Consider the following 57671-nt stretch of genomic DNA (forward strand, 5'->3'; position numbering starts at 1 on the left):
ACAATTTCGGGAGGGCACGCCAGGAGTGGTGGCCTGTTCAATATAGCCGAACGATTGTTCGATCGCCGCTCGTTGGCACCATACGTTACGGGAGTCGCGAACCGCCGCGGAACGCCCCCGGCGGCTCCTTCGCGTGCGACCGGGCACGGCCACGTACGGCCGGCGGCCCATGGCTCCGGGAGGCGGGGGACCCATCCAGGAAGCGACATTTCCAAGAATTACCTCGGACCTGTTGTAACCGGGCTGACCTGGAGTGATCCTGAGGGGAAACGACCCGAGGTGCCCGACGTGCCCAACGCGTTCACGCAGCAACGCCTAGCCCATCTCGACTCCCTGGCCACCGAACTGCGACAACGAGGGCTGGCGAGCCGCACCCTCGGAGGCACCGCCCCGGTGCTGTGGGTGTGGCATCCGGACAGCCACCGGCAGACCATCGTCTTCGCCACCCCGGTCAGGGACGGCTGGATGTTCCTGTGGTCGCCGGACGGGGAGGAGAGCGCCGACGATCTCGCACGGGCGGCCGACTCGGTGGAGCAGCTCCTCGCCCCGCTCACGGAACCGTCCTGATCGGCCCTCCCAGACTCCCCCGGGCCTCACTCACCCCTCGGAGGGCCTTCGGGCCCTCCCTCGGCCCGTCCGATCCCTCGCCGTACGCTCAAGGCTTGCACGTGCCCTCGGGCTTTCACCCGTTCGATCGGGCTTCACGGTCCTCCGCGCTCACCGGCCGCCCTTCACGCTTCCCGGTCCTCACGCTTCCCGGCCCTGACACTTCCGGCCCTCGCGCTTTCCACCTCTCAGCCCCTCAGCCCCTCAGCGGAGCCTGGGCGCGACGTCGGTCACCCCGCACACGGCGTGCCAGACCTCCTTGGCGCCGACCCCCTCGGCGAGTGCCTGGATCACGGTCCGGCCTCCGAGATCGGCGATGACGTAGTCGCGGGCCCACGACTCGGCGTACTGGTCGCCGAAGTGTGACTTCATCCGCTTCCAGAAATCCGATAGGCGCATGCCTCAAGTATGGATCCACTCCGGCGTGACGCGAGCCGCCCCGCGCGCCGTCGGCCCGTTCCCTGTCCGTGTCCCGCTCTCCCGGCCCCCGCCGGACGGAACGGGGCGGAAACGGAGTGAAGGGGTGGGAGCGGGGAGGACGGGGCGTCAGAGCACGCGGGAGCCGTACATCTCGCCGAGGGGGTCGGCGAGCAGTTCCAGGCGGGCCCCGTCGGGGTCGGCGAAGTAGATGGACGCGCCGCTCTCGACCTGGTGCGGGACGCCCGCGGCCTCCAGCTTGCCCCGCAGACGCTCCCACGTGGAGGGATCGACGGAGATGGCGACGTGGTGGAGCCCGCCGAGGACCTCCTTGTAGGGGCCGAGGTCCAGGCCCGGGAAGTCGAAGAAGGCGAGCAGGTTGCCGTTGCCGATGTCGAAGAAGAAGTGGTTCGAGCCCCGGTAGTCGCGGTTCTCGAAGATCTCCGTCAGCGGGAACTCCAGGAGGTCCTGGTAGAACGCGATCGTCGCCTCGACGTCGGAGGAGATCAGCGCGAAGTGGTGCAGCCCCCTCGCGCTGCTCGGCGGGCGGTGAGCCCTGAGGTGCTCCGCCTTGATCCGCTCGCGTGTCGCCTCGATGGCCTGATGGTCGATGCTCACCGTTAGCTCACCACTCAATACGTCGTGTGTTCGTCAAAGCCATGTCCTCAACGACAGGGAGCCAACCTATCCCGGACGTCATGTCATGGTGGCGAACGGTCACCGCCCCCGCGAACGCCGCGAACCCGGTCTCCCGTCCGGTCTCCCGTGGTCCGGCCGAGGCATCGGTGGATCAGGTATCCGCAGGTGGCGCGCGAGCCGTCCGCTTCCGCCGATCATCCGGTCACCGACCGGGCGGTGACGGGTTCTGTCGGTGGGGCCGGGCAGTATTGGCGGTGACCCGGTTCGTCAGCCGGGCCGGGAGTCAGGGGGCGGCGATGAGCGAGACGACGGGGGCGGGCGGGGCGCTCGATCACTTCACCCGGATGACCAGAGACTGGTTCGCCGGGGCGTTCGCCGCGCCGACCGCCGCCCAGGAGGGGGCGTGGGCGGCGATCGCCCGGGGTGACAACACCCTGGTGGTCGCGCCCACCGGATCCGGCAAGACGCTGGCCGCCTTCCTTTGGTCGCTCGACCGGCTCGCCTCCTCCGCTCCCGGCTCCCCTCCGGGCGCCGCCTCCTCCGGTACGGACCCGGCGGCCGGCGCGGGCTCGACGGCCGGTGCGGGCGCGGCCGGTGAGACGGCCGGTACGGGCGCCCGGCGCGGGCGTGGGCGTTCGCGGGGGGACGAGGAGCCGGTGAGGCCGTGCCGGGTCCTGTACGTGTCGCCGCTCAAGGCGCTCGCGGTCGACGTCGAGCGCAACCTCCGGGCGCCGCTGGCCGGGCTGCGGCAGACCGCGCGGCGGCTCGGTCTCCCGGTGCCGGAGATCTCGGTGGCGATCCGGTCGGGTGACACCCCCGCGGAGGAGCGGCGCCGGTTCGCGACCAGGCCGTCCGACATCCTGATCACCACCCCCGAGTCGCTGTTCCTGCTGCTCACCAGCCAGGCCCGCGAGGCGCTGCGCGGCGTGGAGACGGTCATCGTCGACGAGGTGCACGCGGTCGCGGCCACCAAGCGCGGCGCGCACCTGGCCCTCAGCCTGGAGCGGCTCGACGCCCTCCTGCCCCAGCCCGCCCAGCGGATCGGCCTGTCGGCGACCGTCCGGCCGGTGAGCGAGGTGGCCGCCTTCCTGGGCGGCCCGCGCCCGGCGACCGTGGTCCAGCCGCTCTCCGACAAGGAGATCGAGGTCGAGGTGGTCGTCCCGATCGAGGACATGACCGAGCTCGACACGCCCCCCGCCCCGCCCTCCCCCGACGACGACCGCTGGCTGACCGAGACCCCGGCCAGGCGGTCGATCTGGCCGCACGTGGAGGAGCGGCTGTTCGAGCTGATCCGGAGCCACAGTTCCACGATCGTGTTCGCCAACTCCCGGCGGCTGGCCGAGAGGCTGTGCACCCGCCTCAACGAGCTGGCGTGGGAGCGGCGGGAGACCGCCGAGGAGCCGGCCGGGGCCGGGGATGACGCGGCGGGGGCGGGGGCGGAGCCGGTGCACTGGGCCGAGGGGTTCCCGGTGCCCCCGGCCTCCCTCTCCACCCCGGCGGCGATGATGGCGCAGGCCGGCGCGGCCAAGGGGGTCGTCCCGGAGATCGTGCGGGCCCACCACGGTTCGGTGTCGAAGGAGGAGCGCTCCCAGATCGAGGAGGCGCTCAAGTCCGGGCGGCTGCCCGCCGTGGTCGCGACCTCCAGCCTGGAGCTCGGCATCGACATGGGCGCGGTCGACCTGGTGGCCTGCGTCGGGGCGCCGCCGAGCGTGGCGAGCGGCCTGCAGCGGATCGGCCGGGCCGGGCACCAGGTGGGAGCCGTCTCACGTGGTGTGATCTTCCCGAAGTACCGGGGGGACCTCGTCCAGACGGCCGTGGTGGCCGAGCGGATGAGGAGCGGGGAGATCGAGGACCTGCGCTACCCGCGCAACCCTCTCGACGTGCTCGCCCAGCAGATCGTGGCGATGACCGCGATGGACGAGTGGACGGTCGACGGGCTGGAGGAGGTCGTGCGGCGGGCCGCCCCCTACCGGACGCTGCCCAGGAGCGCCCTGGAGGCGACGCTCGACATGCTCGCCGGGCGCTACCCGAGCGAGGAGTTCGCCGAGCTGCGGCCGCGCATCGTCTGGGACCGGGTGACCGGCACCCTGCGGGGCCGTCCCGGAGCTCAGCGGCTCGCGGTCACCAACGGCGGCACGATCCCCGACCGGGGGCTGTTCGGCGTGTTCCTGGTCGGGGAGAAGTCCTCCCGGGTGGGCGAGCTGGACGAGGAGATGGTCTACGAGTCGCGGGCCGGGGACGTGTTCGTGCTGGGCGCGACCTCCTGGCGGATCGAGGAGATCACGGCCGATCGGGTGCTGGTCACCCCCGCCCCCGGCCAGCCGGGAAAGCTCCCCTTCTGGCACGGCGACACCGCCGGGCGGCCGGCGGAGCTGGGGAGGGCCATCGGCGCGTTCCTCCGCGAGATGTCGGCGGCGGGCGCGGACGCCGAGGCGGGCGGCGGGACCGCCCGAAGCGCGAGGACGGGAGGCGCGAAGGCGGGCGGCCCGGGAGCCGAAAGCGGGGAAGCGAGGGGCGCGGAAGCGGGAGACGCGCGAGCGGGAGACGCGCGAGCGGGAGACACGGGAAGCGGAGAAGGAAGAACGGGAAACGCGGAAGCGGGAAGCGCGAAGGCGAGGGGCGCGGGAAGTACAGGCACAGGAAGCACAAGCGCGGAAGCGGGAGACACAGGCGCGGGAGCGGGAAACGGAGAGGCGGGACACGCGGGAGCGGGAGGCACAAGCACAAGCGCGGGAGGCATAAGCACAAGCGCGGGAGGCAGCGCGCGGGAGGGGGCGCTGGGGAGGATCAGGGCGGCCGGGCTGGACGAGTACGCCGCCGCCAACCTGCTCTCCTACCTGGCCGAACAGCGGCAGGCGACCGGCTACGTGCCGGACGACAGGACGTTGCTGGTCGAGCGGTTCCACGACGAGCTGGGCGACTGGCGGGTGGTGGTGCACTCCCCGTACGGGGCGCGGGTGCACGCGCCGTGGGCGCTGGCGATCGGGCGGCGGCTGCGGGAGCGCTACGGCGTCGACGTGCAGGCCGTGCACTCCGACGACGGGATCGTGCTGCGCATCCCCGACACGCTCTCCGATCCCCCGTCCGATGTCGCGATCTTCGACGCGGACGAGATCGAGCGGATCGTCACCGAGGAGCTGGGCGGCTCCGCGCTGTTCGCGGCGCGGTTCCGCGAGTGCGCGGGGCGGTCCCTGCTGCTGCCGCGCCGCGTGCCGGGCAGGCGGTCGCCGCTCTGGCAGCAGCGGCAGCGCGCCTCGCACCTGCTGAACGTGGCGGGCCGCTACGGTTCGTTCCCCGTGGTGCTGGAGACGATGCGCGAGTGCCTCCAGGACGTGTTCGACGTGCCGGGGCTGGTCCGGCTGATGCGCGACGTCGAGGCGCGGCGGGTCCGGCTGGTGGAGGTCGAGACCGACAAGGCGTCGCCGTTCGCGGCGTCGCTGCTGTTCAACTACATCGGCGCGTTCATGTACGAGGGGGACGCCCCGCTGGCCGAGCGCCGCGCCCAGGCGCTCGCGCTCGACACGACCCTGCTGGCCGAGCTGCTGGGCCAGGCGGACCTGCGCGAGCTGCTCGACCTCGACGTGATCACCGACACCGAGCGGGAGCTGGCCCGGCTCGACCGGCCGCTGCGCGACGCCGAGGACCTGGCCGACCTGCTCCGTTCCCACGGCCCCCTGGTGGCCGAGGACGTCAGCGTGCGCGAGGGCGACCCGGCGTGGCTGACCGCGCTGGAGGGCGCCCGGCGGGCCATCAGGGTGCGGGTGGCGGGGCAGGAGCGGTGGGCGGCGATCGAGGACGCCGCCCGGTTGCGCGACGCGCTCGGCGTGCCGCTGCCCGTGGGGGTCCCGCACGCGTTCCTGGAGCCGGTCGACGACCCGCTGGGCGACCTGCTGGCCCGGCACGCCCGTACGCGCACCCCCTTCCTCGCGAGCACCGCCGCGACCAGGTTCGGCCTCGGTCCCGCGGTCGTCACCGACGCGCTGCGCCGCCTGGCAGCCTCGGGGCGGCTGGTGAGCGGGGAGTTCCGGCCGGGTGGCCGGGGCGAGGAGTGGTGTGACGCGGGGGTGCTGCGGATGCTGCGCCGCAGGTCCCTGGCCAGGCTCCGCAAGGAGGTGGAGCCGGTCCCCGCGGAGACCCTGGCCGCCTTCGCGCCCGCCTGGCACGGCATCTCCGGCACCCCGCAGCGGGGCAGGCCGCCGATCGACGCGCTGGTGGGCGCGATCGAGCAGCTGCAGGGCGCGGCGGTGCCCGCGTCGGCGCTGGAGACGCTGATCCTGCCCTCGCGGGTGCCCGGATACGACCCGTCGTTCCTGGACGAGCTGACGGCGTCCGGCGAGGTGATCTGGGTGGGGCAGGGGTCGCTGCCCGGTGGCGACGGCTGGGTGTCCCTCTACTTCGCCGACACCGCGCCGCTGCTGATGCCCGGCCCAGCCGACATCACCCTGACGCCGGTGCACGAGGCGGTGCTGGAGGTCCTGGGCGGCGGGGGCGCGCTGTTCTTCCGCGAGCTGGGCGCCCGGGTCGGCGTCCCGCTCGCCGGTGCCGTCCCGGACGACCGTGCCCTGTCCGCCGCCGTGTGGGACCTGGTGTGGTCGGGCCGGATCACCGGCGACACGCTGGCGCCGCTGCGGGCCGTCCTCGGGACGGGACGCCCGGCGCACCGCCCGGCCCCGACCCGGCGGCGGCGGGCGGTGCTGCCGACCAGGAGCGGGCCTCCCACGGTGGGCGGGCGCTGGTGGGCGCTGCCCGCCCTCGCGGAGGACGGCACCCAGCGCGCCCACGCCCAGGCCGAGGTGCTGCTGGAGCGGCACGGCGTGGTGACCAGGGGCGCGGTGACCTCGGAGCGGCTGCCCGGCGGGTTCGCCGCCGTATACCAGGTGCTCCGCGCCTTCGAGGAGAGCGGCCGGTGCCGCAGGGGTTACTTCGTGGAGGGGCTGGGCGGCGCCCAGTTCGCCCTCCCCGGCGCCGTCGACCGGATGCGCGCGCCCACGCGGCCGGACGCGGCACCGGCACCCGACCCGTGGAGCACGCGGAAGCCGGAGAGGGCGGGGGGAGACGCGCGGCGGGCGGTGGTGCTGGCGTCCGCCGACCCGGCCAGCCCGTACGGGGCGGCCCTGCCGTGGCCCGCCCATCCCGGGGAGGTGTCCCACAAGCCGGGCAGGAAGGCCGGGGCCCTGGTCGTGCTCGTCGACGGGCACCTGATCCTCTACGTCGAGCGCGGCGGCAAGACCCTGCTGTCCTTCTCCGCCGACGAGCGGCTCCAGCCCGCCGTCGACGCCCTCGCGCTCGCCGTGCGCGACGGCGCGCTGGGCAAGCTGACCGTCGAGCGGGCGGACGGCACCGCCATCAACGACTCCCCCCTGGGCGCCGCCCTGGAGTCCGCGGGGTTCCACCCGACCCCCAGGGGCCTGCGCCTGAGGGCGTAGAAATTCCTGCCCGGCGGGCCGGGCCGGTTCACCGTTCCAGGCGCGACCCCCCGGGACGGCCCCCGATGCTCGTCCGTCACGCCCGCAGGCGCCGTCCGTCTGACGACCGACCTCACGCTTGCAGTCACCCACCAGTGATTCACAACCGGACATTGAGACATTTTTCTCGTTGTTAGATCGAAAGGGGAAACAACGATGGCGAAGGCTAAGCCGGAACTGTCCGCACTGTCCGAGATCGGCACCGAGCTGGACGAGAGCCAGCTCGCGCAGGTCAACGGTGGCTACTACTGGGACTTCTACCACTGGGAGGACTTCGCTCCCGGTGGCTGGGCGTACTGACCCGACCGGGTTGTGTTGACACGACACACGTAGCCGAATAGATGCGAGAAGACGGGGTGCGGCCACCGGCCGCACCCCGTTTGTCTGGGGTGCCGCGAAGGTGTCGGGCATGTGCGGCAAGCGGGCTCCCGGGGAACATGCCCGAAGAGCTGTCCGGGGTTGTCGGGCACGTTGGTCACCTTTGGTCACATGCGGAAACCTTTCCCCCTCCCCGGAAATTGGCCCGCTGTCAGAACCGAGCCCCAAGACGCCGGCCCGATGGTCGACGAGAACGACACGGTGGACCACTGAGTCGCGTATCACCGGGAGCAGATCGAGGAGTCCCGCGCCATCGCGGCCTTGATGGATCTCGACAGTTCCTGCGCGCGGAAGGACATCATCGAGTGCAACGCGCGCCACGTCCCGTTCCACATGATCGGAGAGACCGCGCGCCACGGCGGTCTCGCGGACATCATCCGCGAGACCCTCGACGGCACCCGGCGAAGCCGAGCGTCGTCTCGCTGGACGAACTCGCCGGTCCCGACGGCCTGACCGGGTCATCGCGGCCGTGCTCGGCAAACGACGCCAACGTCCTCCAAGTGGGATCAGACAGCCGCGCCGCCGGCGAAGGCCCCTGTGAGCCCTCTCAGCCCATCTCAGCCTCGCCACAGGCTCTCCCACGTAAATTGCGGATCATGAGGACGCGCCGCGTGTCACGGAACTCACGGGACCGCTCCGATGGTCGGTTCACGGCTGAAACCGCACGTACGGCGAACGTGCCGGCACCTGGTCGGTGGCGTCGGCGGTCATCGTGGATCGGGTACGCGGCCTTCGGCTGGGCGGTGGTGTACGGAGGGTTCGGCCTGGTCTCCGCGCTGACCGGAACCGCGGTGTTCTACCGCGCCGCGGAGCCGCTGCCGGTCGGCCTGAGCTGGGCCGTCGTGGCCGTGGCCGTCCTGGCGGCGACGGCGGCCCTGACCGCCGTACGGCCCTGGGGCCGGTGGATTCCACGGCCGGTCGTTCATGTCACGCTGGCCGGGTTGTGCGTGTTGAGCGGCGTGGCAGCGTTCGGCCTGCTGATGGACATGATCACTTTTGTCTTCAACCAGAACGTCGACAGCTGGACAGCGACCGCCAACCGGGCGCTCGCCGCGGTCGGCGTGGTGCTGCTCATCGCCACCGCCCGCTCCTACCGCTCCGCCGGCACCTGCCCGCGGTGCGGCGCCATGCACACCTCCTCCAGCGTGCGGAGCGGGCCGGAGCCCGCACCCGCTCCACGGCGCGTCCGCGTGCTGGCCTACGTGGGCGCCGTGGCGTTCCTGCCGTACGCGGCCATGAAGACGACGTGGGCGCTGGGCGGGACCTTCGCCGGTGTCAGCGGAGCGCGGATGCTCGTGATAAGCGAGCGCAACGGCGCCTCGGGAGTGTGGCTCACCCTGGAACACCTGGGCATCGACGCCACGGTGCTGCTGGCCGCGCTCGGCGTGTTCCTCATCCTCGGTCTGGTACGACCGTGGGGGCGGGTGTTCCCTCGATGGACGCCCGCCCTGCGCGGCAGGCGGGTGCCTCGCTGGCTGCCGCTCACCCCCGCGCTGATCGGTGCCGCCACGCTCGCACCCTACGGAGCGGTCGGAGTGGTCTACGCCGCGCTCGCCACGGCAGGTGTGGTGACCGTCTCCCGGGGGGACTTCCCCACCCCGGGCGACGCCCTGCTGGTGACCTGGTTCGGGCTCGGCGCCTTCGCCGTGTACGGCATCGCGCTGAGCGCGGTCGCCTGGTCCTATCTACGCCGCACCCGGCCGGTCTGCGCGAACACCGGAGCGGAGGCCCGACCGTGAAGCACGTGGTCCGGTCGTGCCCGACGTGCAGGAGCACGAGTGCGGCGGGATGATCGCGCCGACTTTCCAGTTTCCGGGGACAGGGACCGACGTCGCGTAGCGCCCCGAACGCGGTCTTCGGCAGCGGGTTCCCACGACCGCCGCGTCGCAGGTCGCGGAAGACTGTGCGGGGCGTCGGGGCGGCGTCCTCCGGGGTCGCGCCCTCACCTCGGCGGGCTCCGACCGTCCGGCCCTTTCACATCCGACCAGCGCACCGCCACAACGAGAAACGAGATCTTTCTCGCCGCCAACGACCGTCGCGCCGTTCCTCGACCCCGGTGCCGGCGAAGACGAGGCCGAGTTCGTAGGCGAGGACTGCCGCCTGGGTACGGTCGCGGGCGCCCAGCTTGTCCAGGACGTTACGGACGTGCGTTTTGACGGTTTCCTTGGTGATGTGCAGGGTCACCGCGATCTCGGCGTTGTTCTGTCCGAGCGCGATGTGCCGCAGGACGTCCGACTCGCGTGGGGTCAGCTCGATCGGAGCGTGGGGCTTGGCCGTGCCGGAACGGGGCGAGGCGATGCGGCGCAGCGCGTCCGGGAAGAGGACCGCGTCGCGGGTGTGCACCAGCCGGATCGCCTCCACCAATTCCGCGGCGGGAGCGCGTTTGAGGACGTAGCCGGCGGCGCCGGCGCGCAGAGCGCCCCAGACGAGCTGGTCGTTCTCGAACGTGGTGACCACGATGACTCGCGTGGCCGGCGAGCGGCGGACGAGTTCCCGAGAGTCTGGAGCCCGTCCTGGGGGTCCGCCGGTCAGGGCGGGGTCACCTCCGGATCGGGACCACCTCCGCGACCGGCTCGGCGCTCTCGCGTTCCTGACGCCGAAGCTCCTGGCGCCGCTGGATGGCCTGGAAACCGACCAGGTCGTCCGGGAGCGCGTCGGGGACGTCCTCGTCGAACCTGGACAGCGTGCGGGTCCGCATCGCGACCAGCGCCGTGACCGCGATGGCGACGGCGAACAGCACGTACATCAGGCCGACGCCCCGGCCCTCGCCGGTGCCGAGCACGAGGCCGACCGTGTCGGCCAGCGGGCCCCCGGGGACCAGCAGCGGTTCGAACAGCGTGCTGCCGTACGGGGCGACCAGCCCGAAGCCGATCGGCAGGGTGGACCAGGCGATGAGCGTGTTGAGCGCGATGACGCGGCCGTGGAAGCGTTGCGGCACCTTGACCTGGATGATCGTGGCGTAGACGCCGTTGAGCATGGTGAGCCAGAACGACATCCCGAAGGCGCCGACCGCGATCAGGACCAGGTTCTGCTGCAGGCCGGTGACCAGGCAGAAGAGGCCCAGGACGAGGGTGGAGAGCATGACGCCGCGCAGCCTGCGGCGGCGCGGGCCTCCCCAGACGGTCATGGTCAGGCCGCCGAGGAAGACCCCGAGACCGCCGAAGAAGGAGATCCGGCCGACGTCCGCCAGCGTGGCGAAGCCCAGGACCAGCGGCGAGATGAGCAGGAACAGCGGGGACAGGAAGATGTTCAGCACCGCGAAGAAGAACAGCATGCCGCGGAAGCCCTTGTTGCCCCAGGAGAACTTCCAGCCCTCGACCATCTCGGCGACCAGCGACTCCCTGCGCTTCCACGCCATGGTCCCCGGGAAGCGGACGAAGAGCAGCACCCCGATCGCGAAGACGTACGAGACGACGTCCAGGACGAGGATGCCCTCCAGCCCGATCACGGACATCAGGCCGACCGCGACCAGCGGGACGACCAGCTGGGCGGTACCGGTCACCATCTGGACCACGCCGTTGGCGTGGCCGAGGAAGCGCTTGGGGACCAGCTGCGGGATGGCGGAGTTGTAGGCGAGGCGCTGGAAGGTGAGCGCGACCGACAGCAGCACCAGGAGCGGGTAGATGTGCCAGATCTGCAGGTTGCCGGTCCACAGCAGGACGCCCAGCGCCAGCTGGGTGCCGAACGCGCCGATGTCCCCGGCGAGCATGACCTTGCGCCGGTCGTAGCGGTCGACGAGGGCACCGGCCAGCGGGGACACCAGCATGCCGGGGACCAGCGCGAGGACGGAGAACAGGGCGAACCTGGCGAGCGAGTCGGTGGTGATGTAGATCCACAGCGGGATGGCGAACTCGGTCAGCGACGACCCGATGATCGAGACGAGCTGCCCGGCCGCCACGGCGGCGAACCGCTTCATGCTCGGCGGCGGGCCGGAGCGCGCCGGGAGATCCGTCGCGACCGGGTGTCCCGTCTCCGGTGGCGCCCCGCCCGTGCCGGGGCCGGAAGGAGCGGACGCGGACGCCTCCGGATCGGGAGAGGCGGACGCCGCCGGGCCGGTGAGAGCGGGCGCCGCCGCCTCCGTACCGGGAAGAAGTGCCGCGCCGGTGATCGCGGGGGCCGTCGTCGCCGGGGCGATCTCCGCGACACCGTCCCGGGTGGAGACGCCGCCGAGCCACCAGGTGGACCTGTCGGTACGGGCCAGCTTCGCCGTGTCGCCGGAGGCGATGGCCCGGTGGGTGCCGGTGACGATGGTGGCGAGCTCTTCCGCCCGATATTTCAGGAAAAAGTGCCCGGCCTCGTCGAGGACGACCACGGCCGTGGAGTCGCTCAGGAGATGCCACTCGCGGTAGCGCTCCTGGTAGAACTCGGTGGCCGGGTCGCGCTCGCCCGCCACCGAGATGATCGGTGCCCTGAGCGGCTCGACCCCCTCCTCGAAGAGGCGGGTGAAGTAGCGTTCCGCCTCCCTGGTGCCCTTGCGCCGGTTGTCGATCACCAGCTTGAGCTGGTCGTGCTCCAGGTCCTCCACGTCCAGGCCCGCCGCCCGCAGGGCGTTGGCCCAGACCTGGTCGCTGCGGAGGTGGTCGGTCAGGTTCGACAGCTTGGCCAGCAGGGAGGTGGGCCGCGCGAAGGGGAAGACGCCGCCGAAGTAGATCGCCTCGATCGGGCGGCCCGCCGCCTCCAGGCGGCGGGCGATCTCCACGGTCAGCATGACGCCGAGCCCGCAGTGCCCGTACAGCGCGATCGGGCCGCGGACCTCCTTGAGGATCTCCGCCACGCAGCCTTCCGCGACCTCCGCCACCGGCCGGGTCTCCTCGATCAGCCCCATCTCCTGGCCGGGGACGGCGACCGCGTGCAGCGCCCAGTTCTGCGGCAGCCTGTCGGCCAGCGGCTGGTAGATGGCCGCGCTGCCGCCGCCGTACGGCACGCAGACCAGCGTCGAGGTGGCCGTACGGGCCGGGGTGAGCCGGTGCAGGAGCATCCGCGGGCCGTCGTCGGCCGTCTCGACGAGCCGCGCGAGCTCGCGGACGGTCCGGTTCTTGAACAGGTCCAGGATCGTGACCTGGCGCCCGCCTTCAGGAATGGCTTTCCGAAGGCGGGCGACCACCTGCGCGGCGAGCAGCGAATGACCGCCCAGGTCGAAGAAGTCGTCCAGCACGCCGACCTGGACCAGTCCGAGCACCTTCGCCCACACCGCCGCGATCGCCTCTTCGAGGGGCGTCTCCGGTGGGACGAATCCGGCTTCCTGGTCGGGTCGCGCCTCGTCGGGTTCGGGCAGCCTCGCCCGGTCGACCTTGCCGTGCGACTTCAGGGGCAGCTCGTCCAGCCAGACGAACCGCCCGGGGATCATGTACTCGGGGAGCCGCTCGCCGAGCCGCGCCCGCAGTTCGCTGACGCCGACCTGCTCCCCGCCGATCTCGGCGACCAGGTACGCGACCAGCCGGTCCGCGCGCAGCTCGACGACGGCGTGCGCGATTCCCGGCTCGCCGGAGAGCACCGACTCGATCTCCGACAGCTCCACCCGGTAGCCCCTGACCTTCACCTGCAGGTCACGGCGGCCGAGGAAGCACAGGTCGCCGGAGGGCAGCCACCTGCCGAGGTCTCCGGTCCGGTACATGCGGGCGCCGGGCCCGCCGTACGGGTCGGGCAGGAACCTCTCGGCCGTCAGGCCGGGGCGTCCGAGGTATCCGCGGGCGAGCCGGTCGCCGCCGAGGTAGATCTCGCCGGTCATGCCGGGCGGGACCAGCCGCAGGTGCTCGTCGAGCACGTAGACCCCGGCGCCGGGCAGCGGCCTGCCGATCGGCAGGTTCAGCGCCCGCTCGTGCTCGCCGGTGACGGCGTGGGTGGAGATGCCGACCGTGGCCTCGGTGGGGCCGTAGTGGTTCACCACCGTGGTGTGCGCGGTCAGCTCGCGCGCCCAGCTCCACCGGGAGGCCTCGCCGCCGAGGACGAGGAGCTTGCGGGGGAGCAGCTCGGCGGGGTCGTCGACCGCCGCGAGCAGCGAGGCGAGGTGGGAGGGGGTCATCTTCAGGTAGTCGGTGCCGCTCAGCAGCCCGGCGAGCTCCTCGGCGGGAGCCTGGGGGTCGGCCAGGTGCAGCTCCCCGCCGGTCATGAGCGACAGGTAGAAGATCGTCACCCCGAAGTCGAACGAGAGCGACTGCAGCAGCGTGTAGACGGCGCCCGGTTCGACCTCGAAGCGCTCCCTGACCCCGGCGAGGTAGTTGAGCACCTGCCGGTGCTGCACCCCGACGCCCTTCGGCCGCCCGGTGGTGCCCGAGGTGTAGATCACGTACGCGAGGTGGTCCGGCGAGACCTCCGGGGGCTCGAACCCGGTCTCGTCCAGCGCCTCGGAGTCCAGGCAGATCACCGGGACGTCGGGCACCAGCTCGCGCAGCGCGGAGGTGGTGAGGACGGCGACGGCCCCGGCGTCGGCGAGCATGTACGCCAGCCGGTCGCGGGGCTGCTTGGGATCGAGGGGCACGTAGGCGCCCCCGGCCTTCAGCACGCCGACGACGGCCGCCGCCAGGTCGGTGGACTGTTCGAGGAAGACGCCCACCCTGGTGTCGGGGCCCACGCCGTGCCGGTTCCTCAGCAGGGCGGCGATCCTGGTGGAGCGCTCGTCGAGCCCGGCGTACGTCAGCGAGCCACCACGCGTCACGGGCGACGCGGACGACGCGGCCGCCGTGCCCGAGGCGGTGACGTCGTGGACCACGGCCCTCGCGCCCGGGGTGAGCGCGGCCCGCGCGGTGACGAGGTCGTGCAGCAGGTCGTGCCCGGACGGTCGCGGGGCGGGTCCCGAGCCGAAGCCCAGGACCAGGTCCCGCTCGTCGCCGGAGAGCAGCGACAGCTCCCCCACCCGCGTGTCCGGGTCCGCCACGATCGAGCGCAGCAGCGTCTCGAAGCGCGCCGCCAGCAGCTCCACGGTCTCCGGGTCGAACAGGGCGGTGCTGTAGGAGAGGTGCCCGACCAGCCCGTCCGGGCTCTCGAACAGGTAGAGGCCGAGGTCGAAGCGGGTGGTCCTGGCCGGGAGCGTGAGGTAGGAGACGCGCCCGTCCTCCTCGCCCGCCTTGAAGTTCTGCAGCGCGAAGGTGACCTGCGCGAGCGGTGACCGGCTCACGTCGCGGACCACGTTCAGCTCGCTGACCAGCTGGTCGAACGGGAGCTCCTGGTGCGCGTAGGCGTCCAGCGCGGTCTCGCGCGTCCGGGCCAGGAAGGTGGTGAACGACGGGTCGTCGGCCAGGTCGGCGCGCAGGACCAGGGTGTTGACGAACATGCCGACCACCCCGTCCAGCTCGGGCAGCCCGCGCCCGGCGACCGGGGAGCCGACCGCGAAGTCCGTCTGCCCCGAGTAGCGGGCCAGCAGTACCTGGAAGGCGGCGAGCAGCGTCATGTACGGCGTGGCCCCCGCCGTGGCGCCCAGCTCGGCGAGCCGCCGGGTGAGGTCGGCGTCCACCCGGACGTCGAGGGCGGCTCCCTCGTGGCGCTGCTCGGCGGGGCGCGGCCGGTCGGTGGGCAGCTCGATGGCGGGCAGCCCGGCGAGCCGGTCGCGCCAGTGGTCGATCTCGCGGCGGTGGTCGCGGCCCCGCTGCCAGAGGGCGTAGTCGCCGTAGCCGACCGGCGCGGGCGGCGGGGTGGCGCCGTCGTGCAGGGCGAGCAGCTCGCGGATGAGCAGGTCGCTGGACCAGCCGTCGATGACGGTGTGGTGGGCGGCGATGAGGAGGACGTGGTCGCCGGGCGCGATCCTGACCAGGACGGTACGGAGGAGCGGGCCGCGTTCCAGGTCGAACGGGACGGCGAGGTCGGCGTCGAGCAGCTCGATCGCGGCGTCCACGTCGTCCGCCTCGGCGACGCGCAGCGCGGCGGGGCCCGGCTCGTCGATGACCAGCTCGGGGGTGCCGTCGTCGGTGGTGAGGAACCGCGTCCGCAGCGCCTCGTGGCGCGCGACGATCTCGTCCAGCGCCCGGCGCAGCGCGTCGGCGTCCAGGTCCCCGCGCAGGCGCACCGCGACGGGGACGGTGTAGGTGGTGGTGCCCGGCCGGTACTGCTCAAGGAACCACAGGCGTTCCTGGGCGTGGGACAGGGGCGGGACGGTTCCCGGGGCGCGGCGGGCGACGGCGGCCCGCGCCTCTCCCCGGTTCTTCAGCCGCTTGGCCAGAAGCGCCTTCTTGGCGTCCGACAGCGTTGTCTCGGTCACGCGTGTAACTCCATCCGGAGGGCCGCGAGGAAGAGCGCGGCGTCCCGTCCGTTGATCAGCCGATGGTCGTAGGCGAGGCCGATGTTGGCGACGGTCCTCGCGGCCACCGTGCCGTCCTCGGCGAGTGTCAGCTCGGGCTGCGGCGAGGTGATCGCGAGGGCGCAGACCGTGCCGGGGAAGATGAGGGGGATCGCGAGGACGACGTCGGCGTCGGTGTGCAGGGTGACGGCGATGTTGGCGCCGGTGAGGTCCTTCTCGCGGAAGTCGCCCTCGGTGGCGGCGAGCCGGTAGCGCATGAGCGCGTCGGCGATGGCCTTGAGCGAGCCGGTGTCGTGGACGACCGGCACGTACAGGCCCTCGCCCATGTCGAACGTGACGCCGACGCGCGGGGCGTCGGCCGGACGCGCCAGGTCGCCGTCGACCGAGGCGAAGAACAGCGGGAACGCCGGGTGCAGCGCGGCCACGGCCTGGACGAACAGCTCCGCGAGCCCGACCGGCCTGCGCACCTCCCTGCTCAGCCCCCTGGCCCGCTCCAGCAGCGGGCCCACCTCGAACTTCACGACGGTGTACGCGGCGGGGATGGTGGCGTGCGAGGTGGTGACGGCGCGTGCGACGGCCCGCTGCACCCGCGGGAGGCGCCGCGCGCCCGCGTCCGCGACCGGTCGCGGCACGTCTTCGAGGACGTCCCCCGGCACGCCTTCGTGCACGTCCCGCGTGTCCTGCCGTGTGTCCTCACGCGCGCCGGGGGCCGTCCGTCCGGTACGGCGGGCGGCCACGGCCTCCACGTCGGCCCTGCGGATGACGGCGAGCCCCAGGGACGCGACCTCGGCGTGGGAGACTCCGAGCTCCTCCATGGCCGCGCGGGCGGGGGCGGTGACGACCGGCTCCGCCACCGGTGCGGGCTCCTGTCCCGCCGCGTCCCCTGAGGTCACGGCCTCGGGCGCGACCTCGGGCGCGTTGTCGGACACGGAGGCGGGCGGCGGGGCCGCCTCGGGGGTGACGCGGGCGAGGAGCGCGCCGGGAGCGATCCAGGCGTTGAGGTCGGCGGCGTGGTGCAGGTAGCCGGTCTCCTCCGCCTCCAGCTCGTCGGCCGCCTTGGAGGTCTCCAGGACGGCGATCGGCTCCCCGGCGATGACGGGCTTGCCGTTCCCCACCAGCCACTCGACGATCTGGTACTCGGTGTCGTTGTTGTTGAGCTTGGGGACGTGGATGTCAGCCACGCAGAGCCTCCCGTACGGCGTGGTGGATCGTGGACTCCCCGACCAGGACCTCGTTCTCCAGGTGCGCGGCGGTGGGGATCACGGAGGCCCGTGAGTGGACGAGGCGGACGGGTCCGCGCAGGCGGCCCCAGAGGCGGGCGTGCAGCAGGTGGGCGACCTCGCTGCCCCAGGTGCCCCCGGCGGTGCTCTCCTCCGCGACCACGACGACGTCACCGAGGTGGGGCAGGAGCGCGTCGGCGTCCAGCGGGTAGAGCCGGGAGGGGACCAGCAGCCGGACCGAGATCTCCTCCTCCGTCATCAGGGAGCGCATCGCGCCCAGCACCCGGTGGGCCATCCCGCCCGGCGCGATGACCACGCAGTCGGGGCGGTCGCCCGCGTCGCGGACGTCCACCACGGCCAGGTCCCCGTCGCGGCGCGTCAGGAACAGCGGGTCCACCCGCTCCATCTGCCGGGTGTAGAGGACCTTGTCCTCGAAGAACACGCATGGCTCGCCCCGCTCCAGCATCGCCGCGAACACCGCGCGGTTGTCGTGGAAGGGGGACATCTCGTACAGCGACAGCCCCGGCATGCCGACGAAGTGCTTCTGCAGGCTCTGGCTGTGGGTGGGGCCGTAGCCCCGGCCTCCGCCGGTCGGGCAGCGCACCACCATCCGCAGCGGGAGCCGCCTGCCGTACATCGACACCGACTTGCTCGCGAAGTTGCAGAGCTGGTCGAAGGCGAGCGCCACGAAGTCGCCGAACATGATCTCGGCCACGGCCGTGTTGCCGGTGAGCGCCAGTCCCGCCGCGACGCCGGTCAGCGCGCCCTCGCTGATCGGGGTGCCGATCACGCGGCCGGGGAAGCGGGTGGACAGCCCCTTGGTCACCTTGAAGGCGCCGCCGTACGGGTCGAGGATGTCCTCGCCGAGCACGTAGGCGGTGGGGTCGTCGTCCAGCAGCCCGTGCAGGGCGGCGTTGAGGTTCTCCGCTACGCGCACGGTCCCTCCCAGCGGGAGGGCGGGCGCGCGGCCACCTCGTCGGCGACGGCCTCGACCTCGGCCCTGACGACGCCGTCGAGCCGGTAGAAGTGCTCGGGGTGGTCGTGGGCGTAGCGGGCGTACCAGTCGTTGTCCCTCGCGGCCCGTACGACCTCGGCCGGGCGGATGTCGTCGCCCTTGCTGTGCGGCCCGAGGCGGTGGGTGACGAACTCGACCACCAGCGGCTGTCCCTCGCGCACCCGCGCGATCTCGCGTTCCAGCGAGAGGCGGATCTCGTTGACGTCGGTGGAGAGGACCAGCCGGTGCGGGATGCCGAAGGCCGCCGCCCGGTCGGCCACCGTACCGGCCATCTGCGCGGCGGTCGGGGTGGACTGGGCGATGCCGTTGTTCTCCACCGCGACGAGCAGCGGGAGCCTCCACAGCGCGGCGAGGTTCAGGGCCTCGTAGACCGCGCCCTCGCCCCAGGTGCCGTCGCCGATGTGCACGCAGGCCAGGGTGCCGGGCTCGGAGCGCTTGAGGTGCAGCGCGACCCCGGCGGCGACCGGCATGCTCTCGCCCTGCACGCCGGTGGACATGTAGCGGTCGCGGTGGATGTGCTGGCTGCCGCCGACACCCCCGCAGACCGCGCCCTCCCTGCCCATGATCTCGGCGAGCAGGCCGTGCGGGTCGCGGAACCTGGCCAGGTAGTGGCCGTGTCCCCGGTGGTTGCTGAAGACGTGGTCGGCCGGGCCGAGCAGGGATCGCAGCGCGACCGGGACGTACTCCTGGCCCAGGCAGGTGTGCGTGGTGCCGTTGAGGTCGCCCCTGCCGTACAGCTCCAGGAGCTTGAGCTCGAAGTGCCTGATGAGGAGCAGGAGCTCCAGGTCCTCGTCGGTGAGGGGGGAGAGACGGAGCCCGTCGAGGGTCTCAGTCATCGCCGAGGGAGTCCACGATCCCGGCGATCGTCGGGTTGTCGAAGAAGGCGTCCAGGGAGACCTCGATGTCCAGGCGCTTGCGCATGCGGGCGATGATCTGCGTGATGGTGAGGGAGTGGCCACCCAGATCGAAGATGTCGTCGTCATCGGCGATCGGCGAGATGCCCAGTACTTCCTCCCAGATCTCGCGCACCTGGTCGGTCAGCGTGGTGACGGAACCCATCTCGTTCTCCAGAATTTCGTGCAGTGACAGGTCGGGGTGGTGGGTGGCGCGTTCCAGGAGGAGACGCAGGTCGTCGGCGACCCGTCCGGCGTCGGGCACCGTCTCGGGGTCGTGGCGCAGGCTGATCTCCAGCCCGCCGGGGCCGTCCACGCACTGCAGGTGCAGCGCGCCGCGTACCGCGTGGTTGAAGACGGTCCACTCCACCGACGTGTCGAGCCCGGCGAACACCGGGTCGGCGTCGCGGCGGGCGCGGTAGCTGACGGAGACGGGGACCAGCGCGGCGTGCGGCCGGAGGCGGGGCATCGCCCGGGAGAGCGGCACCTGGCGGAACCGGTAGACCTCCCGCAGCTCGGCGCGCAGGGCACCGGCGAACTCGCGGAAGGTCGTCTCCGGGGACGGGCCGGAGGCGACCGGGAGCTCGTTGACGAACAGGCCGACGTGCCCGGCGGCCTCGGGGGGCCGGGTGGACAGGTCGACGGCGGTGGTCACCGCGGTGTTGCCGTAGCCGAGGAGCAGGGTGTGCAGCGCGGCGAGCAGCACCTCGAACCGGGTCAGGGCGGGGGCCTGCGTACCCGAAGACGAACCGGACGCGGAAGAGGCTGCAGACGACGAGCTCGACGGGATCGACGGGATCGACGGGTCCACGGTGAACCGGAGCACCCGGCCCTCGCCCGCGCGCCGGGACCTCAGCGCGTGCCCGAGGACGACGGTCTCGCCAGGATCGCGCCAGCGGGGCTTCCAGAACTCCCGCGCGCCGGGGAGCAGCGCGGCCACCCGGTCGCGCTCGGCCCGGCCGTGGTCGATCGCGGGCAGCGGGGGCGGCGGCTCGCCGTTGTGGAAGGCGGCCAGGTCGCGCACCAGGATGTCCTTCGACTGGCCGTCGAAGACCAGGTGGTGGGCGACGAAGAGGAGCAGGTGGCGTCCGGGGCCGGCCTCGAACAGGGTGAACCTGGCCAGCGGGCCCTTCTCCAGGTCGAACGCGCGCAGGATCTCCTCCCGCACGGCCTCCTGTACGGCCCGCCCGTACCGCTCACCGCTCTCGCCGTCCGCGCCGCTCTCGCCGTCCGCGCCGTCGTCGCTGTCGCCGTCGTCGCTGTCGCCGTCGTCGTCGCCGGTGGAGATCGACACCTCGCGTACCGGGACCTGGGCGCCGGGCACGAGCCGCAGCTCGTTGTCCACCTCCGCCACCACGCTGCCCAGCATCGGGTGCCGGGCGGCCACCGCCGCGCAGGCCGCCAGGAGCGCGCCGGTGTCCAGGTCGCCGCGCAGGTGGACGAGTATCGGCATGTGGTAGGCGGCGCCCCCGCCCACGGTCTGCTCGGTCACCCACATCCCCTGCTGGGTGAACGTGACCTCCGGCAGGTCCTCGTACACGGATCCGGCCCCGCCTTCCCGTGCCGCCCCGGAGGTGACCTCGGCCATCACGCGTTCTCCGTCGTCCGGCGCAGGGCCTTCTTGTCGACCTTGCCCCCGGCGTTGCGCGGCAGGGCGTCGACCGTGACGACGTTCGCGGGCAGCTCGTGCGGGGCCAGGCGGTCCTTGAGGAAGATCCGCAGGTCCTCGGGCGCGAGGGGTTCCCTGGTGACGAGGGCCACGGTGACGACGGTGCCGAGCACGGGGTGCGGGACCCCGAACGCGGCGGCCTCGACCACCGCCGGGTGCTGGTAGACGACCTCCTCGACGTGGATCGTGGAGACCTTGAACGCCCCGGACTTCACCACGTCGCTCTCGCGGTCGACGAGGTAGAGGTAGCCGTCGGCGTCGATGTAGCCGAGGTCGCCCATCCGTACCCAGCCGTCGCGGAAGGTCCCGCTGCCGGGGTCGCCGTAGTAGGCGCGCGGCGCGGCGGGGGACCGCATCCAGACCTCCCCGGTCTCCCCAGGCGCGAGCGGCTCCCCCTCCGCGGTGGCGATCCTGACCCGTCCCCCGGCGATGGCGCGGCCGACGCTTCCCGGCCGGTCCGGGTCGAACATCATGATCGTCTGAGCCGGGGCGGCCTCGGTCGAGGTGTAGTAGTTGGTGATCGTCGCGTTGGGGAAGGCCGTGGTCAGCGCCTGGGCGACGGCCGAGGGCAGCGGCGCGGCGGCCGAGCCGAGCAGCAGCACGCTGGACAGGTCGTGCCGTTCGGCCACCTTCGCGTTGATCAGCTCGATGGCCATCGCGGGGACCAGGAAGACCGTCCCCGCGCGGTAGGACTCGATCAGCGAGGCGAAGCGGGCCGGGGTGAAGCGCGGCAGCGTCACGACGGCCGGCCGGGCGTCGAGCGCGTTGATCAGCATCGCCTGCCCGGCGTTGGTCCCGATCGGGAAGGCGTGGACGAGATGCCGGGAGTGCGCGAACGGGCGGCGCTTGGCACCGCAGCCGTAGGCCAGATTGGCATGGGTCGCCGAGACGCCCTTGGGACGGCCGGTCGTGCCGGAGGTGTAGAGGATCTGGGCGAGGTCCCCGGGCTCCGGAGGCGCGATGTCGGCCTTCTCGTAGGACGTTTCGACGTCCAGGTCGTCGACCGTGGCGCTCCAGCCGATCTCCGGCACGGCGAGGCCCGCGGCGTGGACGACTCCGGTCGCCCGGCAGTTCTCCAGCATGAAGCGCAGGTCATCGAGGGTGAGACGGTCGGAGAGCGGTACGGCCACCGCTCCGGCCGCCAGGACCCCGCAGAACGCCACGGCGTAGTCGGCCCAGTCCGCGGCCCCGAACACCAGTCCCACCCGGTCGCCCCGGCCGACACCGCGCGTGACCAGGCTGTTCGCGAGCGCGGTGGACCGCTCGTGCCACTGGCGGTAGGTGAGCCGAGCCGAGCCGTGCACTACCAGCGCGACCCCGTCGGGGTCGTCGAGGGCCCGGTCTCCGAGCAGCTGGGGGACGGTCAGGTTCACCAAGTGAACCTCCCACTAAAGATCGGATGTATATGCCCTCGGTGTGTGCGAGCACCCGGGGCACTACAGGAAAGAATCTTTACTATTTAAAGTCGAGCGTCAGTCTTACATGATCGTAAGGGGTGCGCAAGACTTTGGGGAGAGGTTCGCAGAGGCAACAAAACCCACGCGAAAGTGACCCTTGCGCCCTAAGGGCGAAGGTGTAACACTGACGACCGCAGAACTAACTGAAAGGTTTCTTTCCAGAAAGAGACCCTTCCCGACGCCCGCCCAACTGGTCAAACATGCACAGAGCGGGCCTTTTGCGTACTAACCTCCAACGCGTTTGCGTGAACTAACGGGCCCGCGGCCGACAAAGGAGCCCTGCGTGTTCCCACCGGAGACCGTTCCGACCGGCCAATCAGGGACGGAATACCCCCTGTCGTACGGCCAGCAGCGGCTTTGGTTCCTCCACCGGCTCGATCCGGGTGACTCCGCCTACAACACATCCTATGTTTACAGGTTGAAAGGTCACCTTGACAAGATCGCCCTGGAGGCCGCTTTCAGCGCGGTGGCGGCACGGCACGAGAGCCTGCGGACCCGCTTCCGCGAGGTGGCCGGGGAGCCCGTGGCGATCGTCGAGCCGCCGTCGCCGGTGACGATCGGCCGGTTCACCGTCCAGGGTGAGACCGTCCGGCGCGAGCGGGAGGTCACGGCCCTGGTCGCGGCGCTCAGCAACACGGCGTTCGACCTCGCCGCCGCGCCGCCGTTCCGCGTCTCGCTGATCGAGCTCGGCCCCGACGAGCACGTGCTCTGCGTCGTCCTGCACCACATCAACGGCGACGGCTGGTCGCTGAACGTGCTCCGTTCCGAGGTGTCCGCCCACTACGGGAGCCGGGGCACCGCCCCGCTGCCCGAGCTGCCCCTGCAGTACGGCGAGTACGCGCGCGACCAGCGCCCCGCGGACTCCGAGCTCCGCTGGTGGACCGAGAAGCTCGCCGGGGTGCCTCCCCTGGACCTCCCCGCCGACCGGCCGCGTCCCGCCCGGCGGACCGGCGCGGGCGACGAGGTCGAGTTCCGGATCGCCCCCGACGTGGTCGCCTCGATCGGCGCCCTCGCCCGCCGCGCCCGCTGCACGCCGTTCATGGTGCTGCTCTCCGCCTACCAGGTCCTGCTGCACCGGCACACCGGCCAGACCGACTTCTGCGTGGGCATCCCCTCGGCCGGTCGCGGCAGCACCGAGCTGGAGACCATGATCGGTTTCCTCTCGACCACGCTGGCCCTGCGCTGCGACCTGTCCGGCGAGCCCACCTTCGAGGAGTTGCTGAAGCGCACCCGCAGGGTCGTGCTGGACGGGCTCTCGCGGCAGGACGTCCCCTTCGAGCGCCTCGTGGTCGACCTCGACGTGGAACGGGACCTGAGCCGCACGCCCCTGTTCCAGACCCTGTTCGCCCTGCACACCCACGGCGAGCCGGTCGATCCGCTGCCCGGCCTCGTCGCCACGTCCTTCCCCAACGGCTGGGCCCGCGCCAGGCTCGACCTGTCGGTGGACATCTACCAGGGTGGCGACGGCGCCCTTTACGGCACCGCCATCTACAGCACCGAGCTGTTCGACCCCGAGACCGTGGAACGGATGGTCGCCCGCTTCCAGGAGCTGCTCGCGGCCGTCGTGGCGGACCCCGGCTCCCCGGTGGGCTCGCTGCGGATGCTGCCGGACGCGGAGCTGGCCCTGCTGGAGGAGTGGAACGACACCGCGGCCGAGCTGCCCGAGGTCACCCTCGTCGACCTGCTGCTCGAACAGGCCGCGGCGACCCCCGGCGCGGTCGCGGTGCGCGCCGCACCCACCAGGACCGTGCCGGTGGACGGGCCGCTGAATGGACCCGGCGCGCGGGAGCTGACGTACGCGGAACTGGTCGCGCGGGCGGCGGAGCTGGCCGGGCGGCTGGGCGCGGCCGGGATCGGGCGCGGCTCGCTGGTCGCGGTCCGGATGGAGCGCGGCGCCGACATGCTCGTCGCCCTGCTGGGCGTGGCGATGAGCGGCGCGGCCTACCTCCCCGTCGACCCCGACTACCCGGAGGCGCGCGTCGCGTACGTGATCGAGGACTCCGCGGCGGCACTGGTGCTGACCGGCCTCGACGACCTTCCCCCCGCGACCGGTACGGCGACCGGCGCGGCGACCGACGCCCCCGCCCGGCCGCTGCCCGACGACACCGCGTACGTGCTCTACACCTCGGGGTCCACCGGACGGCCGAAGGGAGTGGTGGTCCCCCACCGGGCGCTGACCAACTTCCTGCTGGCGATGCGCGACCTGGTGCGGTCCTCGCCCCGGGACGTGTGGCTGGCGCTGACCTCGCTGTCGTTCGACATCTCCGCCCTGGAGCTCTACCTGCCGCTGGTGACGGGCGGGCGGGTGGTCGTCGCCGACGCGGAGACGGCCCGAGACGGGGTGCGGCTCGCGCGCCTCGTCAAGGACGAGGGCGTGACCCACGTCCAGGCGACGCCCTCGGGATGGCGGGTCCTGCTCGCCGGTGACCTGCCGCGCGTGGTGGGGCTGACCGGCGGCGAGCCGCTCGCCCCCCGGCTCGCCCGCGAGCTGCGTCCCCGGGTCGACCGGCTCGTCAACGTCTACGGCCCGACCGAGACCACCATCTGGTCCACGGCCTGGGACGTCCCCGAGGATCCGGACGAGATCGTGATCGGCCGCCCGATCGCCAACACCGTCGTCCACGTCGCCGACCCCGGCGGCGGGACGTGCCCGATCGGGGTGGCCGGAGAGCTGCTCATCGGCGGCGAGGGGGTCGCCACCGGCTACCTGGGCCGCCCGGCCCTGACCGCGGAACGCTTCGTCCCCGGCCCCGGGGGCGCGCGGCGCTACCGGACCGGAGACCGCGTCCGCCTGCGCAACGACGGCACCCTGGAGTTCCTCGGCCGGACCGACAACCAGGTCAAGCTGCGGGGACACCGCATCGAGCTGGGCGAGATCGAGGCCGTGCTGGACGCCTCCCCCGGCGTGCGGCAGGCGGTCGTCGCGGTGCGCGGGGACCGGCTGGTGGCCTTCGTCGTACCTTCCGTACCCGCCGCGCCGTCGGAAACGGGAACGGAAAGGGCGGGGGCGCTCGGGGAGCGCGCCGCGCGCGAGCTGCCCGGCTACATGGTGCCCAGCGTGTTCGTCGAGGTGGAGGCGCTGCCGCTCACCCCCAACGGGAAGATCGACCGCAACGCGCTTCCCGACGTGGACGCGACACCCTCGCGGGACGCGGTCGCCCCCCGCACCCCGGGCGAGCGGATGGTCGCGCGGGTCTTCGCCGAGGTGCTCGGTACGGCGGAGGTCGGCGCGTACGACGATTTCTTCGCCCTCGGCGGGCACTCACTGCTCGCCACCATGGTCACCGCGCGGCTGGCGGCGCTGTCCGGGACGGAGGTGCCGGTCCGGGAGGTGTTCACCCGGCCGACGGTCGCCGGGCTGGCGGAGCTGATCGCGACCGCGTCCGGCGAGCGGAGTGACGGGCCCCGGCCGAGGCCCGAGGGGACCGTGCCGCCGCTCTCCTTCGGCCAGGAGCGGCTCTGGTTCCTCAACCGGCTCGACCCGGACGACGCGTCGTACAACATGTGCCTGGTCAGGAGGCTGCGCGGGCCGCTGGACCGGGAGGCGCTCGCCGGAGCCCTGGCCGGGACGGTCGCCAGGCACGAGAGCCTGCGCACCCGGTTCCCCGAGACGGACGGCGTGCCGGTCGTGGTCGTCGACCCGCCGGGGCCCGTGACCGTCGAGGAGACGGACGCGGCGGGCGAGGCCGGGGCGCTGGAGCTGGTCGCGGCCCTGACCAACGCGCCCTTCGAGCTGGGCGCCAGGCCGCCGCTGCGCGTCACCCTGATCAGGATCGCCGAGGACGACCACGTCCTGTGCGTCGTGCTGCACCACATCCTCGGCGACGGCTGGTCGCTCAACCTCATCTTCGACGAGGTGTCGCGGCTGTACTCCGGGGCCACCGCCCTGCCGCCGGTCCCGCTCCAGTTCGGCGACGTCGCCCTCTGGCAGCGCGGGCGCGACCTCGGCGACCTGCTCGGATACTGGCGGGACAGGCTCGCCGACCCCACCCCGCTGGACCTGCCGGTCGACCGGCCGCGCACCGCCGGGGCCGCCAGGCGCGGCGACGTGGCGAGTGTCCGGCTGGACGCGGCGGAGGCCGCCGCCCTGGCCAGGCTGGGCAGGGAGCACGGCGCCACCATGTTCATGGTCCTGCTCGCCGCCTACCAGGTCCTGCTGTCGCGGCACACCGGGCACGACGACATCCTGGTCGGCACGGCCACCGCGGGCCGGGACCGGGTCCAGCTCGAACCGGTCGTCGGCTACCTCAGCGACACCCTGGTCATGCGCGGCGACCTGTCGGCCGACCCCACCTTCGCCGACCTGCTCCGCGAGACCCAGATAGGCGTGCTGGACGCCTTCTCCCACCAGGGCGTGCCGTTCGAGGAGCTGGTGACGGCCCTGCGGGTCGAGCGCGACCTGACCCGCACGCCACTGTTCCAGACCATGCTCATCCTGCACACGCAGGACTTCGCGCAGTCCCGCGACGCCTTCGCGGGGCTCACCACGACGGGGTTCGAGCACGGCATGCGGCAGGCCAAGCTCGAACTCATGCTGGAGTCCTGGCAGGACGAGCACGAGCTGACGCTCAGCTTCGTCTACGACGCCGAGCTGTTCGACCGGGCCACGATCGAGGCGATGGCCGCGCGGTTCCGCCTGCTGCTCACCGCGCTGCCGGACGCGTCCGGCGACCGGGTCTCCGAGCTGCCGCTGCGCACCGGCGACGACGACGTCCTGCTGCGTCGCCTCTCGCGGGGACCCGCGCGACCGCCCGCTCCCCCGGTGCCGGACCTGTTCGCGGCGGCCGTACGGGCCACGCCGGGCGCGACGGCGATCGGATGCGGGGGCGCCACGCTCACCTACGCCGGGCTGGACGCCCGCGCGGACGAGCTCGCGGCGCTGCTGCGGGGGCGGGGCGTCGTCCCCGGCGACGTGGTCGGCGTCTGCCTGGACAGGTCGCCCGACGCCGTCGCGGCCCTGCTCGCCGTCTGGCGGGCGGGGGCGGCCTACCTGCCGCTCGACCCGGAACACCCCGCCGAGCGGCTCGCGTTCATGCTGGACGACAGCGCCGCCTCTATCGTCCTCACCACGGCGAACCTGGGCGACCGGCTGCCCTCCGGCACGCCGCGCGCGCACGCGGACGAGCGTCCCCTCTCGCCGGTGGGCGCTCCGGTGCCCGGCTCGGCCGCTTACGTGATCTACACCTCCGGGTCCACCGGGACGCCCAAGGGGGTCGTGGTCTCGCACCGCAACCTGGCCGCCCGCGTCGGGTGGATGCGTGACGCGTACGGGCTGCGGCCCGACGACCGGGTGGTCCAGTTCGCCTCGCTGAGCTTCGACACCCACGCCGAGGAGATCTATCCGGCGCTGGCCGCCGGGGCCCGGCTGGAGCTGCTGCCCGAGGGCGGCGTCACCCTGCCCGACCACCTCGACCGGGTCACCGTGCTCGACCTGCCCACGGCGTACTGGCACGCGCTCGTCGACGACATCGGCGAGATCGCCTGGCCGCCGACCCTGCGGCTGGTGATCCTCGGCGGCGAGCAGGTGCACGAGGCGGCCGTGACCCGCTGGCGGGAGCGCTTCGGCGACAGAGTGCGGCTGGTCAACACCTACGGCCCGACCGAGGCGACGATCATCGCCACCGCCGCCGAGCTGGACGGCTCCCCCGGACGCCCGCCCATCGGCGTCCCGATCGCCGACACCTCGGTCCTGATCCTGGACGGCTCCGGCGAGGCCGTGCCGCCGGGGGCGCCGGGCGAGCTGTGCGTCGGCGGGGCCGGGGTGGCCGTCGGCTACCTGGGCAGGCCGGACCTCACGGCCGAGCGCTTCCCCGTCCTCGGTGTCCCCGGTGTCCCTGGCGTTCTCGGTGTCCCCGGTGTTCCCGGCGCTTCCGACGTCCTCGGCGGGGAGCGGATCTACCGGACCGGCGACCTGGCGCGCTGGCGGGCCGACGGGCAGCTGGAGTTCCTCGGCCGCCTCGACGACCAGGTCAAGGTCCGCGGCTTCCGGATCGAGCTCGGCGAGATCGAGGCGCGGCTGCTCGCCCACCCCGGCGTCGGCCAGGCGGCGGTGGCCGTGCACAGGGAGACGCTGGTCGGCTACGTCGTCGGCACGGCCACCGGCGACGAACTGGCCGGGTACCTCGCCGGTACCCTGCCCGCCTACATGGTCCCCGCGCTCTGGGTGGGCCTCACCGCGCTGCCGCTGACCGCGAACGGCAAGCTCGACCGGGCCGCGCTGCCCGCGCCCGAGGCCGGGTCCCGGACGAGGACCGCCCCGCGCGGCGACGCCGAGGAGCTGGTGGCCGAGATCTTCGGCGAGGTGCTGGGCATCGAGGAGGTCGGCGCCTTCGACGACTTCTTCGCGCTGGGCGGGCACTCGCTGCTCGCCACCCGCGCCGTCGCCAGGCTCCGCGCCGCCGTCGAGGTGGACGTGCCGATCCGCACCCTGTTCGCCCGCAGCAGCGTGGCCGACCTCGCGGCGGCGGTGGAGGAGCTGCTCGTCGCCGAACTGGCCGAGATGTCCGACGAGGAGGCCGAGCGCCTCATGGAAACCGGGAGCTGAGATGGGTCACCGCGTCGTGGTCAACCACGAGGAGCAGTACTCGATCTGGCCGGACGGCCGGGACCTCCCGGACGGCTGGCGTGAGGAGGGCGTCTCCGGCACCAAGGAGGACTGCCTCGCCCACATCGACCGCGTCTGGACCGACCTGCGCCCGCTCAGCGCGAGAAGGGCGTGAGATGCGCGGTGACTGGACCCGGATCCCGGCGAGCGACGCCGGAGACCGTACGAGAGGGGCTGGCAATGGTTAGGGAACGGCTGGCGGCGATGGTGGCCTCGGCCTCCGACGGAGCGGTCACGGCAGGGGAGGCACTGGCCGCCACGGTCCCGCTGTCCGCGCTGGGGGTCACCTCCCTGGCACAGATGCGGCTGATCGACGCGGTGGAGACCGAGTTCGGGGTGGAGATCGACCTGTCGGGCGACGGGTTCGACCTGCTGGACGACCTCGACGCGCTGGAACGGCACATCAACGAGGCGCAACGCGCGCATTCCTGAAAGCATTTCCGAACGGGGGAAGCACATGGACATCCGGTTCTCGGGGAGCCGCTCGGAGATGGCACCGCTGACCTGGGGGCAGCGGGCCATCTGGGACACGATCCAGAAGACGGCGCCGGACGACCACTACTTCAACTTCGGCCGCGTGCTCGCCGTGCCCAGACGGGCCAGGCCGCTCACCGTGGCGGGGGCCGCCGAGGTCCTGCGCGCGCTGGTGGAACGGCACGAGTCCCTGCGCACCAGGCTGGGCGAGGCGCCGCACGGGAGGACCGCCCGCGCGGGCGGTACGGAACCGTACGGGAAGGCCGTCCACCTGAGCGGCGCGGAGCCGTACGGGAGGGTCGTCCGGGCGAGCGGGAGAGCACCGGACGAAAGCGGCGCGGAGCCGTGGCAGGTGCTCGCGACCGGCGGATCCATCCCGGTCACCGTGTCGGAGGGCGACCCCGAGCGGCTGCGGGACGCGCTGGCGGAGACCGCGTTCGACTACGGGAACGAGTGGCCGCTCAGGATCGGGCTCGTCGTCGACCGCGACGAGGTCACCCACATCGTGCTCGTCTTCTGCCACCTGGCCGCCGACGGCCTCGGGGCCGAGGTGGCGGTCACGGAACTGCGGCTGCTCCTGCTGCGCGGCTCCGTACCCGGGCCGCCCCCGCCCTCGCCGCTGGAGCTGGCTCGCTGGCAGGGCTCCGAGCAGGGTCTGAAGGTCGCGGCGGTGGCCGCGGAACACTGGGAGGGCGGGTACCGGCGCGTCCCCCCGACCATGTTCGACCGGTGGGCGGGCGTCCCCGCGGACCCGCCGATCTGGCGGGCGCACCTCGTCTCCCGGGCGATGGACCTGGCCGTGCAGCGGATCGCCGCGCTGAGCGGCACGAGCACCTCGACCGTCCTGCTCGCCGCCGCGTCCGTGCTGGCCGGAAGGGTGACCGGCCACGACGTGAGCGCGATGCTGCCGATCGTGGGCAACCGCTTCCGCGGCGACACCGTCAACGCGGTCACCACGCTCTCCCAGGAGGGCCTGTTCGTGCTGGACCTGCGCGAGGGCGGTTTCGGCGAGCTGCTGCGCGCGGCCAAGCCCGCCGCGCTGCGCGCCTACCGGTCCGCCTACCACGACCCGGACGACCGGGACCGGCTCACCGAACGGATCGGCCGGGAGCGGGGCGCGCGGATCCACCCGTACTGCTGCTTCAACGACATGCGCTTCGCCGACCGGGTGGACGCCTCCCCCGACGAGACGAGCGTGCGGCGGGCCCTGGACGAGACGACGCTCACCTGGCCGCTCAGCCAGGAGCGGCTCAACTGCCGGTTCTGCCTGCACGTGACCGGCGAGCCCGGCGGGCTCGGCGTCTCGCTCACCGCCGACACCGGCTACCTTCCCCGCCCCGCGATGGAGCGCTACCTGCTCGACCTGGAGTCGCTGCTGGTCGAGGCCGCGTTCCGCGAGGTGCTGGAGCCGGTCGGTTGAGCGCCCCGCCCGAACCCTCGCCCGAACCCGTGCTCACAACCCGTCGGTCGAGCGCCCCGCCCGTGCCCGCAGCCGGTCGGTCGAGCGCCCTTCCCGCGGCCGGAGCCCGGGGACCGCACGCCGGAGGTGTCCGATGACGGTCCACGCCTACGCCGAGTCGACGTCCTGCGTCCAGGGCGGCGCGCTCCGCTTCCACCTCGCCCGCGCCTCCCGCGCCCCGCTGCGCGGCTCGGTGCTGGTCGAGGACGTCGCCACCGACCTGGCCGTGCTCGACGGGGAGTTCACCGGCCCGGTGTGGACGCTCGACGTCTCCACCGGCTGGCGCAGTTCCCTCTACCGGGCGGTCTTCACCGCCGACGAGGAGAGCAGCGAGGTCTACTTCGTCGTACGGGCCGCCCGTCCCCGTTCGCCGATCCTGCTGTCGATCCCGTTCCCGACCTGGCAGGCGTACAACAGGGCGGGCATCCCCGGCGAGTCCATCTACTGGAGCGAGCAGCCGACCCGGGCCTCGCGGGTGTCCTTCGACCGGCCTGGCGGCGGGCCGCCGCCCGAGCGCTGGGAGGAGGGCATGATCCGCTGGCTGGGGCCCGCCGGGTACGACGTCGACTACTGCTCGGCCCTGGACCTGCACGCGGGGCGCGAGCTGCTCTCCGGCTACCGGCTGCTCATGGTGAGCGGCCACGACGAGTACTGGTCGGCGGGGATGCGCGACAGCGTCGAGGAGTTCGCCCGCCGGGGCGGCAACCTGGCCGTCTTCTCCGGCAACACCTGCTGGTGGCAGTTCCGGCTGGAGGACGACGGGCGCACCATGGTCTGCTACCGCGACGCGATCGCCGACCCGATCGCCGCCGTGGACCCGGCCCTCACCACGGTCGAGTGGTCCAGCGCGCCGGTGAACCGCCCGGAGAACGGCCTGACCGGGGTCAGCTTCCGGCGCGGCGCCGGGACCTGGGGCCCGTACATGCAGCTCATGCACGAGGAGTCCTACACCGTCAGGTTCCCCGAGCACTGGGTGTTCGAGGACACCAAGCTGGGCGAGGGCGACACGTTCGGCAAGGGCGCGATCGGCTACGAGACGGACGCCTGCGACTTCGTCGAGGAGGACGGCGTGCCGGTGGCCACCGGGCGCGACGGCACCCCGCCGTCCTTCGTCATCCTGGCGACCGCCGACCTGCGGCACTGGCACCGGTACGGCCAGGGTGGCATGGCCACCATGGGCGTCTTCGGCCTCGGCGCCGGGACGGTCTTCACCGCCTCCACCGTGAACTGGGGCAACACCCTGCACGACCCGGCCGTGGACCGGATCACCCGCAACGTGCTGAACCGGCTGTCGGCGCGTACGGGCGGGTGGGAGACCATCGGCGGCGCGGACGAGGTCGGCGCGCTGACCGTGTTCGACTCCCTGCTGTACGGCGCCACCCGGGACGGCTCGCTGCTCACCCGCGAGATCTCCGATCAGAACCTGCGCTGGCGCCCCGCGGGCACCGCCCCCGCGCTGGTCGCCCTGGCCACCCCCAGGGAGGCCACCGCCGTCCACCCGATCGGCCTGTACGGCCTCACCTCCGACGACCGGCTCGTCTACCGCGATCCCGAGCACGGCTGGACCACCCTCGCCGACGGGCCTCGCGGCGGGGTCGGCCTGGGCATGGTGAACGGCGAGCTGTTCGCCGCCGCCGCGGACGGCCTGTGGCTGTTCGACCCGGAGGCCTCCACCTGGAGCCTGGTCGAGGCCGCCGCCGGAGCCGGGGCCGTGGCACTGGCCGCGATGAACGGCCGGCTGTACATGGCGGACGCGGACGGCCGGATCCGCACGCGGCTGCCGGTGGCGACCCCGGCCGGCTGGACCGACCTGTGCGACGCGGGCGGCTGCACCGTGCTGACCGGCCACGCGGGCACCCTGATCGGCACCGCCCGCGACCACCCCCTGCTCCGGCGCGCGAACTTCCTGGAGAACGCGGCCTTCGTCGAGGAAGCGGCTCTCCCGGGAAAGGCGGCGCCCGCGCCGTGACCCGTTTCCACAGTGGCCGCCACCCTGCCGGGGGTGATCGCGGTTCGCGGCGGCGCCGCCCTCCGCCCTAATGGTCCTCCTGGCTTGTGCCCGAACCGTCGCGGATGCGCAGCACCTGCCGCTTCTGCAGTTCGATCTGTTCGTCGACGAAACCGGTCAAGAGCTCCAGCTGCTGCGTCGAGTATCTCGACAGGCGCTGTTCGGAATCGGTGACGGTCTGGCTCCACATCCGTTCGGCGAACCGGGTCGCCCTGCCGGTGGCGGTGACGAGAACGCGCCTGCGGTCGGCGGGATCCCGCGTCCGTTCCACGTAACCCGCCTGTGCGAGCCGGCCGACGGCGAAGGTGAGCGCGGTGGGGGCGACACCCGCCGCCGCCGCCAGATCGCCCGCCGTCATCGGACCCCGGATGATGAGGCACGACAGGCAGCGGGCGTCGGTGCGGTTGAGGCCGAGAACGGAGCTGATGGCCTGGTCCACCTGGTCGGAGACGTTCTGCAGGTCGGTGAGGGCGAGCATGAGCCGGTCGACCATCTGCTGTCTGGTGTCGCCTGACAACGCCAACCCCCGTGTCGAAAGTGAGTCGGCGCCAGCGTAGCCAGTGTGGGCGGTACGGCTAGCCGAAGTCGGCGGCGTGCTCGCGGGCCCAGTCGGCGAACGTGTATGGCGACCGGCTGATGACCCGCCGGACGGTGTCGGTCGGCACGGACGGCCGCTCGACCGCCGCCGCGAGCTGGCCGAGGACGGCGTCGACGATCGCGGGAGGCGCGTAACGGGTCATCTGCTCGCGGGCCTCGTGGGCGGGAATCCCCTCCATGCGCAGGGGGCGTCCGATCGCCGCCCCGATCGCGGCGAGCTGGCCGGCGTGCGTGATGGCCTGAGGGCCGGTCAGGACATACCTCGCCCCGTGATGCCCGTCCTCGGTGAGAGCGCGCACCGCGACGGCGGCGATGTCCCGCTCGTGGATCGGCGCGGTGCGCGCCGACGGGTAGGGGGCGCGCACGATGTCGCCGGCCTTGATCTGCGGCGCCCAGTGCAGGCTGTTGCCGGCGAACTCGTTGGGGCGCAGGAACGTCCATCGCATCCCGGTCCGGGCCACGGCCCGCTCGAACCCGGCGTGGAGCCGCGCCACCGCGTCCGGTTGCCGCTCGGCGTCCTCGACGTCGTCGAGGACGTCGCTGGTGGACAGCAGGACGATCCGCCGTACGCCGCTGCGTTCGGCGAGTTCGGCGAACGGCACCGGCGCGTCGCCCATCGCCATCAGGTAGACGGCGCGTACCCCGTGCAGCGCCTCGCGCAGTCCTTCCGGTTCGCCGAGATCGCCCTGGACGATCTCGGCCTGCCGCGGGATGGACGCCTGTTCGGGAGCGCGGGACAGCGCGCGAACCCGGTGTCCCATGGCGAGCAGGTCGGCGAGGACGTGCCGTCCGACGCTGCCTGTCGCTCCGGTCACGAGAATCATCGGTGCTCCTTGGGGTCGGTGGTCATGCGGCCGTGTCTTCCGGCGTCCTCCGGTGGCCTCCGGTGGCCTCCATGGCGTTCCACCGGCGGCGGCCGTCAGGCGGTTGGGCGAGCGCGTCCCGGCGCGCCGCCGCCGTTGGCGGCACGCGGGCGATCACCGGGCCCCCGCACCGACGATCACCTGTGGCGGCGCCTCCGTCACGATACCCCAATTACTCCAAAAATTGGAGTAATTGGCTTCAGGGTGCCGGACGGCGACGCCCGAACGCCACCACGACAGGACAGACGGCCGTGCGGCGACACGAGGCCGCCACCCCAGGAGATACGGGACGGCCTCCCGGCCCGCCGGTCGTACCGGAGCGCGAGGTGGACGAACCCGAAAGGGGCGGCCGGTGAACCGATGGCGACCGGCACACCCTCGGCCACACCGACGGGCGACGGCACGCCGATCAGTTCGATCGTTGACAGTTAGAATTCAAACAGTTAGAGTCCTGATTATGGAAGCACCGAACCTCACCAGCACCCTCGGGCTGGTCCGCTGGGTCATGTGGGCTCAGCGGAAGGCCGCCGAGGACTGGATCCGGGACCGCGAGCTCAGCCACGAGCAGGGCTTCGCGCTCGGCTACCTGGCCCAGAACCCCGGCGCGATCCAGCGCGACATCGCGCGGATGACCCGCACGAGCGCGGCGAGCGTATCGAGCCTGATGCAGGGGCTCGAACGCCGCGGCCTCGTCGAGCGCCGCACGGAGGGCGGTAACGAGCGCAGTAAACGCGTCTACGCGACGCCGGCCGGCGTCGAGCTCATCTCCGGGTTCGACACCGCGATGGCCGCCGCCGACGAGACGATCCTCGCCCCCCTGGACCAGGCCGAGCGGACCACCCTGCACGCCCTGCTCACGAAGATCACCGCGGAGCTGCCGCAACCGACCCGGTCGTAGACGCGAGCGCGCGTCCGCGACATCCCCTCACCGCGCTCGCGTCCACCGACGCGCGCTCGACCCTGCCCGCGAGGAGCCCCTGCACACTCCCGCAAGGATCATCAGCACCGGCCCCGGCGGCCGGTGACCGCAACGGCTCCGGCCCGATCAGCCCCGGGCGGCCATCGCCGCGCCGCTCACTCGATCCCCCTCGCTCACGGGGCCGAATCACCTCCGAAGACATCGTCGGCCACGTCACCCCGCGACCCACGGCTCGACGCCTCCTTTCCAGCGGTCGGCGCCCGCATCCGCGCACGACCGCGATTCCCCGCGGCACGACGGACCGCGCCGCACGCCGCGCTGACCGGCACCCGACGCTGACCAGCACCTGACGCAGCCCACGGCCCGTTTCCAGCCCGTTTCCGCCGTACTCCTGCGGCCCCCGAACGCGGCCCGGCCGCGCGTCCAGAACATCACCCCGCCGTGTCGGCGTTCGCCGGCGCGCGCTCGAACCTGCCCGGAAAACCCGGACCTGCCCGGAAGAGGAACAGCCATGAGCACCACGAACCCCGAATCCCCCGCGAAGACCGACGTCATCGGCACCAACCGCTGGTACCTCTCGACCGCGCCGATCGTCCGCGCCCTCGTGCACCTCTGCGTGCCGATGGCCGCCGCGATGATCGTCGGCGCCGTCTACAACCTCGTCAACGCCGGTTTCGTCGGCTCGCTCCACGACACCGCGCTGCTCGCCGCGATCACGTTCGGCACGCCGGTGCTCGGCCTGGTCATGGCGGTCGGCGGCGTGTTCGGCGTCGGCGGCGGCACGCTGATCTCGCGGCTGCTCGGCGCGGCGGAGCACGAGCCCGCGAGGGCCGGTGAGATCAAGCACGTCTCGTCGTTCGCCGTCTGGGGCTCGGTGATCGCCGGAGTCCTGTTCGGCGGTGCCGGGCTGCTTCTGCTGCGCCCGCTCGTGTCGTTGCTCGGCGCGGACGCCGCCGCCGTACCCGCGACGAGCGCCTACGTCGCCGTCATGCTCGCCTTCGTCCCCGTGCTCGCCGCGGCGTTCTGTCTCGAACAGCTCGTACGGGCGGAGGGCGCCGCGCGCCAGGTGATGATCGGGATCATCGCGTCCGCGGTCGCGAACGTCGCGTTCGACGTCCTGTTCATCCTCGTGCTGCACTGGGGCGTCGCCGGCGCGGCGCTGGCGATGGGCCTCTCGAACCTCGGCATCGTCGCCTACTTCGCCGTCTGGCTGCGGCGGAACAGCGAGCACGTGAGCCTCGCGCCGCGCTGGTTCACGCTCTCGCCCGCCGTCTTGAAGCCCGTCTTCGGCGTGGGCGTCGGCGAGCTGTTCCAGTCCTCTTTCATGATCGTCACCACGCTGGTGCTCAACAACCTCGCGGTCGCCTACGGTGACGGCGCGCTCGCGGCCATGGGCGTCGCGGTCCGCATCGCGCAGGTGCCGGAGTTCCTGGTGATGGGCGTCACGATCGGCGTGCTGCCACTCCTCGCCTACTCGTACGGCAAGGGTGACCGCAGCCGTCTCACATCGGCGCTGCGCGCGTCCGCGATCACCGTGGGCGGCATCGTCCTGATCTTCTCGACGACGGTGTTCGTGTTCCGCGAGCAGGTGTTCTCCGCGTTCTCGGCCGATCGCTCGGTCCTCGCGATCGGCGTCACGGTCCTCACGGCGCAGCTCGTGGCGATGATCGTGAACGGGTTCACGGGCCTCATCACGTCGCTGTTCCAGGCGGCGGGACGGTCGGTGGCGGCGATCGTGATGTCGGTGGCACACGGCGTCCTGTTCATCCCGATCGTGCTTCTCGGCGACCTCTGGTTCGGGCTGGCCGGCATCATCTGGGCGCTGACCGTCACCGAGGGCATCGTGCTCCTCGTCGGTGTCGTGACGTGGCTCGCGTCCCGTCGCGCGATCGACCGGGGCCTCGCCGAGGGCAGCCCGGAACGCGCCGAGGAGATGTTCGAACAGGCCGAGGCCTGATCCGCTGTTCGGAGACGCCGCCCGGTCCCCGCCGGGCGGCCTCTCCGCACGCCCGTGGCGCGGTGCGGCGGTGTTCCTCTCCCGAGGACCCGCCGGCGTCGTGGCCGAGACCCATGTGATCGCCTGGCGTCGGACGACCGGGCTCCCCCCGACGGCGAGGCCGGCCTGGACCCGTGAGCGGACCGGCGAACAGGCGTCCGCACGGCTGCCCCAGGTCGGTTCACCTAACGCCGGGGGATGCTGATCCCGAGCATGCGCGCCCCGGTCTCCGTGCGCGGGCGGTGGGTGCTGCCCGGGGCGAACACCACGTAGCTGCCCGGCCCGAGCCGGTGCCCCCTGTCGACGAACTCGCCGGACACGACGTAGTAGCGCTCCTCCCCCTCGTGCACGTCGACCTCCGGCCATTCGGTGCCCGGTGCGAAGTCGTAGACCCAGCCACGGGCCAAATCGGTGGCGGGCAACCCCCGCCGGACGATGCCGGGGACGACCTCAACGGGTTCGACCTCATCGACGTTCAGGATCTGTACGCCGTCGTGTTCCTCGTTCATGAGCCCATCGTGGCCGGATACGGCCAAGCCGCCCAGTGTCCGGAATGACATCCTCCGGTACTTTTCTGCCATGGCCGTTCACCGCGTCGTCGCCCTGGTCCTCCCGCCGCAGTCCACCTTCGAGCTCGCGTGCGCCGCCGAGGTCTTCGGCGTGCGCCGTCCCGGCCTGCCCGTCCGCTACGAGTTCGAGGTCTGCGCCGAGCACCCGGGCCGGACGCCCACCTTGGCCGGTTACGACATGGCGGTGACCGCGGGCCTGACGGCGCTCGACGCGGCGGACACGGTCGTGATCCCCGGCTGGCAGCGACCGGACACGCCCGCCTCGCCCGCCGTCGTGCGCGCGCTGCGGCTGGCCCATCGGCGCGGGACCCGGATCGTCGCGATCTGCTCCGGCACCTTCCTGCTGGCCCAGGCCGGGCTGCTCGACCACCGCCGGGCCACCACGCACTGGCGGATGGCCGCCGAACTGGCGGCACGCTTCCCCTACGTCCGGGTCGATCCCGACACCCTGTACGTCGACCACGGCGACGTCGCCACCAGCGCCGGCACGGCCGCCGGGATCGACCTGTGCCTGCACCTGGTCCGTGCCGACCAGGGCGCCGCCTACGCCGCGCAGGTCGCCCGGCACATGGTCATGCCGCCGCACCGCGAGGGCGGGCAGCTCCAGTACGCCGCGCCCCCTCCCGCAGACCACCCGCCCGGCTCCCTGGCCCCCGTGCTCGACTGGGTGACCGAACGACTCCACGAACCCCTTTCGGCCGACGACCTCGCCTCCCGGGCCGGGCTCTCCGTGCGCACCCTCGCCCGCCGGTTCGCCGGACAGCTCGGTGTCAGTCCCGGTCAGTGGCTGCTCGGCAAGCGGATCGCCGCCGCCCAGGCCCTGCTGGAGGAGACCGACCTGCCCGTCGAGGCGATCGCCGCCAGGGTCGGCCTCTCCTCGGCCACCAACCTCCGCCGCCGTTTCCACCGCGCCCTGCGCACCACCCCCACCGCCTACCGCCGCGCCTTCCGCGGCGGCGAGCCCTCTCCCCCGTGATACGAACTCGCCGAAGCAGGTCGATGCCGTACTTGCCGATGTACGACGTCCCGCCGCTCACGTCCGGCGAACGGTTGGTAAATCAATGGCTTTTCCCATACGGCCGGGCTCATCCTGTCCGCCATGGAAGAACCGAAGCACGGGATCCGGGCGGTCCACAGCGCGTCCACGATCACCGTCTACCAGGCTTACGCTCCGGAGATCGGTCTCCCCGCCGCTCATCATGGCCGCTTCCCGGCCGCCTGGAAGCGAGACCGGATGACGTGGATCAAACCATCGTTCCTGTGGATGACGTACCGCTGCGGCTGGGGCACCGAGGAGGGGCAGGAGACCGTCCTGGCCATCGAGATCAGAAGTAGTCAAGAAGGGCCGCACCGCTGGCCCGCGGTGTCGTACGGGGAGATCAGAGAGCGCGAGGACCGTAGAGGGCGGCTGGGGCGCCGGTGGTCAGGGCCCAGTAGCGGTCGCCGTAGGACCAGTGCCACCATTCGGTGGGGTAGTTGACCAGTCCGGCCGCCTCCAGGGCGACGCCGAGGAGCTTGCGGTGGTGGCGGGCCTCCGGGGACAGGCCGGGGGTGTTGGTGTAGCAGGCGCCGTCGCTCTCCTCGGGGGTGGCGTTGAGCCGGGTACCCATGTCGAGCTCGGTCCCGTCGTCGGCGGCCAGGGTCAGGTCGACCGCCGCTCCCGCCGTGTGCGGGGCGATCTCGACGGGCGACACGTAGCGGCTCGCCGCGGCCCGCAGCTCCGCGGGCGACATGTCGGGATACAGCGCCCGGAGCTCCGCCGAGTATCCGTCGAAGATCTCCTTCTGCGTCGCCAGTGGCCGGTACCCCTCCACGACCAGCAGCCGGTATCCCCCGGGAAGCTGCGCCTGCGCCTCCTCCAGCCTGGTCAGCAGCCCGAGCCTGAGATGGGCGAAGGCCCCCTCGGGGTCGGCGAGCCGCTCGTCCGTCCGCAGCCGCCCCCGGACGTCGACCAGCGGCTCCCCCGACTCCTCGACGGGGATCGCGGCGACTCGGGCATCGGAGATCAGAACGATGTCAGGCATGGTGGCAATTCTTCCCCAAGCGCCACAGTGCGCAGACCTCACCGGACCGTCTCCGGGAAGACCCGATCGCGGTACGCCTGTCCGGCACCGGCCTCGCCCCGCGGGACATCAGCACGCGTCCCGGCCTCGTCGGACCACGGACCGGGCGCACCAGAACAAAGTACGGGAAAACGGGATGCACGAGGACGAGGCGCCCGAGAAGGCGCCGGTGACGGAGACGACGCCCGAACGGCCGTGCCCGAACGACCGTTCCATGGCGAGAATTCGGGCGTACCGCTTGAGGTTCCAGTGGGTGGAAGGTGCAGATTCGAGCCATGAGCGACGCGACGGATCTCTACACGATCGGGCAGCTGGCCCGGCGCACCGGGCTGCGGGCGCGCACGATCCGCTTCTGGTCCGACAGCGGCGTCGTCCCCCCGGCCGGCAGGTCGAGCGGGGGATACCGGCTCTACGACGCGGAGGCGGTCGCACGGCTGGACCTGGTCAGGACCCTTCGCGAGCTCGGGCTCGGTCTCGACGCCATCCAGCGGATCCTGGAAGAACGGGCTCCGCTGCGGGAACTGGCGGAGACACACGTCAAGGCGCTCGACGCGGAGATCCGCGCCTTGCGGATACGGCGTGCCGTCCTGCACGTCCTCGCCACACGTGACAGCACCACCGAGGAGATCATCTTGATGCACGCACTGGCCCGGCTGTCGGCGCGGGAACGCCGGCAGATCATCGACGAGTTCGTCGGCGGCGTGTTCGCCGACGTCGTCGACGAGGACGCCACCCTCGTCGCGGAATGGATGCGCGACATCCCCTCCGAGCTTCCCGAGGAACCGACGTCCGAACAGGTGGACGCCTGGGTGGAGCTGGCCGAGCTGGTCGCCGACGAGAGCTTCAAGCGGACGGTACGGCAGATGGTCCTGAGCGGGGAGCAGGACAGTCGCCTTGAGTTCGGGCTCGACCTCCGGCCCCTGGTCCTTGAGCACGCGGCCGGCGCCCTCGGGAAGGGAATCCCACCGGAGTCGCCCGGCGCGAGAGTGGTTCTGGACCGGATCGTCCCCGTGGAGCTTCCCCCCGAGGAGATCTCCTCACTGACGGACTGGCTGGAGCTGGTCGCCGAGCCCCGGGTGGAACGGTACTGGCAGCTGCTGAACCTCCTCCGGGGCCTGCCACCGGCCCCGGAGGCGGTGCCGGCCTTCCAGTGGCTGCTCGCCGCGCTGCGCGCCCACCGCTGACCCCAACTTCCTCCACCGCGCACCCGCTCCCACGGGCGACCGGCGTCCCCGGCCGCCGGACGCGATCTCGGAGGACAGAGGACAGAGGACGGAGGACGAGGTCAGATCGTGTCCGAGAACACCTGCTCCCTGGCCTGCTGCAGTGCCGACACCAGGGCGCCGCGCAGTACGGGGTTGCCCTTGACCCGGGAGACCACGACCCTGGGCTGGCTGGGGCAGAACCGGGCCACCGCGTCCTGCACCCTGGCGGCGAGCGCGTCTCCCCCGGCCCTGCCGACGTCGCCGCTGAGCACGATCAGTCCGGGGTCCAGGACCACCGCGACGGCGGCGACGCCGACGGCCAGCCGCCCGGCCAGCTCGTCCAGGAACGCCTCGGCGCCCTCCGCGACGGCCGTACGGACGTAGCTCCCCACATCCCCCACGGCATCGGCGTCGGAGTCGCCTCCGGAGGCCCCCGAGGCCCCGGGGACGGGGCCGATGCCGATGCCGTGGGCGTTCGCGAGCCCGGTCACGGCGTCGCCGCCGACCAGGCGCTGGAACGAGCCCGACTGGGGCTCGCTCACGTCGGTGGGGAGCGGCTCGCCGGGCACGGGGAGCCAGCCGATCTCGCCCGCGCCGCCGGTGAAGCCGCGGTGCAGCCGCCCGCCCAGCATGACGCCGAGCCCCTGCCCGACCCCCGCCCAGACGAGCACGAAGTCGTCGACGCCCACCGCGGCCCCGTACGCGCGCTCGGCCAGCGCGGCCAGGTTCACGTCGTTCTCTATCGTCACCGGGACGCCGAGGTCGCGGCGGAGCTCGGCGAGCACGCCGTTGTGCCAGGAGGGCAGGTCGAAGGAGAAGCGCACGTCACCGGTGCAGGGGTCGACGACGCCCCGGGTGCCGATCACGAAGGCGCGCAGCCGGTCGACGCCGATGCCCGCCGACTCGCACGCCTGGCTGACCGCACTCCGCACCAGCCGTACCGGGTCGTCGTGCCCGCTGGGATCCGCGGAGACCTCGGCGACGAGGGTGCCGGTGATGTCGGCGACTCCCGCGCTGATCCTGTCAGGCAGCACGTCAAGTCCGACCACGTACGCACAGGAGGGCACCACCCCGTAGAGCGCGGCGTTGGGTCCGCGCCCGCCCGCCTGCTCCCCGACCACCGTGACGAGGTCGCGCTCCTCCAGCCTGGAGAGCAGCTGACCGGCGGTCACCTTGGAGAGCCCGGTATATTCTCCCAGCTCAGCCCGGGTGAGAGGGCCGCTGGACAGCAGGAGTTCCAGCGCCGCGCGGTCGTTGAGCTGGCGCAGCAGCCGGGGGGTCCCCGGGCGTGTGGGCAAGGTCGTCCTCCCCGTCACGATCCGCTAACGATCGTTTCTTTTAAGAAAGTTTCTTGTTAGTTTAACCCTAGTCAGCCCGCAGGCAAGCGATCGGAACCGCGGGTTGCGGTAGTTCCGACCGCTCCCAGTGAGTGCAGAGGGTCGCGGGGGACCCCGGCAATAACAGAGCGCAAACCCTGGCGAAAGCCTGAAAGGGAGAACTCCAGTGAAGTTCGCGAGAATCGCCACCACGACGGCAACCACCGCCGCCCTCGCCCTGGGGCTCGCCGCGTGTGGAAGCAGCGAGCCGGCACCGGCCGCCAACGACCAGGCGTCGGCTCCCGCCGCGTCCGGTCCCAAGTTCGCAGGTCAGACGCTGACCGTCTGGCGCCTCGGCGCTCCGGACGAGAAGCAGGACAAGCTGATGGCCGACCTGAACGCCAAGTTCAAGGAGACCACCGGCGCCGACGTCAAGCTCCAGTGGGTGCCCTGGCCCGACGCGCAGGCCAAGTGGACCGCGGCGCTCGCCGGCGGCGAGGGCCCCGACGTCACCGAGTTCGGCAACGACCAGGTGGCCGCCTGGGTCGCGCAGGAGGCGCTGACCGACATCACCGACGTCGTCAAGGCCACGCCCGACTTCCAGCAGATCCCGCAGAACCTGTGGGGCTACGAGACGGTCGACGGCAAGATCTACGCCGCCCCGTGGGGTGGCGGCACCCGCGCCGTCCTCTACCGCAAGGACTGGTTCGAGGACCTGAAGATCGAGGTGCCCAAGACCTGGGAGGACCTCGTCGCGGCGGGCAAGAAGATCGTCGCCGAGAAGGGCAAGGACGTCGACGGCTTCGCCTTCAACGGCGGCTCCGACGCCAACATGTCGCTCTCGCCGTTCGTCTGGTCGGCCGGTGGCGACTTCGCCGCCTTCGAGGGCGGCAAGTGGACCGGCAAGCTGACGGAGCCCGGCTTCAAGGAGGGCTTCCAGTACTACACCGACCTGGTGACCAAGCACGGCGTCTCGCGCAAGTCCGCCCTCACCCAGAACTCGGTGGACATCGCGACCCGCTTCGCCAACGGCAAGGTCGGCATGTACGTGACCGGCGGCTGGGACATCACCACCATCAAGGAGCAGAGCGGCGGCAAGGTCGACGACGCGAAGATGGCCTTCTTCTCGCTCCCGGCCAAGGACGGCAGCGGCCCGGCCCCGGCCTTCCAGGGCGGCAACGACATCGCCATCTGGAAGGACACCAAGAACGTCGAGCTGTCCGCCGAGTACGTCAAGCTCGCCGCCGGCAAGGAGTTCGGCACCCGCTACGCCAAGGAGGGCGGCCTGCTCCCGCTCTACCCGGAGGCTCTGACCGAGTACGCCTCCGACCCGGTGCAGGCGCCGTTCGCCGAGACCTTCAAGGTCGCCAAGGGCTTCCCGAACGACACCAACTGGGCCGAGGCGAACGACACCAAGGCGGTCCTGCAGAGCGCGGCCCGCTCGGTCATCGAGGGTAAGAAGGACGTCGACACCGCGCTGGCCGACGCCAACAAGGAACTCGAAGAGATCCTGAACCAGTAACCATGGCGAACACCTCAACCATCGCCCGGGACGGGGGCACCCCCTCCGTCCCGGCGCGGGGGCACCGAGGCGCCACGCCCCCGCGCAGGTCCAGCGGGCTGCCCGCCTGGGTTGTCCCCTACGCGCTGCTCGTCCCAGGCCTGCTCGTCATCGCCGGCCTGCTGCTCTACCCGCTGTACCAGATGGTCGTCATGTCCTTCCAGAACGTGGGACTGCGGCAGATCCGGGGAGTGCCGGCCGAGTCCGTCGGCCTGGAGAACTACCGGAAGCTCGTCGAGTCCGAGCTGTTCTGGACGTCGCTCCGCAACACCGTCGTCTTCGCCGTCGTCACGGTGGCCTGCACCCTGGTCCTCGGCACGCTGGTCGGCCTGCTCCTGCACAAGCTGGGCAAGAAGATGTCGACCTTCCTGATCGTCGGCATCATGGCCGCCTGGGCCACCCCGCAGATCGCCACCGCCATCATCTGGCGCTGGCTGTTCGACGCGGAGTCCGGCGTCATCAACTGGGCGCTGAACGCGCTGCCCGACTGGTTCTCCTCCCTGCTGTTCGGCCGCTCCGACTGGACCGGCGAGCCGTGGCTCAACGACGCGTTCACCATCTACATCGTGCTGATCATCGCGGTGGTCTGGGCATCGTTCCCGTTCATCGCGGTCTCGGTGCTCGCCGGGCTGAAGAGCATCTCCCAGGAGCTGTACGAGGCGGCCAGGGTGGACGGCGCCTCCGCGTGGCGGATCTTCTGGCGGATCACCTTCCCGCTGCTGAAGCCGGTCTTCGCGGTGCTGACGGTGCTCTCGGTGATCTGGGACTTCAAGGTCTTCACCCAGCTGTTCGTGCTGGCGGGCGGCACGTCCAACCGGGAGGCGTTCAACCTGTCGCTGTTCGCCTTCACCCAGGCCTTCAGCGCGCCGCCCAAGATGGGCATGGGCGCGGCCATCGCGGTGGTGCTGACGCTGATCCTGCTCGTCATCACCTTCTTCTACGTCCGCCAGATCGTGAAGACGGAGGACGTGCGATGACCACCTACGACACGCGGGCACCCCGGCGTGAGCGGCCCGCGTACGGGACGCAGGGCAAACTCAAGAGGCGCAAGCGGCTCGGCAGGATCGGCCTGAACACCGCGGCCGTCGTGGTGTTCCTGTTCGCGGTGTTCCCCGTCTACTGGATGGTGACCACGGCCTTCAAGAGCAGCGAGCAGATCTTCACGACGGACTTCATCCCGTTCCCCACCGATTTCACGCTCGAACACGTGAAGCGGGTCTTCACCGAGGGCGTCGCCGGCCACTCCATCTGGCGCTACCTGCTCAACAGCGCCATCGTGGCCGTCGGCACCGTGCTCATCGGCGCGGTGTTCTCCCTGCTGGCGGCGACCGCGGTGGCCCGCTTCCGGTTCCGCGGGCGCACCTCGTTCCTGATCCTGCTGCTCATCGTGCAGATGGTCCCCGGCGAGGCGCTGCTCATCCCGCTGTTCCTGATGGTGAGGCGGGCCGGGCTGTACGACCAGCTGCTCGGCCTCATCGTGGTGAACGTCGCGATGACGCTGCCGTTCGCCATCTGGATGCTGCGCACCTTCGTCGCGGCGGTGCCCAAGGAGCTGGAGGAGGCCGCCTGGATCGACGGCGCCAGCCGGTTCGCCACCTTCTGGAAGGTGCTGTTCCCGCTGGTGGCCCCCGGGCTGGTGGCGACGAGCATCTTCTCGTTCATCACCGCGTGGAACGAGTTCGTGTTCGCGCTGACGCTCATCGGCGACCAGGGCAGCTACACCATGCCCGTGGCGTTGCGCTACTTCGTCAGCCAGCGGTCGGTCGACTGGGGCGGAATCATGGCCGCCTCCACCTTGATGACCATCCCGGTCATCATCTTCTTCCTTCTGGTGCAGCGGCGGATGGTCTCCGGCCTCGTCGCGGGTGCCGTCAAGGGCTGATCCCATTGGTGCTGGTACGGCACGCACCCACAAGGCGCGGGCCGTACCAGCCCTGTTCTGTTTTCCCGGTTTACTTCCATGTCCGACACCCCCCTACATCTCAGGTAAGGAATACCTACCGCCATGTCTGAGTTCATCGCGGATCGCGGCGATCAGGGGCTGCGTCGTCTCGCGGCCGGCACGCTGCTCGCCGCGTTCCAGGGCACCGAGGCACCCGAGTGGGTCCTGCGGGAGCTGGAGAACGGTCTCGGCGGCGTCACGCTCTTCGGTTTCAACGTCGCCGACGCCGCGCAGCTGTCCGCTCTCACCTCCCGCCTGCGCGAGGCCGCCGATCCGGTCATATCGCTGGACGAGGAGGGAGGTGACGTCACCCGGCTCGCCTACCACGTCGGCAGCCCGTACCCCGGCAACGCCGCCCTCGGCGCCGTGGACGACGCCGAGCTCACCCGGCGGGTCTACCGGTCCATCGGCGACGACCTGGCCCGCTGCGGCGTCAACCTCGACATGGCCCCGTCGGCCGACGTCAACACCGCCGCCGACAACCCGGTGATCGGCACCCGCTCGTTCGGGGCGGAGAGCGCGCTCGTCGCCCGGCACACCGTCGCCGCGGTGCACGGCCTGCAGTCGGCGGGAGTGGCCGCCTGCGTCAAGCACTTCCCCGGCCACGGCGCGACCCGGCAGGACTCCCACCTGGAGGTCCCGCTCGTCGACGCCTCCGTGGAGCTGCTGCGCGAGCGCGAGCTGGTGCCCTTCCGCGCCGCGATCGAGGCCGGGACCAAGTCCATCATGACCGCGCACGTCCGCGTGCCCGCCGTCACCGGCGCGCTCCCCGCGACGCTCTCCCCCGCCGCCCTGACCGGCCTGCTCCGCGGCGAGATGGGGTACGAGGGTGTGGTCATCACCGACGCCCTCGACATGAAGGCCGTCACCGCCGCCCACGGCCTCGCCGGAGGCTCGGTGCTCTCCCTCGCCGCCGGGGCCGACCTGCTCTGCCTCGGCCCGATCCCCACCGAGGACGACGTCCGCCGCATCGTGGACGAGATCGTCGCGGCCGTCCACGACGGACGGCTCCCCGCGGCCCGCCTGGAGGCGGCGGCCGAGCGGGCCGCCGCGCTGCGCGCCTGGTTCGGCACGCCCCGCACCGGCGAGGCCGAGCGGGACGTGATCGGCCTCACCGCCGCCCGCCGCGCGGTCAGCCTCACCGGCTCGGCGTCCCCCCTGGTCGACCCGCTGGTGGTCGAGGTGGACACCCCGCCGACCATCGCGGTCGGCGACGTGCCGTGGGGCTTCACGCCGCTGCTGCTGCCGCAGGCGGAGGTGCTGCGGGTCAAGCCGGAGGCGGCCGACGTGGCGGACATCCTGGAGCGCGCCTCGGGCCGGTCCCTGATCGTCGTCGTCAAGGACGCGCACCGCTACGAGGCCAGCCAGTCGGTGGTCTCCGCGCTGCTGGCCGCCCGTCCCGACGCCACGGTGGTCGAGATGGGCCTGCCGATCTGGCGCCCGGAGGGCGTCACCTACCTGGCCACCTACGGCGCCGCCCGCGCCAACGCCCAGGCCGCCGCCGAGCTCCTCGGCGTCTGACGGAACCGGCCCCCCCGCCGGTACGTCCCGTCACCCGGCCGCTCCTGCCGCGGCCGGGTGACGGGACGGAAGGCCCGGCGACGACACGGCCCGCCCCCGCGGTTCTCGCGGGGGCGGGCCGTGTCCGTCTTCCCTCTCGGTGGAAAGGGTCAGGACGCCGTCAGGAACGGGGCGCAGGACGTGGTCGCGGGCACCAGGCCGTAGCGGTCGGCGACGGCCTGGATCTCCGCCCTGAGCGCGGCCGGCGGGCGGTCGCCGAAACGTTCCAGATACGCCGCGACCTGCGCGGGGTCGTCACGCAGGAACGGGAAGTCGGTGGCGACCATGTGGCGGATCGCCAGCAGCGGGACCGGGCTGCCCAGCGGCAGGAAGGAGGGGTTCCACAACCCCGCCTTGGGCGGCGGGCCCGGGTAGAACTCCCCGATCATCAGCCCCTCCGAGACGTAGCGCGACTTGAGCGCCTCCTGGGCGTGGTCGATCACCGCGGCGGCCTCGGCCTCCGGCAGGTCGGGGAAGAGCACCAGGATCGTCCGGTACTGCGCGGACACTCCCAGCGTGGCGGGCAGCCTCGGGAACCAGTCGCGGTAGCCGGCGAGGATCTCGGCGGCCTCGGGCCCGCCGGGCCGCCCGGGGCTGACCGCCAGGTAGAAGGTGCCGCGGTCCAGCGCGGTCTGGGCGTACGGGCAGACGGGCCCCTTCCTGCCCAGTTCCTCGTGGGGGCGGCAGAGATACTCTCGTGCCCAGGTGACGATCTCCCTGAGCGGGGTGCGGTAGCGCAGGACCAGATCGTGGTCACCGGCCAGATCGGCGGTCTCCAGGAGGATGCGAGAGGGGTCCGCGGGATCGGTCAGCATGGTGGTTCGCCCTTCCGGGTGTTTCGCTGTGCGAGGCGTGCGAAGCGCGTGAGGCGTACGAGACGTGCGAGACGTGCGACGGACGGAGCGGCGGCGAGCAGCCCGGCGACGGCCACGGCCGCCCCCGCCCCGCGCAGGAGCGTGTCCTGCCGCCGGGCGCGGGCGAGCGCGTCCGCGTAGGGGACGGTGGTGTGGGAGATCATCGTGTAGAGCGGGACCCACCGGCCGGGAAGTGTCCGGGCGAGCAGCAGGTCCGCCTTCTTGCGCAGCAGGTGCAGCGGGGAGCGGAGCCGGTCGCGCAGTTCCACGAAGTTCTGCTTGGACAGCTCGTCGAGCACGTCGGTGTGCGGTTTGCGCAGCCGCTGGTACTCGGCGAAGGCGGCCCCGAGGTCTCCGGGGTGGTCGCCCACGCAGCGGTCGAGGACCGCGCAGTCCTCAAGGGCCGAGTTCATGCCCTGGCCGTAGAAGGGGTAGACGGCGTGGCAGGCGTCGCCGATGAGCGCCACCCGGTCCCGGTGGTGCCAGGGCGAGGTGCGGACCGACACCAGGTGCCCAACCGGGTGCTCGGCGTACTCCTTCGCCAGGTGGGGCATGAGGCCGAGCGTGTCCGGGAAGCGTTCGCCGAGGAACTCCTCGGGGTCGGTGATCTCGCCGAACCGTTCGACGGGCAGGAAGAGCGTGCCGGTGAGCGAGTTGTCGCGGTTGGGGTGGGCGACGATGAGGGCGTCCTCGCCGGGCCAGACGTGCAGGGCCTCCAGCCTGGTCCTGGCCGATCCGTCGTCGGCGGCGGGGATGGTGAGTTCCTTGTAGCCCCACTCCAGGATCTCCTGGTGGTGCTCGGCCCGCAGCCCGTGGTGCATGTGCGCCCGTACCTGCGAGAACGCGCCGTCCGCGCCGATCACCGCGTCGCCCTCGACGGTGCTCGCCGCCCCGGTCTCCTCGTGGACGAGGCGCGCGGCGGCCGTCTCGCGGTCCAGGCCGACCAGCCGGTGCCGGAAGTGGAAGGTCACCCCCGGCTGGGTCTCGGCGTGGTCGACGAGCGTGGTGATCAGGTCGCGGCGCAGGACCGAGTGGAGGATCTCCCCCTCGTGGGCGCCGTAGGGCTGGAACGGCACCGCGCCGCCGGGCAGGTGGATGGCCCGGCCGCGCATCGGGACGGTGAGCGGCCACAGGGTGTCCATCAGGCCGATGTCGGTGAGCGCCGCGATGCCCCTGGCGGACAGGCCGAGGTTGATCGACCTGCTCTCGTCCTCGTCGAGCAGCCGGGGATCGGCCCGCCGCTCGTAGACCTCCACCCGGAAGCCGCGCCCGGCCAGGTAGCAGGCGAGGAGGGTGCCCGCGGGACCCGCTCCGATGACAGTGATCTTCATGGGATCTCTCATGAGGTCTCCAGGCGGGCGACGAGCAGTTCGTTGGGGCCGTCGACGTGCCGTCGCTCGATCCGGCCGAATCCGGCGTCGGACAGCCAGGCGGCGGTGTCGGCGAAGGAGTGGATCGCGCCGCCCTGGGTGGTGGCGAGGTTGAGGCTGAACGCGCGGATGAACGCCTCGACGGTCGCGGGCGTGCCGCCGGGCAGGTCGGCGAAGGTCTCCAGCACGACCACCGCCCCGCCGGGGCGCAGCGCGCCCGCGACCCTCTTGAACAGCGCGCGGTTGCCCGCCTCGTCGAACCCGTGGCAGAGGTTGAACAGCAGCGCGGTGTCGTGCCCGGTACCCAGGTCCACGCCGGGACCGGCGCCGGGGTCGGCCAGGTCGCCCGGGAGCAGGGTGACGCGGTCGCCCAGCCCGGCCGCCTCGATCCTGGCCCGGCCGCCCTCCAGGGCGTTCGGCAGGTCGACGATCGTCGCGGTGAGCGCGGGGTGCGCCTGGCAGAACGCGACGCTGTGGCGGGCGTGCCCGCCGCCGACGTCGAGCAGGCGCTCCCCGGGGTGGGGCGCGCTCGCGGCGACCAGCGGGGCGAGCCCGGCGGCCATCCCGTCGAGCATGCTCTGGAACTCGGCCAGCGTCCCCGGCCGTTCCTCCAGCCAGGCGTAGAAGTCGACCTGGGGGGTGCCGGTGCGCACCGACTCCTCCAGGCCGTCCCAGAGCTCGCCGAGCACGTCCTGCCAGAAGGCCAGCGCGGGGGCGTAGCTCCACGGGCTCCGCCGGTCCAGGGTGCCCGCGACCATCGGGCTGTTGCCGTACACCCGGCCCGGCGCCCGGTCGAGATAGCCGAGGGAGGCGAGCGCCTCCAGCAGCACGGCGAGCCCGGCCGGGTCGGTGCCCGTCCTGGCCGCCAGCTCCGTCACGGGGAGCGGGCCGGGCATGAGCGCCTCGAAGACCCCCAGGCGCTGGGCCGCCCCCGCCGCCCGGAACGCCATCGCGCCGATCAGGTCGATGTGGGCGCCCGGCGCCCCGCGAAGTTCCTCAGGGTCGAGATAGAGCGGCATCGCTGTCTCCTTGCGCGACTCGCGCGACGTCGGTTCCCGGGTCGGCCTCACGGCGTCCCGCGACGGGTTCCACCCCGAGCTCCGGGGCGGATTCCGGGACGCGTTCCGGAGGGGCGTGCACGTCCTCGGCGTCGGGCAGCTCGGACTCCACCCTCCGCAGGCGGGGCTGGAGGTAGGCGAGCGGCCCGAGCAGCACCAGGCACAGGCCCGTGATCAGGAAGATCGCCGCGATGCCCCGTCCCTCACCCGTGCCGATCACGGCGCCGAGGGTCCCGGAGAGCGCGCCGCCGGGGGCGAGCATCGGCTCGAAGACCCGGTCGGCCAGCGGCCCCGCCGCCAGGTAGGTGAGCACGGTGGCCGTCTGGGTGAGCGCGCGGACCGTGCTGAGCACCCGGCCCAGCGCCGCGGGGTCGGTCTTGATCTGCAGTACGGTCATCCCGGTGCCCTGCACGAACGGCAGCGTGAACAGGAAGGCGGGCGCCACCACCGCGATCAGCCAGGGCGAGGGCGCGAGGCTGTGCAGGGCGAGCAGCACCCCTCCCAGGGCGACGAACACCGCGACACCGCGCACCCGGCGCCTCGGCCCGCCCCACGCGCTCAGCACCAGCCCCCCGGCGAAGACCCCCGCGCCGCCCGCGAACATCAGCGCCCCCAGCACCGCGGCCGACCCGAACGACAGGATCAGCGGCTGGACCAGCACCCCGGACATCCCGAAGAACAGGTTGTACGCGGCCAGCACCATGACCAGCTGGAACAGCCCGCGCCTGGCCCGCAGGTGACGCCAGCCGAACAGCAGGTCCCCGCGCAGCGGCTCCGGCTCGGCCGAGGCCCCGGGGCGGGTGACCTCGCGCGGCAGCCGTACGGCGAACATGACCACCCGGGTGACCAGGAAGGTGGCCAGGTCGATCACGACCACGCCGGTGACGCCGACCGTGACCAGGAGCGTTCCCGCCAGCAGCGGCGCCGCGATCCTCACCGAGTCGGCGACCTGCATCAGGCCGTTGGCCCTGCCCAGGTGCCGCTGCGGCATGATCAGCGGCATCATCGCGTGGTACGCGGCCATGTGGAAGGTCCCGAAGACGGCCCCGGCCACCGTGATCACGTAGACGTGCCAGACCTGCGGCGAGCCGAACACGAGCAGCAGCGCGAGGGCTCCGGTGACCACGGCGGCCCCGGCGTCGGCGGCCATCAGCATCCGCCTGCGGTCCCACCGGTCGGCGAGCGACCCGGCGAGCGGGGAGAGCAGCACCTCGGGCAGCACCGCGCACAGCATGATCAGCACGAACTCGGTGGCCGAGCCGTTGCGCTGGTAGACCCAGACGCCCAGCACGAACCCCGTCAGGCTCGACCCGATGATCGACAGCAGCTGCGCCGCCCAGATGACGGCGAACCGGCGTATCCCGTCATGCACGGCTGTCTCCCTGGAGGACTCCGGTGCCGATGTGGTCACCGAGATAGAGGTCGAGCAGCTTCCCGTCCGCCGGAGGGCAGACCAGCCCGGCCGCGGCGAGGAGCCTCTCGGTGGCCGAGCAGTCGAAGGACGGTCCGGGCAGCGCGTCGTACTCGGCGAAGAACGCCGGGTAGGGGGCGATCGGCAGGTCGTCGCCGATCTCCAGCCGGTCGCGGACCAGCCGCCGCCATTGGACGCCCGGCATGAGCCGTACCGGGAGGCCGTGCTCGCGCAGGCCCCCGGCGAGTTCCTCCGAGGTCAGCACGCGCGGGTTGTAGTAGTGGAAGTCGCCGACGGCCCGGCTCGCCGCCAGGTGCGCGATCGCCGAGGCGACGTGGTCGACCGGGGCCATGTCGATCCGCTCGCCCTCCGGCACCGCGCCGAGGCGGGCGCAGGTGGCGAAGAGGCGGCCGAGGAAGTCGCCGGGCACCGACCGGCCGGTGCGGCTGTCGGCGGAGACCCTGGCCGGGCGGTGGATCGCGACGGGCAGCCCGGTCGCCCTCGCGGCGCCCGCGAGCCGGTCGGCGACCCACTTGCTCTGGTCGTAGCCCAGGTGCAGCGGGCCGGGATCCGGCAGCGGGTCGTCCTCCCTGACCGTGCGCTCCCCGGGGGTCAGGTGCACGCCGAGCGTCGAGACGAGGTGGACGGGGGCGGTGACGCGGCCGGACGCGGCGAGCCGCAGGACCTCCAGGACGGAGTCCACGTTCGCCCTCCGCAGCCGCCGGTAGGGCAGCGCGAAGTTGACCAGGGCGCCGTTGTGCACGACGAGGTCGATCGAGTCCGCCAGCTCCGCGAACTTCCCGGCGGTCAGGCCGAGTCGCGGCAGGTCGAGGTCCCCGGCGTGCGGGACGATCCTGCCGTCGAAGCGCTCGTCCCAGAGCCCGTGCCCGCCGAGGTTCTCGCGCAGCCTCTCGGCGGGCGTGCCGCCCCTGACCAGGCAGTGGACCTCTGCCTCGGTGGTGGCCAGCAGCCCGGCGAGCAGGTACGCGCCGAGGAAGCCGGTGGCGCCGGTGAGCAGCACCCGGCGCGGCGGCCCCTCGGGGACGGGCGTTCCGGTGTACGCGATGTCGCCGGGCAGCACCGCCTCCGCGTACAGGTTCACGGCGTCCGGTGCCCACCCCCCGGTGTCCGGGCGGCCGAGCCGCTCGTCCACGGCGGCGGCGAGCCCGGCCAGGTCGGCCGCGGCGAAGAGCGCGGTCATCGGGACCGGCACCCCCAGCTCCGCGGTGATCCTGGAGACGATCTGCGGCGCCAGCAGCGAGTGCCCGCCCAGGTCGAAGAAGTTGTCCCCGCGACCGGGGTCCGCCTTGAGCACGTCGGCCCAGATCCCGGCGATGACCCGCTCGGTCCCCTCCCTGGGCGGCTCGTACGGCGGGGCCTCGCCGTCCGCGCCGTCCGCGTCCGGCTCGGGCAGCGCCCGGAGGTCGACCTTGCCGTGCGAGGTCAGCGGGAGCGCGGGCAGCGTGACGACCGCGCCGGGCAGCATGTAGCCGGGGAGCCGTCCGGCGAGGAAGGCGCGCAGCTCGGCGACGGTGAGCCGGTCCCCCACCAGGTAGGCGATGAGCCGCCGGGCGTCGGCGGTGACCACGGCCTCGCGGACGCCGGGGTGGGCCAGGCAGGCCGCCTCGACCTCTCCGGGCTCGATCCGGTTGCCGTGGACCTTCACCTGCCGGTCGGTGCGCCCCAGGAACTCCAGGTTCCCTTCTGGCCGGTATCTGCCCAGGTCACCCGTGGCGTACATCCTCGCTCCCGGCCGGGGCGAGAACGGGTCGGGCAGGAAGCTCCCGGCGGTCCGCCCGGGACGGCCCAGATAGCCGCGCGCCAGGCACTCGCCACCGATGTGGATCTCGCCGGGCACCCCGATCGGCGCCGGGTGGCCGTGGCGGTCGAGCACGTAGACGCGGGTGTGCGGCAGCGCGGTGCCGATCGGCAGGTGCGTGGCCGCGCCCAGCTCGGCTCCGTCGACCGTGCGGTACGAGGTGGCGCAGACGGTCGCCTCGGTCGGGCCGTAGTGGTTGTGGAACGCGACCCGGCCGCCGGTCAGCGCGGCCCAGGCGCGCAGGCGTTCCACCGGCACGCTCTCGCCGCCGACCATCATCGTGGTGATCGGGGCGGTGACCTCGTCCAGCTCCCCGACCCACTGCTGCCAGAGCGCCGAGGCGGTGTCGACCATGGTGATCGAGTGCTCCGCGCACAGGGCGTCGAGGGCGGGACCGGTCAGCGAGGCGGGAGCGGGGTGCAGCACCAGCGCGGCACCGCTGATCAGGGCGGGGAAGACGTCCCCCGCCGAGGCGTCGAAGCTGAGCGGCGGGACCATCAGCACCCGCTCCCCCGGCCCGAACCCGTGCAGGTCCCTGAACGACCTGGCCAGGTGGGACAGCGTGCGATGGCAGACGACGACCCCCTTGGGACGCCCGGTGGACCCGGAGGTGTAGATCACGTACGCGGCCCGCTCAGGGCTCTCCGTGCCGGACTCGCGTGCGACCGCCGTTCCCTCGTCAGGAGCGCCGCCCGTCCAGCGGGCGAGGTCGGCCCGGCTGACGACCGGCCCGGTGAACCCGGCGAGCTCCGCCCCGTCCGCGATCACCGCACGCGCGCCGGAGTCGGCCAGCAGGTGCGCCAGCCGCTCGGCGGGCTGCGCCGGATCGAGCGGCAGGTAGGCGGCGCCCGCCTTGAGGATCCCCAGCAGCGCCACGATCGCCTCGGGCCCGGCGGCGAGCGCCAGCGCGACCAGCGCCTCCCCGCCCCCGGCGGTACCGGCCCCCACCGGCCGCTCCAGCAGCGGCCGGAGCCGTCCGGCCACGGCGTCCGAGGCCCGGTCGAGCTCCCCGTACGTGAGCACGGCGCCGTCCCCGCCGGGAACGGCGGGAGTGATCACGGCGGGGGCGTCCGGGGTACGCGCGGCCTGCCGGGCGACCAGCCGGTCGAGGAACTCCCCCGCCCCGTAAGCCGGCCAACCTGACCGATCCGACCGATCCGACCGCCCCGGCCGATCCGGCCGGACCAAGCCGGGCGACCCGACCGGATCGTCCGAGAGCACATCCCCCGAGAGCACGTCCCCCGGACCCGGGACCGGCCTGGCCGGATCGTCCGAGAGCACGTCCCCCGGGTCCGGCGCCGAAGCGCCCCCGAGCACGATCGCGCGCTCGGCGGCGGGCAGGATCTCCAGCCGCGACAGGCGGCGGCCCGGGTCGGAGACGATCGACCGGAACAGCGTCTCCAGCTGGGCGCCCATCCGCTCCACCGTGGGCCGGTCGAACAGGCCGGTGTCGTAGGAGAACATCAGCTGGACGTGCGTGGGATAGACGATCACGTCCAGGGACAGGTCGAACTTGGCCACCGCCAGGCCCGACGCCACCGGCTCGGTGCGGATGCCGTCGAGGTCGAGCGATCCGGCGTCCGGGTTGCCCAGCATCAGCATCGTCTGGAACACCGGGGTCCTGGCCGGGTCGCGGTCGACGCGCAGCTCGCTCACCACGTGCTCGAACGGGACCGAGGCGTGGCCGTACATCGTGAAGGCGCGCCGCCGCACCCGCTTGAGCGTCTCGCGGAAGGTCGGGTCGCCCGCCAGGTCGGCGCGGAGGGCGAGGGTGTTGATGAAGACGCCGAAGACCTTCTCGAATTCCTCCTCCGAGCGGCCCGCGACGGGGGTGCCGACGCAGAAGTCGTCCTGGCCGGTGTAGCGGGAGAGCAGCACCTGGTAGGCGGCAAGCAGGGCCATGAACGGCGTGCACCGCTCGGCCCGCGCCATCCCGGTGATCCCCCGCCACAGCTCCAGCGGGATCCTGTGGATCACCAGGCCGCCCTCGGTGGTCCGCACGGCCTGGCGCGGCCGGTCGGTGGGCAGTTCCAGCACCGGGACGCCGTCGAGCTCGCGCACCACGTCGGAGATGTCCACCGGCTGCCCGCGCTGCCCGCGCACGTAGTCGGCGTACTGCAGCGCGGGCGGCGGGAGGGGCGACGGCAGCCCGAGGGTGAAGGCCGTGTAGAGCGAGGTCAGCTCCCCGAACATGACCTGCTCGATCGACCAGGCGTCCCCGGCGATGTGGTGCACGACGACCAGCAGGACGTGCTCGTCGAACCCGGTACGCACCAGGGTCGCCCGCAGCAGCGGCCCGTTGACCAGGTCGAACGGCCGGTTGCTCCGCTCTGCGAGCACCACTTCCAGCGCCCGCTCCCGCGCCCTCCCCACGCCCCCGCCGGACGCCCCGTCCGGTGAACCGTACGACGCCTCTTCCGGCGTCCCGTACGGCGGCTCGCCCGTCAGGTCGAGCCTCTCCATGACCAGCGGCGCGGGATCCAGGACCCTCGCGGACGGGAGCCCCCCGACCTCGGGGAAGACGGTCCGCAGCGCCTCGTGCCTGGCCACGACCTCGCCCAGCGCCCGTTCCAGGGCTCCGGCGTCGAGCGACCCGATGAGCCGCTCGCAGACGACCATGTTGTACGTCCCGTCCCCGGGAGTGAGCCGGTCCAGGAACCACAGGCGCTCCTGGGCGTACGAGAGCGTGCTCACGCGGCCCCGCCCCGCAGACGCGTGACCTCCTCGGCGACGCCGGCGATGGTGGGGTTGTCGAAGAAGACGTCCAGGGACACCTCCACGCCGAGCCTGCGGCGGGTCCTGGCGATGATCTGGGTGATGGTCAGCGAGTGCCCGCCGAGGTCGTAGAGGTCCTCGTCGAGCCCGATGTCGTCGAGGCGGAGGATCTCCTGCCAGATCTCCCGTACCTGCGCGGTGACCGGGTCCTCCTCGGCGGGGGGTTCCGTCACGTTGTCGGGGGCCGGGACGAACAGGTCGGTCACGGAGGGCTCCTCTTGGGGCGTGGGGTGGGGTGGCTCCGTCAGGTCCGCGACCTTCGCGCGGGGTTCCGCGGAGATGGCGCGCAGCAGCGCGCGCAGGTGACCCGCGATCCCGGACACGTCGTCGTGGCCGATCGCGGCGGGGTTGAAGCGGAGGCCGAGGGTGAGACTCGGACCGGCGTCCACGGCCTGGATGTGCAACGCGCCGTGGGCGGCCCCGTTGAAGACCGTCCACTCCACGCCTGCCCCGACACCGGGGAACTCCGGGACGGCCGCCCTCCTGCGGTAGCTGAGCAGCACCGGCGAGGCGGGCGGGTCCGGCGGCGCGTGCCGGAACCGGTACATGGCACGCAGCTCGGCCCGGACCGCGCGCAGGTGGTCGGGGAACCTCTCGCCGAGGGCGGGGTGCGGGACGAACGGCACCCGCGCCACGAACGGCCCGATGCGGTCGCGCGTCTCGCGGGTGCGGGTCCCGAGGTCGAGGGCGAGCGGCGACGCGGAGGTGCCGTACCGGCGCAGCAGCACGCCCACGGCCGCGAGCAGCAGCTCGAACCTGGTGGCGCCGAGCACCGTGGCGGCCTCGGTGAGGGCTCCGGACTCCGCGCCGCCGAGCACCATCTCGACGATCTCACCGGGACCGGTGCCGTGCGGGACGGCGCGCAGGCCGGGCAGGACGAGCTCGGCGGGCGCGCGGTCGCGCTCCCTCCAGAACTCCTCGGCGCCGTCGGGCGGTGCCGGGAGGACCCCGCCGTCCGCACCGGAACCGCCACGCCGATCCGCCCGCCCGGACGGCGAGCCCGGCACACCCGGCGACGATCCGTACGGCTGCGGCGCCGGGGCACACGGCGACGCCGTGCCCGGCAGGGTGGCCCGCGCGAAGTAGGCGTCGGCCAGTTCGCGGACCAGGACGTCCTTGGAGCCCGCGTCGAACACCCGCCCGTGCGCCGTGAAGAGCAGCCTGACGCGCTCGGGACCCACCGTGACCAGCGTGAACCGGGCGAGCGGGCCGCGCTCCAGGTCGAAAGGGCGGGCGGCCTCGGCCGTGGCGACCCGGGG

Annotated in this window: 38 protein-coding genes and 1 pseudogene (1 of these 39 running past the window's edge); 19 read left to right on the forward strand and 20 right to left on the reverse strand. The window is 72.6% G+C overall.

Annotated elements, in window-relative coordinates:
• Positions 1 to 288 precede the first annotated feature (288 nt).
• Positions 289 to 567 carry a hypothetical protein gene (locus ACSC1Q_RS22665; protein ID WP_436760706.1) on the forward strand — a complete coding sequence of 93 codons (279 nt, stop codon included), beginning with the start codon at positions 289 to 291 and terminating at the stop codon, positions 565 to 567.
• A 243-nt stretch (positions 568 to 810) separates the two neighbouring features.
• Here the strand turns inward: ACSC1Q_RS22665 and ACSC1Q_RS22670 are convergent, their stop codons facing one another.
• Together ACSC1Q_RS22670 and ACSC1Q_RS22675 are read right to left on the reverse strand one after the other, a co-directional pair.
• Positions 811 to 1005 carry a DUF3046 domain-containing protein gene (locus ACSC1Q_RS22670; RefSeq protein WP_350972642.1) on the reverse strand — a complete coding sequence of 65 codons (195 nt, stop codon included), beginning with the start codon at positions 1003 to 1005 and terminating at the stop codon, positions 811 to 813.
• 147 nt (positions 1006 to 1152) lie between these two features.
• Positions 1153 to 1641: a VOC family protein gene (locus tag ACSC1Q_RS22675; RefSeq protein WP_436760707.1), complete on the reverse strand. Its 489-nt coding sequence runs from the start codon at positions 1639 to 1641 to the stop codon at positions 1153 to 1155.
• Between the two features lie 317 nt (positions 1642 to 1958).
• On the opposite strand from ACSC1Q_RS22675, the gene ACSC1Q_RS22680 reads away from it, so the two are divergent.
• The 4 genes and pseudogenes from ACSC1Q_RS22680 (at position 1959) to ACSC1Q_RS22695 (ending at position 9244) form a co-directional block, all read left to right on the forward strand.
• Complete coding sequence (locus tag ACSC1Q_RS22680) at positions 1959 to 7088, forward strand: Lhr family helicase (protein ID WP_436760708.1); 5130 nt, start codon at positions 1959 to 1961, stop codon at positions 7086 to 7088.
• 195 nt (positions 7089 to 7283) lie between these two features.
• Entirely contained in the window at positions 7284 to 7427 is a 144-nt protein-coding gene (locus ACSC1Q_RS22685; RefSeq protein ID WP_344920677.1) for a hypothetical protein, read from the forward strand.
• 303 nt (positions 7428 to 7730) lie between these two features.
• Positions 7731 to 7958: pseudogene (locus ACSC1Q_RS22690) on the forward strand (mycothiol transferase); the annotation flags it as partial.
• A 224-nt stretch (positions 7959 to 8182) separates the two neighbouring features.
• The gene (locus tag ACSC1Q_RS22695; RefSeq protein ID WP_436760709.1) at positions 8183 to 9244 is read left to right on the forward strand and encodes a hypothetical protein; all 1062 of its coding nucleotides are present in this window, start codon (positions 8183 to 8185) and stop codon (positions 9242 to 9244) included.
• 235 nt (positions 9245 to 9479) lie between these two features.
• On the opposite strand, the gene ACSC1Q_RS22700 is transcribed toward ACSC1Q_RS22695, so the two are convergent.
• The 7 genes from ACSC1Q_RS22700 to ACSC1Q_RS22730 all read right to left on the reverse strand — a co-directional run bounded on the left by ACSC1Q_RS22700 (position 9480) and on the right by ACSC1Q_RS22730 (position 21905).
• Complete coding sequence (locus ACSC1Q_RS22700; RefSeq protein ID WP_436760710.1) at positions 9480 to 9962, reverse strand: response regulator transcription factor; 483 nt, start codon at positions 9960 to 9962, stop codon at positions 9480 to 9482.
• A gap of 82 nt (positions 9963 to 10044) precedes the next feature.
• A complete protein-coding gene (locus ACSC1Q_RS22705) occupies positions 10045 to 15696 on the reverse strand; it encodes a non-ribosomal peptide synthetase (RefSeq protein WP_436760711.1) in 5652 nt (1883 codons plus the stop codon).
• Positions 15693 to 16916, reverse strand: coding sequence for a 2-oxo acid dehydrogenase subunit E2 (locus ACSC1Q_RS22710; RefSeq protein ID WP_436760712.1), 1224 nt, complete (start codon positions 16914 to 16916; stop codon positions 15693 to 15695). Before ACSC1Q_RS22710 ends, ACSC1Q_RS22705 begins: the two co-directional genes overlap by 4 nt.
• The gene (locus ACSC1Q_RS22715; protein ID WP_436760713.1) at positions 16909 to 17892 is read right to left on the reverse strand and encodes an alpha-ketoacid dehydrogenase subunit beta; all 984 of its coding nucleotides are present in this window, start codon (positions 17890 to 17892) and stop codon (positions 16909 to 16911) included. Before ACSC1Q_RS22715 ends, ACSC1Q_RS22710 begins: the two co-directional genes overlap by 8 nt.
• The gene (locus ACSC1Q_RS22720) at positions 17883 to 18806 is read right to left on the reverse strand and encodes a thiamine pyrophosphate-dependent dehydrogenase E1 component subunit alpha (RefSeq protein ID WP_436760714.1); all 924 of its coding nucleotides are present in this window, start codon (positions 18804 to 18806) and stop codon (positions 17883 to 17885) included. The genes ACSC1Q_RS22715 and ACSC1Q_RS22720 overlap by 10 nt, the downstream gene beginning before the upstream one ends.
• Positions 18799 to 20451 (reverse strand): condensation domain-containing protein, encoded by a 1653-nt coding sequence (locus ACSC1Q_RS22725; RefSeq protein WP_436760715.1) that lies wholly within the window; start codon positions 20449 to 20451, stop codon positions 18799 to 18801. The genes ACSC1Q_RS22720 and ACSC1Q_RS22725 overlap by 8 nt, the downstream gene beginning before the upstream one ends.
• Positions 20451 to 21905: a class I adenylate-forming enzyme family protein gene (locus ACSC1Q_RS22730; protein ID WP_436760716.1), complete on the reverse strand. Its 1455-nt coding sequence runs from the start codon at positions 21903 to 21905 to the stop codon at positions 20451 to 20453. The genes ACSC1Q_RS22725 and ACSC1Q_RS22730 overlap by 1 nt, the downstream gene beginning before the upstream one ends.
• A gap of 367 nt (positions 21906 to 22272) precedes the next feature.
• Between ACSC1Q_RS22730 and ACSC1Q_RS22735 the strand changes: the two genes are divergently transcribed.
• The 5 genes from ACSC1Q_RS22735 to ACSC1Q_RS22755 all read left to right on the forward strand — a co-directional run bounded on the left by ACSC1Q_RS22735 (position 22273) and on the right by ACSC1Q_RS22755 (position 32495).
• Positions 22273 to 28533, forward strand: a complete 6261-nt coding sequence (locus ACSC1Q_RS22735; protein ID WP_436760717.1) for a non-ribosomal peptide synthetase — start codon at positions 22273 to 22275, stop codon at positions 28531 to 28533.
• A gap of 1 nt (position 28534) precedes the next feature.
• Positions 28535 to 28708 carry an MbtH family protein gene (locus ACSC1Q_RS22740; RefSeq protein WP_436760718.1) on the forward strand — a complete coding sequence of 58 codons (174 nt, stop codon included), beginning with the start codon at positions 28535 to 28537 and terminating at the stop codon, positions 28706 to 28708.
• A 65-nt stretch (positions 28709 to 28773) separates the two neighbouring features.
• Positions 28774 to 29025 (forward strand): acyl carrier protein, encoded by a 252-nt coding sequence (locus tag ACSC1Q_RS22745; RefSeq protein ID WP_350972662.1) that lies wholly within the window; start codon positions 28774 to 28776, stop codon positions 29023 to 29025.
• Between the two features lie 25 nt (positions 29026 to 29050).
• A complete protein-coding gene (locus tag ACSC1Q_RS22750; RefSeq protein ID WP_436760719.1) occupies positions 29051 to 30487 on the forward strand; it encodes a condensation domain-containing protein in 1437 nt (478 codons plus the stop codon).
• Positions 30488 to 30620: 133 nt separating this feature from the next.
• Positions 30621 to 32495, forward strand: coding sequence for a N,N-dimethylformamidase beta subunit family domain-containing protein (locus ACSC1Q_RS22755; protein ID WP_436760720.1), 1875 nt, complete (start codon positions 30621 to 30623; stop codon positions 32493 to 32495).
• Positions 32496 to 32562: 67 nt separating this feature from the next.
• Here ACSC1Q_RS22755 and ACSC1Q_RS22760 read toward each other — a convergent pair whose 3' ends face one another.
• Positions 32563 to 33051 carry a MarR family winged helix-turn-helix transcriptional regulator gene (locus ACSC1Q_RS22760; RefSeq protein WP_436760721.1) on the reverse strand — a complete coding sequence of 163 codons (489 nt, stop codon included), beginning with the start codon at positions 33049 to 33051 and terminating at the stop codon, positions 32563 to 32565.
• Between the two features lie 58 nt (positions 33052 to 33109).
• On the reverse strand, positions 33110 to 33955 hold the full coding sequence (locus ACSC1Q_RS22765; protein WP_436760722.1) for an SDR family oxidoreductase: 846 nt from the start codon (positions 33953 to 33955) through the stop codon (positions 33110 to 33112).
• 496 nt (positions 33956 to 34451) lie between these two features.
• Between ACSC1Q_RS22765 and ACSC1Q_RS22770 the strand changes: the two genes are divergently transcribed.
• Positions 34452 to 34892: a MarR family winged helix-turn-helix transcriptional regulator gene (locus tag ACSC1Q_RS22770; protein ID WP_436760723.1), complete on the forward strand. Its 441-nt coding sequence runs from the start codon at positions 34452 to 34454 to the stop codon at positions 34890 to 34892.
• A gap of 532 nt (positions 34893 to 35424) precedes the next feature.
• On the forward strand, positions 35425 to 36870 hold the full coding sequence (locus ACSC1Q_RS22775; RefSeq protein WP_436760724.1) for an MATE family efflux transporter: 1446 nt from the start codon (positions 35425 to 35427) through the stop codon (positions 36868 to 36870).
• Positions 36871 to 37094: 224 nt separating this feature from the next.
• Here the strand turns inward: ACSC1Q_RS22775 and ACSC1Q_RS22780 are convergent, their stop codons facing one another.
• Positions 37095 to 37418, reverse strand: a complete 324-nt coding sequence (locus ACSC1Q_RS22780) for a cupin domain-containing protein (protein WP_436760725.1) — start codon at positions 37416 to 37418, stop codon at positions 37095 to 37097.
• 70 nt (positions 37419 to 37488) lie between these two features.
• On the opposite strand from ACSC1Q_RS22780, the gene ACSC1Q_RS22785 reads away from it, so the two are divergent.
• Both ACSC1Q_RS22785 and ACSC1Q_RS22790 read left to right on the forward strand, forming a co-directional pair.
• Entirely contained in the window at positions 37489 to 38454 is a 966-nt protein-coding gene (locus ACSC1Q_RS22785; protein WP_436760726.1) for a helix-turn-helix domain-containing protein, read from the forward strand.
• A gap of 123 nt (positions 38455 to 38577) precedes the next feature.
• Positions 38578 to 38958: a DUF4291 family protein gene (locus ACSC1Q_RS22790; protein ID WP_436760727.1), complete on the forward strand. Its 381-nt coding sequence runs from the start codon at positions 38578 to 38580 to the stop codon at positions 38956 to 38958.
• On the opposite strand, the gene ACSC1Q_RS22795 is transcribed toward ACSC1Q_RS22790, so the two are convergent.
• Entirely contained in the window at positions 38858 to 39502 is a 645-nt protein-coding gene (locus ACSC1Q_RS22795; protein WP_436760728.1) for a M15 family metallopeptidase, read from the reverse strand. The genes ACSC1Q_RS22790 and ACSC1Q_RS22795 overlap by 101 nt on opposite strands.
• A 314-nt stretch (positions 39503 to 39816) precedes the next feature.
• Between ACSC1Q_RS22795 and ACSC1Q_RS22800 the strand changes: the two genes are divergently transcribed.
• Positions 39817 to 40725, forward strand: a complete 909-nt coding sequence (locus tag ACSC1Q_RS22800; protein ID WP_436760729.1) for a helix-turn-helix domain-containing protein — start codon at positions 39817 to 39819, stop codon at positions 40723 to 40725.
• A gap of 101 nt (positions 40726 to 40826) precedes the next feature.
• Here the strand turns inward: ACSC1Q_RS22800 and ACSC1Q_RS22805 are convergent, their stop codons facing one another.
• The gene (locus tag ACSC1Q_RS22805; protein WP_436760730.1) at positions 40827 to 42044 is read right to left on the reverse strand and encodes an ROK family transcriptional regulator; all 1218 of its coding nucleotides are present in this window, start codon (positions 42042 to 42044) and stop codon (positions 40827 to 40829) included.
• Positions 42045 to 42249: 205 nt separating this feature from the next.
• Between ACSC1Q_RS22805 and ACSC1Q_RS22810 the strand changes: the two genes are divergently transcribed.
• The 4 genes from ACSC1Q_RS22810 (at position 42250) to ACSC1Q_RS22825 (ending at position 47086) form a co-directional block, all read left to right on the forward strand.
• A complete protein-coding gene (locus ACSC1Q_RS22810; protein WP_436760731.1) occupies positions 42250 to 43584 on the forward strand; it encodes an extracellular solute-binding protein in 1335 nt (444 codons plus the stop codon).
• A gap of 2 nt (positions 43585 to 43586) precedes the next feature.
• A complete protein-coding gene (locus ACSC1Q_RS22815) occupies positions 43587 to 44600 on the forward strand; it encodes a carbohydrate ABC transporter permease (protein ID WP_436760732.1) in 1014 nt (337 codons plus the stop codon).
• A complete protein-coding gene (locus tag ACSC1Q_RS22820; protein WP_436760733.1) occupies positions 44597 to 45505 on the forward strand; it encodes a carbohydrate ABC transporter permease in 909 nt (302 codons plus the stop codon). Before ACSC1Q_RS22815 ends, ACSC1Q_RS22820 begins: the two co-directional genes overlap by 4 nt.
• Before the next feature lie 123 nt (positions 45506 to 45628).
• Positions 45629 to 47086, forward strand: a complete 1458-nt coding sequence (locus ACSC1Q_RS22825; RefSeq protein WP_436760734.1) for a glycoside hydrolase family 3 protein — start codon at positions 45629 to 45631, stop codon at positions 47084 to 47086.
• Positions 47087 to 47235: 149 nt separating this feature from the next.
• Here ACSC1Q_RS22825 and ACSC1Q_RS22830 read toward each other — a convergent pair whose 3' ends face one another.
• The 6 genes in view from ACSC1Q_RS22830 to ACSC1Q_RS22855 are tightly spaced (at most 8 nt apart) and all read right to left on the reverse strand, a layout consistent with a single transcriptional unit that may run on beyond the window.
• Complete coding sequence (locus ACSC1Q_RS22830) at positions 47236 to 47940, reverse strand: DUF6875 domain-containing protein (protein WP_436760735.1); 705 nt, start codon at positions 47938 to 47940, stop codon at positions 47236 to 47238.
• Positions 47934 to 49310: an FAD-dependent oxidoreductase gene (locus tag ACSC1Q_RS22835; RefSeq protein WP_436760736.1), complete on the reverse strand. Its 1377-nt coding sequence runs from the start codon at positions 49308 to 49310 to the stop codon at positions 47934 to 47936. Before ACSC1Q_RS22835 ends, ACSC1Q_RS22830 begins: the two co-directional genes overlap by 7 nt.
• 8 nt (positions 49311 to 49318) lie before the next feature.
• Positions 49319 to 50368 carry a class I SAM-dependent methyltransferase gene (locus ACSC1Q_RS22840; protein WP_436760737.1) on the reverse strand — a complete coding sequence of 350 codons (1050 nt, stop codon included), beginning with the start codon at positions 50366 to 50368 and terminating at the stop codon, positions 49319 to 49321.
• Positions 50346 to 51779, reverse strand: coding sequence for an MFS transporter (locus tag ACSC1Q_RS22845; RefSeq protein ID WP_436760738.1), 1434 nt, complete (start codon positions 51777 to 51779; stop codon positions 50346 to 50348). Before ACSC1Q_RS22845 ends, ACSC1Q_RS22840 begins: the two co-directional genes overlap by 23 nt.
• On the reverse strand, positions 51772 to 56331 hold the full coding sequence (locus ACSC1Q_RS22850) for a non-ribosomal peptide synthetase (protein WP_436760739.1): 4560 nt from the start codon (positions 56329 to 56331) through the stop codon (positions 51772 to 51774). The genes ACSC1Q_RS22845 and ACSC1Q_RS22850 overlap by 8 nt, the downstream gene beginning before the upstream one ends.
• Positions 56328 to 57671: the 3' portion of a condensation domain-containing protein gene (locus ACSC1Q_RS22855; RefSeq protein WP_436760740.1), read on the reverse strand. 165 nt of this gene lie beyond the right edge of the window; only the last 1344 of its 1509 coding nucleotides appear in the window; its start codon lies off the right edge, out of view; it ends in the stop codon at positions 56328 to 56330. The genes ACSC1Q_RS22850 and ACSC1Q_RS22855 overlap by 4 nt, the downstream gene beginning before the upstream one ends.

The sequence above is a fragment of the Streptosporangium heterodermiicola genome, assembly GCF_051390675.1.
Taxonomy (GTDB): domain Bacteria; phylum Actinomycetota; class Actinomycetes; order Streptosporangiales; family Streptosporangiaceae; genus Streptosporangium.

What these genes read in the sequence shown, in the direction of transcription:
- ACSC1Q_RS22670 (WP_350972642.1), bottom strand. Translation starts at nt 1,005, where the DNA reads ATGCGCCTATCGGATTTCTGGAAGCGGATGAAGTCACACTTCGGCGAC.
- ACSC1Q_RS22680 (WP_436760708.1), top strand. Translation starts at nt 1,959, where the DNA reads ATGAGCGAGACGACGGGGGCGGGCGGGGCGCTCGATCACTTCACCCGG.
- ACSC1Q_RS22685 (WP_344920677.1), top strand. Translation starts at nt 7,284, where the DNA reads ATGGCGAAGGCTAAGCCGGAACTGTCCGCACTGTCCGAGATCGGCACC.
- ACSC1Q_RS22720 (WP_436760714.1), bottom strand. Translation starts at nt 18,806, where the DNA reads ATGACTGAGACCCTCGACGGGCTCCGTCTCTCCCCCCTCACCGACGAG.
- ACSC1Q_RS22725 (WP_436760715.1), bottom strand. Translation starts at nt 20,451, where the DNA reads ATGGCCGAGGTCACCTCCGGGGCGGCACGGGAAGGCGGGGCCGGATCC.
- ACSC1Q_RS22740 (WP_436760718.1), top strand. Translation starts at nt 28,535, where the DNA reads ATGGGTCACCGCGTCGTGGTCAACCACGAGGAGCAGTACTCGATCTGG.
- ACSC1Q_RS22745 (WP_350972662.1), top strand. Translation starts at nt 28,774, where the DNA reads ATGGTTAGGGAACGGCTGGCGGCGATGGTGGCCTCGGCCTCCGACGGA.
- ACSC1Q_RS22750 (WP_436760719.1), top strand. Translation starts at nt 29,051, where the DNA reads ATGGACATCCGGTTCTCGGGGAGCCGCTCGGAGATGGCACCGCTGACC.
- ACSC1Q_RS22755 (WP_436760720.1), top strand. Translation starts at nt 30,621, where the DNA reads ATGACGGTCCACGCCTACGCCGAGTCGACGTCCTGCGTCCAGGGCGGC.
- ACSC1Q_RS22765 (WP_436760722.1), bottom strand. Translation starts at nt 33,955, where the DNA reads ATGATTCTCGTGACCGGAGCGACAGGCAGCGTCGGACGGCACGTCCTC.
- ACSC1Q_RS22770 (WP_436760723.1), top strand. Translation starts at nt 34,452, where the DNA reads ATGGAAGCACCGAACCTCACCAGCACCCTCGGGCTGGTCCGCTGGGTC.
- ACSC1Q_RS22775 (WP_436760724.1), top strand. Translation starts at nt 35,425, where the DNA reads ATGAGCACCACGAACCCCGAATCCCCCGCGAAGACCGACGTCATCGGC.
- ACSC1Q_RS22780 (WP_436760725.1), bottom strand. Translation starts at nt 37,418, where the DNA reads ATGAACGAGGAACACGACGGCGTACAGATCCTGAACGTCGATGAGGTC.
- ACSC1Q_RS22785 (WP_436760726.1), top strand. Translation starts at nt 37,489, where the DNA reads ATGGCCGTTCACCGCGTCGTCGCCCTGGTCCTCCCGCCGCAGTCCACC.
- ACSC1Q_RS22790 (WP_436760727.1), top strand. Translation starts at nt 38,578, where the DNA reads ATGGAAGAACCGAAGCACGGGATCCGGGCGGTCCACAGCGCGTCCACG.
- ACSC1Q_RS22795 (WP_436760728.1), bottom strand. Translation starts at nt 39,502, where the DNA reads ATGCCTGACATCGTTCTGATCTCCGATGCCCGAGTCGCCGCGATCCCC.
- ACSC1Q_RS22800 (WP_436760729.1), top strand. Translation starts at nt 39,817, where the DNA reads ATGAGCGACGCGACGGATCTCTACACGATCGGGCAGCTGGCCCGGCGC.
- ACSC1Q_RS22815 (WP_436760732.1), top strand. Translation starts at nt 43,587, where the DNA reads ATGGCGAACACCTCAACCATCGCCCGGGACGGGGGCACCCCCTCCGTC.
- ACSC1Q_RS22820 (WP_436760733.1), top strand. Translation starts at nt 44,597, where the DNA reads ATGACCACCTACGACACGCGGGCACCCCGGCGTGAGCGGCCCGCGTAC.
- ACSC1Q_RS22825 (WP_436760734.1), top strand. Translation starts at nt 45,629, where the DNA reads ATGTCTGAGTTCATCGCGGATCGCGGCGATCAGGGGCTGCGTCGTCTC.
- ACSC1Q_RS22830 (WP_436760735.1), bottom strand. Translation starts at nt 47,940, where the DNA reads ATGCTGACCGATCCCGCGGACCCCTCTCGCATCCTCCTGGAGACCGCC.
- ACSC1Q_RS22835 (WP_436760736.1), bottom strand. Translation starts at nt 49,310, where the DNA reads ATGAAGATCACTGTCATCGGAGCGGGTCCCGCGGGCACCCTCCTCGCC.
- ACSC1Q_RS22840 (WP_436760737.1), bottom strand. Translation starts at nt 50,368, where the DNA reads ATGCCGCTCTATCTCGACCCTGAGGAACTTCGCGGGGCGCCGGGCGCC.